Raw genomic sequence first — 57,671 nt, 5'->3', positions numbered from 1 at the left:
CGAGCGCCGCGAGGCCCACGTGTATCTTGCTGCGGACCAGCCGTTTGCGCTCCGATTCGGCAGTGGTTTCCGTTTCGCTCTGTTCCATTCCCCGCTCCTTCGCGCGCGACGCGATGACCATCGTGAAACCTGAGCCGCAATGGCCGGCGCGACGTCGAACCGCCGGTTGCGGTTCTACGCCGTGCACCTCGATACGCTTCAGCGTAGTTTATTTAAGCCTTCTCGATCGCCGTTATTTGACGTCCGCGCCATTGCGCGACACCGACGCCGCGATGGCCGAGACGAACACCGCGCGCACCGAATCGCCGACCTTCAGTTTCTCGAGCGCAATGTCCGGCGCCACGTCGAGCGTTTCCGTGCGCGACGGCCCGCGCAGCGTGATCGTGCGCTTCTTGCGATCGATCTTGCGCACCGTCGCGACGACCTCGATGCGCCGCGCCGATGCAACGACACCGTTGGCCGCAGGGTGTGTGACTTCGGTATCGATGCGCTGGCGGATTCCGTTCGGCGCGAGTTTGTCGACGCCGACCAGCACCGCCTTCTTGTACGCAATCGTCACGACGTCGCCGACATGCAGCTTGCTGACGTCGGCGGCTTGCGGATTCACGTCGAAAGTTTCCTCGCCGCCTTGCGGGCCGCGCAGCGTCACGCTGTTCGTCGCGGGATCGATCGCTACGACGCGCGCCTGTACGTGCAGCAGCGCGGCGGCGCCAATTGCCCGCTGTTCCGGCGCGGACGCGGCCGCGTTGTCCTGTGCCAGCGCCGGACCCGCCGCCGCGACGCAAATCACCAACGCAACCGCGATCGCCTTCACCCGCATGAGCCCGGAGTCCGTTGAATTACAAGCCATGAAATGCTCCTTTTGATTGCGTCGATGTTACGGCAAATGTTTTGCCGCGGATCGCGTACTACGCTTAGCACCGGCAAGTGCAGTCGCTTCGAATAAAAAGAAAAAACGGACTATTAATCGCTTTTAGCGGACGGGGTTACGCTTTTTGAAACCAATGGCGGTTCCTTTCTAATGCGTCGATTCGTCCTGGAGAGCCAATCGCGAAAAGCGCGTGCTTCTCCATGCGATGCAATCGGTATGCGAGTCGTGGCGGATGAGCTTGCGCAAGGAGCCGCGCGGCTTTGCGCATGCGTTCCCGCGAGCGTCAGCGGAGGGGTAGAGAGCTAGCCATAACATATTCCTCGCAACGAGAAGGACTACCGGGCGACCCAACGTGAGCGGGTCCGGAAATTGCCGAACGTTATGACTATTTCAAACGGTTTCGGGGATGCTAGCAAACGCGCAAAGGAATGGCAAGACAAGTGGCTGCGCATCGCCATTCCCGATTAATCGGGTTTGCCGCGTCAAATCTTTTATGACGGTGGGCGATTCATTTGCCATAAAAATATGATCGCTGCAATTCGCTGAGCTCAGAGGCCCGGCGACGCCGTCCTCGCTCTGACTCTGTCCGGTTGCCTGACAACCGTCGAATCGGCGCATTTGATATGCATTGAAAAGCGGTGGGCGCGCGGCAGATTGGCAATCGCCGAACGACTCCGCACAAACCCTTAATGGATGATACTGAAGCGATTACGCATCGCTGCGCGACAAATACAAAAAAATGTCGTCAATCATTGGAATACTGCGAACACGGCTGTATTGATCGAGCGAATTTTGCCGTCAAGGCAACGAAAAAGGACGCCTGAGCCGATGGCCACAGCCATGTGGGCATCACAGGCACGGCCTTTGCTGAAGCTCGCGTCACCGTCTAACGCACACACATTGGTTTATCGAAAGGACACCACACATGGTCACGACTCGCCCCTGCACCGCCGCCTGCGTCATCGACGGCCTCCTCGTCACGCTGACGTTCTATCCGGACAACGGCGTGTTGCGTATTGCCGATTCGTCCGGCGCCTGTCTAAGAGAAACGCGCTGGCATGGGTCATGGCGCGCTCTGCTCGAGGAGTTCCGCGGCTACTACGAAGCGGCGGAGAACGACGCGGCGCGCGGCGTCGACGATATTGTCGCTCGCCTCGGCGAGCGCTGCGCTGATGCCCAGCGGGAATCGGCATTCGCGTGAAATGGCATGCGCTTGCGATCAAGCGCGTAAAAGGCGGCGGCGGCAGCGCTCGGCACCTGTTCGTTGCCTCGCGATCCGGGGTCGTTCCTGGCGCCCCGCTGCCGCTCGCGAACTCTGGTCATTGACCGAAATAAGTCTTGCACTCCGTGCTGAACGAGCATGACTGGCTGCGCCGGCCTCCCGCTTGCGACTCGCCCGCCGGAACACCACCATACGACGCGTTGCGTATGCCCTGCTCACGCGGGTCCCAGTTCTGACCGAACGACATGTCGGTCGTCGCCTGCGCCGATTCGTCCGCATCGTGCTCCATCATCGCGCGACCCGACACGGCGTGCTCCGCCTGGCCGCTCAACTCCTCGGCGATGGCCGTTCTCGGTGCGAGAAACAGAACGGCGGTCGCGGCAATCATCAATATACGTACTCTCATTTCCGGACTCCTCGAAGCCGGCGCAGCAGCGTTCGTCCTCCACAAGAATTGATCCGCGAACAGCCAACCTGCCCAATCGGGCCGAGGAACGGGTCGATGCCAATGCGCTACTGCTGCGACGGGTCACCGAACTAAACAGATGAAGAATTACCGCGCTTGCAACCGATACTCGACGCGTTCCCGAGCGTCGGCGGAATCGGCGCGCACAAGGCGGCTGTAAGTCTGCATTCGCAGCTTGTCGTCCTTCTTTTATAGTTCGCGCACCCCGGAATTCAATCCAGGAGCTTCCAGCAGTGTCGCCAATCGTCCACACCGTTCGATAAACCGCATTCACCGACAAATTCAACGTGAACTAAGCGTGCTTTGCCCGCGCATTGCGCTATCATGTTGCTACAACGCACAAAAAGCGAACCCGCACGTCGACGAAAGTCCGGTGAAAGACGGACAGCGTGGAATGACTCCATCCATTCGCAATCATTGCATCGAGACACAGAGTTTTTCATAGCGAACGTCAGGCTTACCGGCCTCGTTCGTCGCGTTGCGACATGCTGAAATATTTGCTGATCGAGACTCTCGGTTCGAGGGTCGGTTGTTCCAGCGGCCGTCTTTGTCCGAGGCCGTATTGCAATTCGGGGAGCAACGTTTTTTAACCCGGCACATGGCATTTCCGTCAATCGACAACCCCACCGCGGGGCGGCCCCATTCAGTCGGGCTCGATGCTTCGCAGCTTTTTCCCCGCAATCTGTCTTCGACAGCACGCTGCACGTTTTAGAAGGACGAATATCCTATGGACGAAAGGAAGCGAGATAGCATGATTGCCTATCTCCGCCATCGTATGGAAGAGTTTGGTATCAGACCAGAAGACCTTGCCGCAGCGCTGGCGACCGAGTCATTGGCCAAAAAGGCTGAGCGCTATCGCAATGCGACCGGAGACAGCTGGGACGGCAATGGCGAAATGCCGCAATGGTTGAAGCAGGCTATTAGTGCCGGCCAGAGCATTGAGCATTTCGAATTGGCCGCAAAACCGGCGCCCGCGCCCCAACCGAAAAAACAGGTGGACTGGTCGAACGACCCGTTCGCCGGCACGCGGCTCGGGCGCCCGAATAACCGCTAGGTGCAGGCCGCCGCGCTCGAAGGCGCGGGCACAATGGCTGCGGCTTCGAAACGAACCGCCGTGCCACGCACCGTTTTTGCGCCACCGCTTGTCACATTGACGGCATTCACCGTATTCCCCGCATTGACGGCATTCGCCGCATCGACGAGATTCGCGTGATTCGAGGCAGGCTGCGCATATTGCGGCAGCTCGATAAGCGCGCTGACCTGCCGGACGATCTGCCAGAAGGTCTTGTCGAAAAGACAGGCCTGCTCGTCAGCGGACCCGTGGCCGCCCGCGAGCGGATCGGTAATGGTCCAATAGACGAACGCCGGTGCGCCAGGAAATACCGGCGCGTGCAGTCCGCCGACGAATTCGTCGAGCGCGATCACGATATCCATGCGCGGCGCCCATTCGCCGGTGAATTCGAGCCAGCTTTTAGGGCTCAGCACCGCGCGCCCGGAAATGCCGGGCCGCAATTGCGCGACCGCGAGTGGATGAAGGCGCGCGGCCGGTTCAGGGCCCGCGCTGAACGCGTCGAACCGGTGCCCCGCCAGTTCGCGCAGTAAAGCTTCGGCAATGATGCTGCGGATCGAATTATCGCGGCAGAGAAACAACACCTTATATTTTCTGGACACGCTTACCCCGTACCGATGTTTTTTATTGGCCTCTGGGCGGAATTGCCGCTCCAGTCTTGCGCCCCCGTGACACTACGGCGTCTTTATTATTTGCGCCTCGGGATTCGCACCAGGTATCTCGACTCACGGGCACAGAGCACAACTTTGCGAACGATGGGCAGTGTACCAGTGTCCGGCCCACTGTTTCAGCACCCTGTCAATATTTGCCAGATCAACCGACGCTGCCGCCGGCCCGCCGGTCCGGCACGATGGGCCTGGCCCGGTCGCCGTCGGCGGCGGGTCAGAACTTCAGGCTGTTGAGGAACTGAAACCACAGGTTGCCGAGCGCGCCGGCCGGATGCATGTCGCTGACGGTTTCGTCGCGCTTCGCATGGTTTTCGCGTCTGGAAGGCTGCGTGTCTTGAGGGGCGGTTTGCGAGGCCGCGCCGGTGTCTTGCGCGCGGTCCGCCAGTTCGGGCTCGGACGCCTCGGCTTGCGCCGCTTGCGCGCTCTTCGCGGTCTTTCCCGCGCGCTGGGCGTTTTGCGCGGCGTCCGCCTCGTCGCGGCGCGCGGCCTGCAACGCCGCGACGCTGTCGGCGATCTGCGCGGCGCGCTGCGGTTCGCATTGCCGCCCGAGCAGCACGCCGAACAGCACGTCGCGATTGTGGCCCTGGTCGGCGAAGCGGATCGCGATCGACACCATCTCGGCATACGCGGCTTCGTCGGCCGCGCGGGCCGCTGCCTCGCGCTTCGCCTGCGCGCGTTGCCGATGCGTGTGCTGCGCCTCCCACTCGCGCATCTGCTCGGTGTAGACCGCGTCGTAGACGTTGCGCTGCTCGGCATCGGACAGGATCGCGTACGCGTCCTTGATTTCCTGGAACGCCGCGCGCGCCACGTCCTCGGCACCGTGGTTGCGGTCCGGATGCCACTTCATCGCGGCTTTCCGGTAGGCCCGCTTGATTTCGTCGTCGGTGGCGTGCGCGGGCACGCCGAGCGTCTCATACAGGGTTGCCATGCTGGACTCGATCTCGCGAAAAATCACTGCGGGCATCGTAGCATGCTAAAAGCGGCGTCATCGTGACCCGGCCTCCACGCAAGCACGCGCATGCCGGCATTGCCGCGATGGCACGGCGGCAGATCGTCCTCCAACGGCCCACGAAAAAAAGGCCCCACCACTTGCGTAGCGAGACCGAGTCCCATGTCTAAGGAGATGTCATGGAGGAGACGAGCCCATCTTATCGTCAGACCCGCACGCGCCTAACCAACGGTTCGCCATATGCTTATCGGCCGCGCGCTCACGTGCATTGCAAAGCGCCCGCCGCGTCGAGCCATGCGACTGCGAGCCTGGCCTGCGCACCGAGCCCCGCCACCTCCATCGCCACTGACGGTCGTCCCGCGCGCGTCCTGCACGCGGTCTGAATACTCCCCGGGCACCGTGACGCCGCCGCAATCGCGCGCGGCGCCACGCTTTGCGCCGAGCGACCGTGCGCCACATAACAGACACCGCGCCTCCACGCGAATAGAGTCACCGGACACAGCGACTTCGATCCAATCCGGGCTTCTGATTACCACTGCGGCCCCCCGCGCTGATTTGCTTTCGACGAAAGATTGGTTCAACCGCTGCAGAGCGCGCCCTACGCTTGACCTGCCCGCCGCTTCACTCACCTATGGCAACGACAGGGCCGCGCCGCACGCATTGGTATTCCGCGCGACATTCGCGGGCACACAGACAAGTCAAGATCATGAACTCACACATCCGCTACAAGGGCTACGAGGTCGAAGCGGCAACGCAACCGCTCCCCAACGGATTATTCGCGGCCAATCTGACGATCGAGCAGCGCGACGAGAATACGCGCAAGGCTTATTCGTTCGACGCGCTCGACTACTTCTTCGACGAAGAGCATGCGCTCGCCTACGCGTCGGACTGGGGGCGTATGTGGATCGATAATCACCAATAAGGCGATCCGGAGCGCATCGATATCGATGACAGCGAGCGCGACACGCGTTGTGCATCGCCCGGCATCGGGTTTGAGGCGGATGTGCCAGAATAGGTGAACCCTTGCGTTCGCTGTCTGCCCGCGTGACCTGTCCGCTACTTCGACGGATGCAGTCGAAACTCGCGCCGCCCGCGACGCACCCATCGATACGGAGACGCCGGTCATGACATGGACCGTCGACGCACAGCTCGCGCTCAGCGCGACACAAGCGGTCGAGGCGCTGCAATCGGGCCGCCTCAAAGCCGCCGACTACGTCGCCACCCTGCTCGCGCGCGCCGCCGCGCTCACGCACCTGAATGCGCTCACCACGCTCGACTTCCACGGCGCGCTCGCCGCGGCGCAGCGCATCGACGCATTGCCGCCGGCTGAGCGGGCACGTCTGCCGCTCGCCGGTTTGCCGATCGTCGTCAAGGACAACATCAACACCGCAGGTCTACCGACGACGGCCGGCACGCCCGCGCTCGCGGGCTTCGTGCCGAACACCAACGCCCCATCGGTGCAACGCCTCGTCGACGCGGGCGCGATCGTGCTCGGCAAGGCCAACATGCACGAACTCGCGTTCGGCATCACGAGTACCAACCTGTCCGCGCACGCGGGGCCGGTGCGCAATCCGTACGATCCGTCGCTGATACCGGGCGGCTCGTCGGGCGGCACCGCGGTAGCGATCGCCGCGCGCATCGCGCCCGCCGGACTCGGCACCGACACCGGCGGCTCGACCCGCATCCCGGCCGCGCTGACCGGCACCGCAGGTTTGCGTCCATCGGTCGGCAATGGCGGTGCCGAGCGGCGCTATCACGATCCCAACGCGGTGGTGCCGATCAGCCATACGCGCGATACCGTCGGGCCGATGGCACGCAGCGTCGCCGACCTGGCGCTGCTCGACGGCGTGATCACCGGCGACGGCGCGTTGCCTGCGATTGCGCTCGACGGCTTGCGCATCGGCTTGCCCGCGCCGCTGTGGGATGCTCTCGAGCGACAGGTCGAGGACGTCGCGCGCGCCGCACTGCAAAAGCTCGAAGCGGCGGGCGTCACGTTCGTGCCGGTCGCGATGAATGAGTTGGAGTATCTGAACGGGATGGTCGGCGGTCCGCTCGCCATTCACGAAGCGCGCGACGACGTGCTCGCGTGGTTGGTCGCGAATCGGGCGCCGGTGCAAACCGTCGCCGCACTGGCCGTGCGCATCGCGAGCCCGGATGTGCGCGCGATCTACGACGACGTGCTCGCCGACGTGCTCGGCTCGCACTACTCGGCAGCGCTCAACTACTGGCGACCGCGGCTGCGGAACTACGTCGCCGCGACGTTCGCGAATGCCGGTCTCGACGCGTTGCTGTTTCCGACGACGCGGCTCGTCGCGGTACCGATCGACGATCTGAACGGCTCGTCGACGGTCACGATCGACGGCGGTCCACCAATCGATACGATGGAAGCGTTCCTGCGTAATACCGACCCGGCCAGCACATCCGGCATTCCGGGGCTGTCGCTGCCGGCGGGTATCAGCGCGAGCGGGCTGCCGGTCGGCCTCGAACTCGATGGACCGCTCGGCTCGGACAGGCGCCTGCTGGCCATCGGTGTCGCGTTCGAACAGGTACTGGGAACGTTGCCCGCGCCGGTGCTCTGAAGCCCGTGTTTCACATGCGCGCCATCAGGTTTGTGCTTTAATGCCTGCGCGTTGCAGCCCGCATTCCGACGCTTTGCCCGCCCGAACCTCCCCCTAAGCGACGATGACGAACCCCGCCACCGCCCTCTCATCTCGCGGCCTCGTACGCCGCGTCGTTCACTTGAGCGCCGTGCTCGCGGTCGCTTTCGCCGCCAGCGCCTGCGCGCGCCTCGCGACGGTCGATTCCAACGCGCTGTGGAAGATCGTCGACATCCGCTGCGTGCCGTCGCAGCAGGCCACGGGCACACCGGGTCAATGCACGGTCGTCGATCTCGACAAACGCTACGTCGTCCTGAAGGACATTCTCGGCCGCTCGCAGTTTCTGCTGATGCCGACCGATCGCATCACCGGCATCGAAAGTCCGCTGATCCTCGCGCCCGATGCGAAGGACTACTGGCGTGACGCGTGGGATTCGCGTCATTACGTGCAGCAAGCGGTCAAACGCGAGTTGCCCGACGATCAGCTCGGCCTCGAAATCAACTCCGAATCTCGTCGCTCACAAAACCAGCTGCATATCCACATCGACTGCATGCGGCGTGAAGTCAGCGCCGCGCTCGCCGATCACGCTCACGACACGCCCGGCGAGTGGCGTTGGCAGACGCTCGATGGCGAGCGCTACAGGATCATGCGGGTGAACTCGCTGAGCGGCGCCGACAACCCGTTCCGGATCGTCGCCCGCGACAATCCCGATCCGGCGACGATGGCCACCCAAACCATCCTGGTTACCGGCGCGGGACCGTCCGCGGCTCGGGATGGCTGGCTGATCGTCAACAGCGGCATCGACATCGAAGGCGGCAGCGGCACGGCCGAAGGGCTGCTCGATCACGCGTGCCGCGTCGCGGACGATCATTGAGCGTTTGCCGAACCCGCAGAATTGGCCCGCACCAGCATGCGAGTAATGGAGTCATTGCCGGCCCGCGCCGTGCAAAACCAGCAAGGTTACGGTTTTCGGCGGCAGAGTAAGGTGCAATTGGCCGCTCGCATAGTCGGTGTCGTGCAGACGGGATAAGGCATTGTCCATGAGTTGCCAGGTCTGGGCTTTGCCTTGAGTCACATCAAAGTTGTTGATCGCAATGGTGGCGTCAGCCGGTTGATCAAGCTGCTTGTTGATCACCACGATGGTCATGACGCGGTCGTGATCACGCACGGCGGCAAAAGACGAGACCCGATCCGGGTCGGGCTGCGTGTCGGCGATGCTGGTGGTGCCAAAGCCCGAGCCCTGGCCATCGTAGTTGCGATAGAGCTTGATCGCCTTGTAGACCGGCATGTCCCGATTCAATGTGCCCCAGCGCGTGGCAATGTCCAACCCTTCCCGGCCAAAGATGCCCAGCACGTCGGCCTGGGCCGTGGCGCCGTTCATGGTCGTATCGCCGCCCCAACTGTATTCCGTCAGCGCGATCGGCGTACCGGCGTAGTAATAGCTGTCGACCCACCGCCGCATCAACGGAATCAGGGCCACCACGCTATTGATCCAGGTCGGATCCTTGTAGCTCGTATCCCACAGGTCGCGCGTGGAGCGGTTACGGGCGAGTTCAATGGCAGGCGTTTCAGCCGTGGCCGCATTCTGGTTTTCCTTGAATTCTCCGCCCTGCGGGTAAAAGTGCAGGCTGAAAACGTCGACAGGGCGGCCGGCCTGCTTCCATTGCGTGAGCAGCCATGGGACGTAGTCCATGCCTCGCGTTTCGTTTTCCCTGTCCGGCGGATTGCCCTGACCGTGCGCGGCGAAGTACTGCTGATCGAAGCCGCTAAAGCGATACCCGGTCCAACCCCACTCTTCCGGCGCCACGACCCGCGCGCCCGGGTCTGCCGCCTTCACGGCGTGCGAATAGGCGATCACCTTGTTCGCTACCTCGCTGGCATGGGCGCCGATGGGATGCATGTCGCGATGGTTGAGTTGCCACAGACTCGGCTCATTGTCCATCAGGTAGTAATGCACACCGTCCGAGCCGGCACTACCGGATCCACGCATGAGTTGCCTGACGCGCTCCTGCTGGCTCTGCGGATCGTCCAGCAACGAAGCATCGTCCGGGTCGTTCCTGATAGGCGTGCCGTCGGGTGCGATGCCGTTGCCCGCGTCAGACAAACCGTGAGCGTCGACACTCTGCTGCTTGCCGTACCTGTTGACCGAAAAACTGACGAGCGGCTTACCGTCCTTATCGAGTCGCGCTACCCTGCCGATCATCGGGATGGTCAGCATCGGTAAAGCGTGTCCGTCACGGGTAAGCGCCGCGAAACGGTCGTTATATTGGTAGATGTCTTTTGGATCGGTCGGCAGGCTTTCGAAAAACCAGTCCTGGCCCGTGTTGTGAGCGTCGAGCCGCCAGTTGTAAGCCGAAGCGGTGTTGCCGCCCGAGCGGTTGATCGGCACGCGCAGATCCCGCAGGATTTCCGCCGTCCCGAAGTTCAAGCCATAGATGAGCGGACTGATTGGATGCCGGTTGGCCGCGGCATCCACCGTAATGATCACCGGCAGCGGCGCAGCCATGGGCAGATCGGCGTAGAGCAGCGCGCCCGCCCCTAGCATCATCGCCATCAAGCTATGGCAGTTAAAGTGTGCTGGCTTCGACATGCGGAGTCCGTGAGTCTATGGCGCTGGATTTCGGCACGACGACCGTATCTTCCGCTTCGAGCGGCGACTGCAGATCCCGTTCGTCCAATTCCCAAACGACGAGCCTGGGCGGTGTCTGAGCATAAGCCGGACTTGCGAAATAGGCGCGCGCCGAGCCGCCGAACTTGCCGCCCTCGCGTGCGAAATTACCCACGCCTGTTCCGAGTGCCAAAGCGAGCTGAGGCACGAAATCGGACGTCGTCGAATAAGAAGTGCCGATCACGGCGATGCCAGGCAGATCGGCATCGCCGAACAGATCGTCGGCTGACGCGGCCGCCTGAGCCTGAGGAATGTAGTCACGGCTGGCCACAATCTCAGGCCTCGGCTGCCAGGACGGCGGCAAATCATCCAGGCCGGCCAGACGCACAAGATCGCCGGGCCGCCGGCCGGGAGGCGTGTCCGTGACGCGATAGTCGGGCTTACTCGAACCCAGCGGGACCCCCATCGCACGGATGCGCTGCGCCACGGCCTGCGCCGCGGCACCCGCGCCGTCCTCGGTCCAGTGCGTGTCAGTCCGAAAAAAAGCGCCGCCCGGCGCGCCACGCAGCGCCGCACTGAGATCCAGCACCTGCACGCCGTCAGCGGTCAGACGCGAGGTCCAGTCAGCGAGACGCGCACCCAACGAAACCGGACGATACAGACTGCACAGATGTTGCGGCTCGATACGCGACTTGTCGGGCACCACGACGACCAGCAACGCGATACCGTGCCTCGCCAGCTCGCGCTGCACGGCGGCCACCGTGTCCGCGCGCGTGGCGAGATGACTGTCGCTATCGGCATATACGCTGAGTTCGTCGCGCAGGAACAACCAGCCCGGGCAGCCCTGCCGCACGCGCGGCCCCAGATCGTGCAGCGTCAGCCAGCCCAGCGCACGCTGCGCGCGCGCCGCGTCGGCGGCGATCGGCGTATCGGCCATGCGACTGGCGAGTTCTTTCGATACCGCACCGTCCAGAATGCCGGCCCGGGTCACGGCATGAGGCAACACCGATTCGGTCGTCGACGCGAACCTGAGATTGGAAAGCAGGCCCGCGAACAGGAAGACCATCAGGATGACGGCAGCGATCTTGCTGGCGCGCGAGGCGGGTAATTGAGGTAGCGGCTTGGGATCTTCCATGGCGTCAGAACTGGAAGTAGAGGAAAGGCACCGCGCCGCGCGCGACGATCAGACCGAACGACAACAGAAAACCCGCTAGCGGCCACCCCGCCTGCCATATCTGCCGTAGCGCCGTGTCGGGAAGGCTATCCCAACGCTGTTGCCAGAGCGGCAGCAGCACGCACACGATGCCCAACCCGGCAGCCAGAGCGTGCACGGGCCGCAGCAGCACGAGCGTCGCGTCGCTCAAGCCGATGCCATTCAAACCGAACTGGCCGCGATACATGGCGAGCGCGGCAGGGAAACCCGCCGCGCGAAACAGTGTCCACGCGAGCATGACGAAAACCAGCGTCAGCACGTGCGATAACCAGGACGGCATGGTCGGCATATCGAACCGGCGCCAGAGGCGCGCGACCATCAGGGCGATGCCATGAGCGAGGCCCCACAGCAGGAAGTTCCAGCTATCGCCGCCGTGCCACAGGCCGGCGATCGCCATGGTCAGCAACAGATTGCGGCAGGCTTGCCACTCACCGTGGCGGTTGCCGCCTAGCGGGATGTACAGGTAATCGCGTATCCAGCTCGACAACGACAGGTGCCAACGGCGCCAGAAATCCTGAATGCTGCTGGCAAGGTACGGATGGTCGAAGTTCTCGGGAAAGCGAAAGCCCAGCATCTGCCCCAAGCCGATGGCCATGGCGCTGTAGCCCGCGAAATCGAAGAACAACTGCAGCGTGTAGAAACCGCAGCCCAGCCAGGCGTCGGCCAGCGTGGGCGCGTGCAACGAGAAGATCGCGTCGACCATCGGCGAGAGTGTGTCGGCCACCAGCACCTTCATGCTCATGCCGACCATGAGCCGCCTTGCGCCGGCTGCAAAACCGTCCCAGTCGACCTCGCGCGACACCAGCTCGCGCCTCACCCACGCATAGCGAATGATCGGCCCCGCGATCAGATGCACGAACATCCCCTGATAAGCGCCGTAACGGATCATGCTGCGATCGGCCGCCACCGTGCCGCGCTGCACGTCGATCAGATAGGAGATGGATTGCAGCACGATGAACGAAAGCCCGATGGGCAGCACGACGTGTCGCCAGGGGATGGACCCTGCATGGCCTGCCCCCAGCACACTGTCGAGACTATCGACCACGATGTTGGCGTACTTGTACCAGCCCAATATCAGGACGTTGACGACGATGAACACGGCCAGCCAGCCACCGCGTGCACGCTGGCTCGGCGCCCTGTCTATGACCATGCCGCCGAACCAGCCCCAGAAGGTCAGCGCGATGAACAGCAGCAGAAAGACCGGGCTCCACCAGCCGTAGAAAAGCCAGCTGCAAAACAGCAGCACGCCATTGCGCCAACGCGCGGGCAACGCGACGTAGATCGCCAGAAAGGCCGGCAGAAACAGCGTCAGGAATTCGAGGGACGCGAAAACCATGCATCGTTCTCAATCGAAAAAGATATCTGGACCGACGCGCCATCGCGAAACACACCGAACCCCGCTCTGCCCGTCGTAACCAGATGACAAACGGGGAACAGCCGGAAATCGGCGATGAGCGGCGTCGCTTTCAAGGAGGAGGCGCAAATGCGATCAGTGGCTCACCGCGTCGTTCGCCATGAAGATGCGCGAATGCGCCCCGCCCGGCACGAGCAACACCGTATAACGCTGCCCCGCCGCGAGCGTACCCAGGCTGAGCGGCTGCCCCACAGGCTGGCCGCCGCAGACCAGCTGCACCGAGAGGGCGACCGGGTTGACCTGGCGCCGCCTGGCTTGTCCCACAGCCACGCCGTCGAGCAGCACGATGTCGCGACCCGGCACTTTCAGCGTGGGTGTCGCGCAGCCAGCGTCGAGGTTGTAGAAAGCCACCGAAGCTTTGAGCGCATTGAAGTCGTCGGGTTTTTCGCGGACCGTCACCGTATGCAGGCCACCCGCTTTATCCGCGCCATCGAGCGCAACGATGCTGACGAACTCGCCAGGCTGCACCGTCGCCGATACGTCCTGGTGCGCGCTACCGGCTCTCAGTGTGCCGGCCACCGGTTTGCCGGCGGCGATCGGAAGGAAGTGAGTGGCCGGGTTCGCGGCGTCGAGCGTCAGACGCGCTTTCGACCCCACCGCGCTCACGTCGACCGGACCCGAACCGCCATCGACAAAACGCACGAACGACGAGTCCTCCGCGGGACCGGTCGGGTATAGCGGAATTTCTGCGGCCATGGCCGGCTGCACGGACAAACCGAGACCGGACAGAGCGAAGCCGGACAACAACAGGGAGGAGAGGAAATTTTTCATTCTTTTCTCAAATGGGAAACCTGGGCAGGCGCAGCTCGAAGCCCGGCGTGTCATTTCTGCGGAACGACAGGCAGCTTGACCAGTGCCTTCATGATGTCCGTGCCCCAGTACTTGTAGCCGGTCGTCGTCAAATGCTGACCATCGACCGTCGCCCATTCGCCCGGCCTGGAAAACGTGAGCGAGTCGATGTACTGACACGGCGCGACATTGGCGGCGAGGAAAGACGACAGCTGCTTCACACGGGCGAAGCTCTTCTGATACTTGCCGCCCTCCGTGCCCCAGACCGGCCCTACCCAGACGCAAGCCGTCTTGTTGGCGGCCAGGTCTTGCGTCAGCGCCGTGACCTGCTGCCAGGCCCAGGCCTTCGGGAAATCGTCCTTGCTGTATCCGCCGATCGTGTCGCCCTGGACGATGATGACGAGCTTGGCCTTGTTCGCGGCGATCAATTGATCGACGGGTTGGGTCTTCGCGTTGTGGTCGATGACCAGGGGCGCCTTGCCGTTACGCTCGGCGCCACCGCATGTGCCGGGCACGGACTTCACCCAATCGCCGGGAATACTGCCGCAGACGCTGTAGGTATGCACCTGCGCGCCAGCGGCGATCAACTGATCCTGCAACGTATCGATGAGATAACCGGGTTCGCTCAGATGGCTATCGCCGACTATGAGAATGCTGAGACCAGCAAGTACGGAAGCAAGCATGACTCTTCGACTCCTGAAAAATAATCAATGTCCGATCGATCAGTATGGCGGGCTACTGATCGCTGTAATGCGACTGGTAAGGGATGACCGGCATATCCAGTGCCTTCGTCTGTGGCGCAAGGGTATAGCGCAGATACAGGCCCGCCGCCCACTGCCGGTAGCTGGACGCGTTGTTGGCGCCCACCGAGGCTCCGCCAGTCAGATGATTGGTGAAGCGGTATTCGGCCGTGGCCAGCAGGTTGTAGCCGAAGCCGGTCGAGGACTGGTCGGGATGGATCGCGCCGTCGGCGAGGCCAATGGTCGAAGCCGCTGAGACTGCTGCGGCCTGCAACCCGCTGTCGGTCGGGAAATACGCCGAGCCGGCCTGGTGGTAGTACTGCACACCGACGGCCGCTTGCAGCTTGTAGGTCCAGCGCTCCGAACGCTGCGCCCACGTGAGCGGCAGGTTGAACGCATAGAATCGCTGCGGGCTGAAGTAGCCGCCGTTGCCGTAGGTGAAGTTGTTTTCGTTGTGGTCGTAGATCATGCCGCTCAGGTTCACGCCCGCGCTCAGCATGCTGTTCTCCGTGCGCAGCAGGTACCAGTACGTCCCGGCGCCGACCTCGGCACCGACGTTGGACTGGACGTTATGACCGTCCAGGTATTTCGCGGAACCGTAGCCGTAGACGCCGTAGTCCTGATTGTCGAGGCCGATCGCACCATGCACGCCGCTGGCAGTCACGCCACCCCAGCTCAAGCCGGATCGCGAATCGGTCGAGCCAGCAAAAGACGTGATGCTGTCCGTCACGGCGCGGCGCGATACGCCCACGTTGAACCAACTGCCCTGCCCGGCATCGATGGAGTTCCTGAACATCACGCCGCCAACGACATTGGTGTACTTGAAACCCAAAGGCGTGGTGCCGATGTCGGCCATCCAGTTCCCAGTCTCGTAGCCGAGACCCAGACCGACGCCGTAGGCGGTCTGTTTGCCCGGTGCGGCGACCTTGCCGGCCTGCTGCGCCCGGGTGGCGGCCGGGCCGCCGCCGAACTGACTGGCGCTGAAGACGTCGGTACCCAACGTGCCGCCCTCGAGTTCAACCGGCGTCACGCGAATGGAAAGCTTGCCGTTGTCGACCGGCAGCACCCCTTCCAGAGCTTGCTGCACGCTCGTCAACTGACCCGTACCGGGTGCTGCGTTGTTCGACGAGACGAACAGCCCACCCCTGACTTCCGGTGAACGCTGCGCACGGAGGTCGCTGAGTTCGTTACGCATTTCCTCGAGCGACGGCGAACCGTCCTGAGGCTCGCTCACCGCGACCGTGTCTTGCGGCGCCAGGCCGCCGACCGGCGTGCCCGCCACGGTTGGCAGAGCGGATGGAGCAGAGGACGAGCGCTCGCGCACAGCCGTGGATGTCACGGTCGAGGCAGTCGCGCTCGCCGCGGTAGCAGCCGGAGCAGCAGCGGGCCCGAAACCAGGCTTCTGGTTCGCCAGCACGCTGTCCGGCGCCGCGGGTTGCGGGGCGAACGTTTCGGCGGCGGGCTGGCGACTGTGGCGGACCTGACGACGGTGAGCGTCGTCGTGGTGGACAAAGGGATTGCCCGCCACGTGGACGTCTTGCGCCTGCACGCCGAGCCGCTTTTCCTTGGCGGCAATGGCGGATTCCAGCAGCGACTGCGCTTCGCGGGTCTTGCCCTGCATGACGTAAATGCGCGCGGCGCCGGCCAGCACGTCGGGATCGTTGGGCGCCTTCGCAACGGCCTCTTTCAATGCCGCATCGGCAACGCTGTTCTTGCCGGCCTGCACTGCCGCCATCGCGACGCCCAGTTGCAAACCCGGATTGTTGGGGTCGTTGACGAGCGCCTTCTGGTAAAGCGACAGTGCCTGGTCATACTTGTCATCGGCGGCGTACATGCGTGCGAGCGCGGCCGTGGCGAGGCTGTCGTTGGGCCGCTTCGCGAGGATCGGCGCCAGCGTGTCGTAGGCCTGCGCGAGGTCACCTTGCTGACGTTGCTGGTCAGCCAGTCGCACCGTGTAGAGGTAGTTCAGTTCGTCCAGTTGCCGGCGCTGGTCCGCGGTCAGCGTCTGGCCGTGCAACTCGCGCATCGCGAGCCCGGCCTGGACATACTGGCCGGTCTTGAGCAACAGGCCCAGATAAGCCAGTTGCACATCCGGGCCGCTGCCCTTCAGACCGTTAGGCATCAGCCCGTGCATCAGGCTCATGGCGCGCGGCGTGTTGCCCGCGTCGATATACGCCTGCGCCAACGCGCCCACCTTGGCCGGGTCTTGACCCGCCGCGGGTTCGAGCCGCGCCAGCATACTGCGCGCATCCTCCAGATTGCCTTCGAGCGCCGTTTGCGAGGCTTGCGCCACGACCATCTGAAAATCGATCTGCTGCGCCGTCGCAACCATGTTCGGCGTGCGCGAGGCGGTGGAGATGCGCGTCATCGTGTCCTGCGCGCGCGTCCAGTCGCCCATCTGCATGGCCAGCAGCGCGCTCGCATAGAGCGCTTCGGGATTGTCCGGGTTCGTGACGAGCAGGCCGTCGACGAGTTGCTTCGCTTCGTCGGCATGACCCTGTTCGAGATCGTAGCGCGCCAGTTCCAGGCGAATCCACGGGTTGTCGGGCGCGCTGCGCTGGGCGTCTTCCAGAATGTGCCGGGCCGCGCTCAGATCGCCACGCTGCGCGGCGGCATCGGCCCGAGCGGCGGCGACGGCGGCGCGCAACCGATCGAGCCCGCCGATGCCGGCCTTCTGTTCGGGCGACATGCCGTCGATCAACTTCTGGGCCTCATCGGCGCGTCCCGTCTGCGCCAGGGTATCGATGAGGCCGCTCGCCGCCTCGCGGTTATCGGGGCTTGTCGCCAGCACGTCGCGGTAGCCCTTTTCAGCACGCGGCAGATCGCCCTGCGCCGCATCCAACCGGGCCGACGCATTGCGCCCGCCCGGCTCGGCTGGATCCAGACGCAGCGCCTGATCGAGTTCGCGTCGCGCGGCGGCGAAGTCGCCCACGTTTTGCGCGCCCTCGGCCTGGTTCACCAGCAGCCAGTAGCGCGCGGAATTGAGGGCCTTGGCCCAGTTCGCGCCCGCGCCCGGACGCGACACCGCCCGCGACAGCAGCGTCTGCGCCTGCGCCAGGTCGCCTTGCTGCATGCGCACGAGGCCCAGTCCCCCCAGCGCATCCGTGCTGTCGGGTTTGTCACGCAGCACAGCGGAAAAGGACTGCTCGGCCGTGGTGACGTCACCTGACTTGAACGCGGCGAAACCGCGTGTCAGTCGTGCATCCACGACCGGACCGGCCGCTGCGAGCGGATGCGGCGCCAGCATCTGATGGCGTATTTCGTCGTCGTCCGGATGCAGCTTCAGATAGTCCTCAAACCACGATCTGTTTTTCGGCGTGGGCGTGACCCAAGTCAGCACGGAGCGCCAGACTTCCGTCGCTTCGCCGCCGATGTCCGGACGAGCGGCAAGCTTTTCCAAAAGGGCGACACCCGCCGCGCGATCCTGTTCGTCGCGCACCATATGCTGGGCCAGCGGCAACATGGTGTTCGGATCGTTCGGCGTCTCGGCATTCAGGCGCTCGAGGCCCTGGATGGCCTGATCCACACCGCCATCGGTATAGCCCAGATAGCTGTAATACTCTCGCGCCACACTGCCCTGCGGCGCTTTACCGCCCAAGGCCTTGTTATATTCGGCGATGGCCGCCAACAACGCGGCCTGATCCTTCTGGTTGACGGCGTCTTGCGCCATCTGGCGCGCCTTGGCGAAGGTGGACTTACCCGGTTCGACCGCGAGGCGCAAGCTCTGCTCGAGCAGCGGCACGAAGCGGCTGTCCGGCGCGGCCGCACGAAGTCTGGCCAGATACCCGTTCGCCGCCGCGAACTGCTGCTTGCCGACGGCGATCGTGCCCATCCCATACAGCGCCTCGGGCTGCTTCGGGTCGCTCAGCAGCAGTTTCGACCAGGACTGCGCGGCCAGATCGGGCTTGTCATGCGTTTGCCAGTAGCGGCCCTGTTCCAGCAGCATGTTGGACGTAGCATCCTGCGCCCAGCCCGGGTGGCCGACCGATGCGACCATCAGTCCGAGAATCCAGGCCCGGTTGCGGCTGCGTCTGACTACCATGACTTTCCTTGATTATGATTGTTGCTGCCGCGATGCCCGCAGCCGCTCACGGGCTTCAGCGTCGCGCCGGGCCTGGCGGCGCCGCAAGAACGAAAACAGACCAACCGCGATCAGCACGAGCGCGATGATGCCCAGCGCCTTCAGCACCCACGCGAGCGACAGGCCGAATGAAGCCAGCCACCAGTCGAGGCCGCGCCAGATGCCGAGATGCCCGACGTAGTAGGTATGCTCGCTCACGAGCGAATCGACTTCCGTGCCGCGGATGGACACGAGGCTTCCCTGGATGGGCTGCTTGCCCGAGTTCGGCGCATCCAGCAACGCGGAGACCGCATCCGTCAGGCCGTCGGGCTGATTGCTGGCCAGCATGACCACGCTGCGGCCCGGTTGCTTGGGCGATTCGAAGCCTGCGAGCACGGCGCTCACGCCCGGCCCCGACCAGGCCAGCGACAGGCGGCGGGGTTCGGCGTCGAGCCGCGGGTTGGCATGGAACCAGCCCAGCACGCGACCCGGCAGATCCGATACGGCGAACTGCGCGCTGTGGTCATACGCCGCGGGCATGGTCCGCGCCCAGTCCTTGAGCCAGGCTTGATCCGCACCCGAGGCGATCACGAGCAGATCCTTGTCGGACGGCATCGCGTCGATGCGCTGACCGCGCAGCACGGTGACGCCGCGCGCCGGATAGCCGGTCGAATCGCCCATGCGGCCCATCACCGCCAGATACGTGCTGTATTCCGGTGTGCCCGCGTTGGGGCCCAATACGACGTCCGTTCCGGACAGGTCGGCCATGCGCGTGAACGGGAAGCCCGCCTGGGCGAACGAGGCCAGGTTCGGCATGGCGATGTAGTGCGGATACTGCGACAGATCGATCGTCGATTCGGGATCGACCGCGCCGCGCACGTTGTCGATGATGATGTCCCGACACTCGCCCTGCTTGATGTAGTCGTACATGTAGCGGAACTGCAACTGGGTATTCGGCTGCAACAGCGCCTCCAGCGGCACTTCCAGTTTCGCCTGGCGCGGCAGGCTGCTGTCGGGCAAAACTTCACCCCGCAGCTTGCTGCCGCCCTCGAGCCGTTCGAGCGAGAGCAGCGGAATCGACTTCATGAACTGGTCACTGACGCTGAACAGCAGCGACGAATTGACCATATAAGGCTGCGGCGTATAGCGGTAATGCAGGTCGATCGGCACGTTGGGCGCGTGCCAGCCGAACAGGTCGGGCGGCACGCGCATATTGATGCGGATCAGATCGGGGCTGTAGCCCGACACCTGCAATTGTTTGGCGTCGACGAGTTCGCCCAACGACATCGGACGGTCGGTGCGCAGCCAGCGCGGCGCATCGTACGGCTTGCGCGGCGCGAGGTCGGCGAACCGCGTGATGAGCGCGCTCGAACCCGACAGCGTCCGGCTGCCCGTGACCAGCGCGTCGGCGGCCTGCTTGAGTTCCTTGCCGTCACGGCCCATCACCAGCAACAGCTTGCCGTTGGGATCGTTGGGGTTGGTCACGACGGCGAGAGTCGGACCTTGCAGCGGCGAGTCCGCCAGGCTCGCTTGCGCCGCGCTGTCGACGATGACGACGGCGTTGCCCCTGGCAGGCACGGTAGAGATCGATACCGGGAATTGCGCGCCGCGATATTTCGCCAATGCGCCGAACCACGACGACACGGCGCCGGCCGCTTCCAGCGCGGCCGTATCAGGATTGCCGGCGAACACGAACGGCAGGTCCAACCGGCGAATATCGTGCTCGTCGAAGAAGGGTCGCGGCAGGCGAGCCAGATCGCCGGCCTGCGCCAGCGGCTGGGTGTCGATGCTCAGCGTACTGTCGTTGCTGATGTTGGCCCACAGGCTCGAATGCAGCGGGTCTTCGCACTGGTTGGTGTAGTGGCCGATCAGTTGCAGACGCAGCTTGCTGTTCGCGGTGAACAGATACGGCGGCAGTGTGATAGTGCGCTGCAGGTTGGTGCCGGACGTGTTTTTGGGCACGTCGATCGATGCCGCCACCTGATCGTTGACCAGCACATTGATGTGCGACAGATCGGGCAGCAGCGCCGGCGAATAGGCATAGCGCAGGTTCAGTCGCGCACCTGTGACGACCCGATCGTCGCGCACGCCGACCGGCAGCGTATTGCTGCCGTCGACGCCGCGCAGGTTGAGCGCGTATTGCGCGCCGAGTTGCTGCAGCGAATAGGTCACCGTCGAAGAAGCCGCGGTAGCGGCTCCGGCGTCCGGCGCGGACTGCAGCGGCGCCGCGTTGCTATCTGCCGTTGCCGGCCGCGCGGACGGGTTGGCCGCGCCGCCGGCCGAAGCCGACGCGTCCTGCCGCGCAGCGGCGGCAGCCGCCGCTGGTTGCGCGGCCTGGGTTACCGTCGATGTGACAAACATACAACCGAGCAACAGTGCCGGCCATACTGGTTGCGCAGTCATGCAACGCGCAAGGCGTGCCCGGGAGATGTCAGGCCGTCTTCTAAACATGAGAACCTCTTCGTCCTTCTTCACGTTGCGATGTCTGGGGAATATCCAGGTCTAATCGATTCAGGGCACGCCGGTGCAGAAACACGCCGCCGAGCAAACCTATGAGCACGACGCTGGCGAGCGTCGCCACGAGCAGCAGCAGGATGTGGCTCGCGAAGAACCATTCGAGCGCGAGCCCAGGCGGCAAGGACCCGATGAAATAGCTTTGATCGTTGCTCAGCGTGGTGAGCGTGCCGTCATGCACGACCACGAGGCTGCCGCTGATCTTGTCGTCCGGACGCTTGCTGATGAGGTAGCGGTTGGCTTGCAGCACGTCCACGACAGCGTCGAGACCGTCCGGCGTATTGCCCGATACGACCACCGCGCTGCGGCCGCGAGCCAGCGGCGACTCGAGTCCCGCCAACATGCCGTCATGGTCGTCGCTGCTATACAGTGCGGCGATGGCGGCCTCGCGTTCAGCCTGCGCATGCCCACCCGTCAGCTTTTCCCACCACGCGGCGATCCAGCGGTCCGATGAAGCAACCGGAGCGAAGAAGCCGCGCGGCAGATCATCACGCCATGCTTTGAGCAAGGGCTGGTTATCGCCCGACGCCAGCACGAGCAGGTCCTTGCGACGCAGCGCGTCAACCTGCGCTGGATCGCCCACCGTCACGCCGAGCACCGGATAACCCGTGGTTTGACCCATGCTGCCCATCAGCGTCAGGTAAGCGGAATAGTCGCCAGCGACCGGCTGTGCGGGCAGGATCACCGCCGTCTCGGACAGATCGGCCATCCGCGTGAACGGAAAGCCTGCGTCTGCGAAGACGCGCAGATCCGGCATGGCTGCGTAACGCGGCAGGTGGGAAATGTCGATCGTCGAAGTCGGATCGATGGCGCTCAGGAGCGGGCCGCCGGGCACGTCCTCGACGTGGTCTTGCGGCGCCACGGACTCGTAGCGATAGTCGAATTGCAGCGTCGTCAACGGCGGCAGCAGATAGGTCGGAACGCGTATCACCGCATCACCGTCCGACGCGTCGCCTGTCAGCGGCAAGGTCTGCAGGGGCGTGTTGCCGGCCAGCACACCGAGCTCCGAGCGCGTTGACTCCGGACGGGCCGTATAACGGTAATGCAGGTTCAGCACCGCGCCGCTGTTGTCAAAACCGAACAGACCCGGCGGCAGACGCAGGTCCACATTGATCGCCCCAGGGCGAAAGCCCTGCACCGTCAAGCGGTCCGCCGCTAGCATCTCGCCCAACTGCACCGGGCGGTCGCCCGGCAGCCAGTTGGGTGCGTCATAAGGCTTGCGCGGCACAACGGAAACCGGGGCGTCGATCTTGACCCGAGAGCCCGACAGCGTCTTCGCGCCAAGCACCAGCGCGGTCGCGGCCTCGCGGATCTGCGCGTCGTTGCGGCCCATGACCAGCAGCAGCTTGCCGTTAGCGTCATTGGGGTTGGGCATGATGGCCAGCATCGGCCCTTCCACCGCAGGCAGGGTCAAGCCCGGCACCTCGCCCGGCAGCGCGAGCACCACCGCATGTCCATGCGCGGGTATCGCACCCAGGCTCGCGGAGAAGTGCGCACCGCGATAGCCCGCCTGCGCACCCAGCCACGAGGTCACGATACCGGCCGATTCGAGGCGCTGCGCGCGAGGCGCTTGCGGCAGCACGACGGGCAGGTCCACCCTGCGCACATCGCGCACGTCGAGGAACGGCGCGGGCAGTTGCGACAGGTCACTGGACAGGGTCGCCGGAACCACGGTCAGTTCCAGCGCACTGTCCGGCCCGGGCTTCAGCCACAGGTCGGAACTCAGCGGATTGTTGCCCTGATCGCTCGCCTTGCTATGCGCGATCAACTCGAGGGTGAGCTGGTTGAACCCGGACAGCAGCGACACCGGCAGATCCACACTGATATGCGCCGGCGTCCGCGGCGCCGGTTCGGGCAACGCTACGGTCGCCCCCACGACGCTGTTGAGCAACACCTTGAGATGCGAGAGCGTAGGCAGCAATGTGGACGAGTAACTGTAGTCCAGCACGAGCCGCGCGCTGACCACCCGCTCGTCGCGGCGCAAACCGAAGTCCATGCCTGCATAGGCATCCTCGCCGAGCAAGGTCAATCCCTGCTCCGCGTTTTGCCGCAGCAGCGGGATCCGGTAGGTATACGCGTCGGCCGGCGGCGCCGCGCTGAGTTCCGGGTGCGGGCTTTGCCGCACGGCATCGACCGGGACAGCCGACGCGGGCATCGTCGCGGCCAGCACGTCGCCCGCTCCGAGCAACAGGACCGAACACAACACCGCGCCCAACCGGCGCGCGCTCGTCAAGGAGCGCAAAAGCGACAGGTAGCCGACACTCACGATTGCTTTGTTCCCAAGTCGCTTGCCGGATCTGCGGACGAACGGCCAAGGCGCTCACGCCCACCCAGGAACAGATGCCGGAACAACTCCCCGAACCCGCGCATGCCGACGCCGAGCACCTCGAACAGGCTTCGCAGCGGCCTGTCGGGACGATAGCGGCCCCATGAGGCGATCCAGCTGTCGGCGCGCGAAAACGTCGCCCCTATCCAGGCGCGCTCCTGAGCGATCGTCAGGGTCGGAAAACTCACGCCGATGGTGCGTCCGCGGCACACCTGCACTTCGGCCGGGAAAACGTCCTCGTAGTCGTCGCGCAACACCGCCACCGTGATGCGATCGCCGTGCTCCGGCAACGGTGCGCCCTCAGGCAGCACCAGCCCCAGACCACCGTGCGAATAGTCGCTGGTCTGACAGTCGATGCGAGTTCCGTCGGCGTGGATCACGGCGGCCGGCAGTTCGATCTGGACCCGCGGAGCGAGACGCAACTGTCTCGATTCGCTCGCTACCCCCGCGGCCGCGCTGAGGTTCATGATGTTGTAGGTTACCCATACCAGGTTGAACAGAATGCTCGTCGCTTCGGGCCAGCCCGGACTGCGGATCAGACCTGCGACACCCACCATGAATCCGGTCAGATTGATGAGCAGCAGAACGATGTAGGGCCGGGCCATCGCCCAGTCCAGGAAGGACTGACGGATCACCCCGCCCTTGGACGTCACGTTGAAGCCTTTGCTGCCTGGAAAGAGTACGGCTTGCAACGCGGGCAGAATCACGTACCAGGCCAGTACCGTTTCGTAGACTTCGCTCCAGAACGAATGTCGGAAACGCCCTTGAATGCGCGAGGCGCCGAGGCTCGAAATGACGAGGTGCGGCACGACATAGGCCAGCACCATCAGCGCGGAAGCATGAAAGACGTGCGCGCCAAAGAACAGATACGCCATCGGTGTGATCAGAAACACGATGCGCGGCAAGCCGAAGAAAAAGTGCATCATCGCGCTCAGGTAACACAGACGCTGAGGCAGTGTTAGCCCTGCGATCAACAGCGGGTTGAAGCGACGGAATATTTCCGCCATGCCTCGTGCCCAGCGTATGCGCTGACCGACGTGACGCCCCAGACTCTCGGTGGCGAGACCCGCTGCCTGAGGGATGGCGAGATAGGCCGTGTTGTAGCCCCTCGTGCTCATCTTGAGCGCGGTGAGCGCATCTTCCGTGACACTTTCCGTCGCCACGCCGCCTACATCCTCCAGCGCCGAACGCCGCAGCACCGCGCAGGAACCGCAGAAAAAAGCGGCATTCCACAAGTCGTTGCCGTTTTGCAGCACGCCGTAAAACAGGTCACCCTCGTTGGGCACCTTGCGGAAGGTTTCGAGGTTGCGCTCGAACGGATCGGGCGAGTAGAAGACGTGCGGCGTCTGCACCATGGCCATCTTCGGATCTTTCAGGAACCAACCCATGCAGACCTGCAGGAACGAGCGCGTGGTGACGTGATCGCAGTCGAACACTGCGATGTACTCGCCGCTCGTCCTGGAGAGTGCCGCGTTGAGATTGCCTGCTTTGGCATGCGCGTTGTCCGGCCGGGTCAGATAATCCACGCCAGCCTGTTCGCAGAATTGCCGGAATTCGTCACGACGGCCGTCGTCCAGCACATACACGCGCAGCTTGTCGGCCGGCCAGTCGAGCAGCGTGGCGGCCAGCACCGACTGCCGCACGACCTGCAGCGGCTCATTGAACGTGGGAATGTACACATCCACCGTCGGCCATGCCGAGCTATCGGCCGGCAAGCGCGCAGGCCGGCGATGCAGAGGCCAGAGCGTCTGAAAGTAGCTGCACAACAGCATGAGCACCGCGTACCCTTCGGCCAGCAGCAGAAGGCAGCCAAAGGTCATGTCGAGCGAGGTGGTAAAGGACAGCGTCTGCGTCAGGCGCCAGTACAGGTAGCGCAAGGACATAAACACCGACAATGCCACCAGGGACACCGTGATGATCCTGCCGCGAATGCGGTTCAGCAGAACCGCGACGACCATGCAAAGGATGCCAAATGTCCATTGCTTCGACACGGCCAGATTGACCGTCATGGCAGAAGTGAACAACAGCGCGGCCAATAGCGTCACTGCCAGCCGCAGCCAGTTCGACGCCCATAGCGGTGTCCCCGCTTCCAGAAGTTTGTCGTCCCAACTTCTGGCATCGTCACTCTGGTCCGTGTTGCGCGTTTGCCGCCGCTGCTCCGTCTTGCTCAGCCTGCGTTTGATCTGTGCCATGGAAAGGTCTTCTAGCGCGTGCGCCGGTTCGGCACGACGCGCTGGTTCGCGGCCACCGTGGTTTTGATCAGGCCGTCATTGACGGAAAAGACTGTGACGAAGTTCATGACGTCTGGCGTTGCGGAACACCTTCTTGAGGCTCACTCCGTTCCCGCAGGCGCGCAAACACGGCGCTCAGAGAGTCCGGCTGTTGAGGAGCGGCGACAGGTTCGGGATTGAACTGAAGGACCGGCTGTTCGGGGGCGGCTTGCAATACCGGAAGAGATCCGGACACGGCAGCGGGGACGGCTGGCGCAATCAGCTGCGGCGGCGCGGCGGGGGCCACTTCAGTCACATCGGTGGGAAGAACGGCTTCAGCCTCGCGAGCCGGGTCGTCCCGGGTCGTGTCCCCTGGCGACGAGGTGGTCTGCATGGACCAACGCCCACGCGAACCTTGCCCCTGCTCTATTCTTTCTATTTCTTGATAATGCGACGGGCTCACGCCCAACATCTGGAAGAGATTCGAAATGTCTGATGCACTGCTCATACGCCATCCCCGTCGAACTGGCCATATTGTTTGTTGCAGACTGCACCGCGTACCGGTCGGGCAATTTGCTGTAATTTTTACTTAGGAATAAGGATAACCATTATTTCCGTTACATCATCGCGTCCGCCATAATAATTCCCAAATCGTGAGGCGGCACCGTTGATACACTCGCCCTTTAGAGACCTCTTCAGGAGAGCCGCGCGCAAGCCTTATTTTTCAGCCAAGGCAACCGAGGGCCCCGCCGCTGCGGTACGAGCGTGTAACTCATGAGATACCCTTGCGCTCAGGATGAGCGGCGCGTATTGTACAGCGGAACTTAATGCGTGGACCCAAATAATTCCTATCTATATATCGGCTATTCCAGAGCAAAGTTAAGCGTTTTAATTGTTAAATATGGTCAGTCAAACGTTTGCTTTTTATTGGGCGTCCGATTATTCCCGAATTTGCGCTGGGAATCGGTTTTGAAAAGCGCGCCGTGGTGTTACGGACTGTCGTCGCGCCCGAGCATCCACACCCAATGCGGGTCGACGTCGAGCAGCAGCCGTGTCGTCACACCGAGCGTGCCCGACAGATGAGCAACCGACGTGCATACGGTAACGACCAGATCGAGATTGCCGACGAGCGCCGCCGACTCGTCGAACGACTTCAGCTCTTTCGTGCAGTCGACAACATCCAGTCCGTCGGACGCCGCGTTACGAGGGCCGACGCCGGAAATGTAACGCGGGACCGGTCGATAATCGCGTCGTACGTCTATCAGGACGTGAAGAACGTCAAGGCAAACGACATGCGACGCGCTCCAGCATCGCTCGTATTCGCAGCGGTCCAGGCTTCACGCCGAGTTTGTCGGCAAGTTGCACGAGCGGCAGAAAACGCCGCTGCAATTTTTCTGTGTGATTCTGCGCGATGTCCGCTATCCGGTGCTCAAGAAACGGATTGAGTAGGCGCTCGCGTAACTCGACGAGATAGGCGAGAGCCTGCTCGCGCTGACCGAGGACCGCAAATGTCGGGAGCACATCTTCCGCCCAGACAGTTTCCAGGCTGGCGCGTAGTATCGGGTCGTTCATTGCCTGACATACGGTCTCGTCAACCGGTCTGCGGTCCTCTAGCCACCGCTCCGCCAGATAGCTGTGACCGAGATTGAGCAGGAACAACTTCAGGCGCTCGAAGTGCTGCAGATCGTCAGTCAAAACGATGTTTTCATGAGTGCAGGGTAGAACCAGCCCCGGCTGCTGCTCAATCGCCCAGAGCGCATACGGTTCGGCAACGGCGCCCACCGGTTCGATCGCCTGCGAAACGATGCGGTCGACGAGCGAATTGGCCCATATGCAATGCGTTCGAAGGTAGGTAGTGAACGGCTCCGGCAGCCGCCACTTTACCGCGAGAGTCACGACAAGTTCGCGCAACGTATCGCCGTTATTGACCACGAGTTCGCATGGAAAAAGGGAGAGCGGCGCATCAGGGTTTCGTTCCCAACGGGCATGAAGCAACACCAGCAGCTTGGCCGGAAAGCTCTGTGGCACGCGCTCCGGATGATTCACGAGCGTCGCGGTATCTCGGTCATCAAGCCGGAACCCCCTGTCTCCCGTATTGGAAACAAACACTTCGACGTGCTCTGCCACGGCGTCTCGCACTTGTGCCCAATGAGACTCGGCGTGCCATGCTGCGCGCACCGCGTTGCCGCTCAGCATCTCGTCCACCAGCACGCCGTGACGCATACCTCGAACCCGTACCGGATATCGCCCGCCCTCTGCCAGCGCTGCAATACGCTTCTGACTGGACTGGCTGCTGGTGGTCTGCACGACTGTAATGCCACCGAGCGCGGCACCCCGCGTCATGGCTTCCGAAACAAACAGGTCGACATGCGCCTGAAGAAAGCGGCTAGTGCCGAACTGGAGAATTGGCTGGCTCATGGCAAATATCCGATATGCGTCAGAGTCAGCATTCGATGATGGCTTTCACTACACCTGCGGACGGTTCGAGCAGTTTCGAAAATTCGGCAGGAACATCGGCAAGCTTCATCCGGTGTGTGTTGAGTGCCGCATCGGGCACCTGACCGGCACGCATGGCCCTGAGCACAGTTTCGAAATCTTCCGCAGTCGCATTGCGGCTTCCGATCAAGGTGGCTTCGCGCTTGTGGAACTCCGGATCGGAGAAAGTGATCTTGTCTCTCACCACGGAAATCAACACATATTTCGCGCCGTGCGCAATAAACTCAAAGCCGCGCTCCATGGCAGCCGGATTACCCGTCGCATCGAAGACCACATCGAAGAATTCGCCGTCGGTGAGTTTCGCCAGCTCGTCGACGTCGGTATCACCGATTTGCACAGTAGCCGCCACTTCAATTTTCTCAGCGCAGAAGTTGAGACGATCGAGCCGTGTATCGAGCGCCGTCACCGTGGCCCCGCGCAGACGTGAAAAGATCATTGCGGCCATACCGATCGGACCTGCACCGACCACCAGCACGCGCTGTCCCGCCTGAACGTCCGCGCGACGAACCGCGTGCGCGCCAATGGCGAGAAACTCGATCATTGCCGCCTGATCGAGCGTGATTCCTTCAGCCTTGTGAACGAACTGACGCGGCAAACTTAGATACTCCGTCAATGCGCCATCACGATGCACGCCCAATACCTGAATGTTCACGCAGCAGTTCGTTTTTCCGTTCCTGCAGGCAATGCACTGACCGCATGACAGGTAGGGCATCACGTAGACCGGGTCGCCGGCGTCCAGGCCGGAATCCGTGTCGGCTTCTTCGACCGTGCCCGACAGTTCGTGTCCCATCACGCGGGGGTAGGCGAGAAATGGCTGATTGCCGGTAAAGATGTGCAGGTCGGTGCCGCATACGCCGACGCGTCGCACGCGTAGCAACACTTCGCCGCGATCGCGCGGTGGCCGTGAGCGCGTCTCAGCGCGTAGTACGCCGGGAGTTTCACAAATAATAGTGAGCATGAGGTTTCCTTTTTCAGCTACAGAACCCGCGAAGCCATAGTGCGGTTTCGATGCGAGCCCGGTTAATTTGTTTCTTCATGGCGAGGTCAAACGAGGGCCGTGTCGAGACAACGCTATTCGAGGTAAAAGACCTCTTCCATCTGTGCCCAGTGTTCCGACGGCGCACGACTCACCAACGGTTTCTGGCACGGGCTGCACAGGCTCCACCAACGTTGTGTTTCCGGGTCGCTCGCAATCTCGGCCATATCGCTTTCATAGTCAGTTCCGACGTATTCCCAGTAACCAAACAACAGGTTCTCGGGCTCCCGCAGGAAAATCGAGTAGCGGGTGACATTCGAGCGTTTCAGGCGATCGAGCACCGTCGGCCACACCTGCGCATGCAAGCGTTTGTATTCGTCGATGTGCTGCGGATCGATACCGATGACCATTCCCATTCGTTGCACTACGTTCTCCCTATTAATGGTGATGTGCGTCGATACACAGGCTCACTCGACCACCTCGGGCACAGGTGCGGTGTCCGCGATCAGACCGTCCGACTTCAGCTCCTGCCACAATCCGGCTGGCAGCGCCTGCTCAAACCACGCGACGTTCTGCTGGAGTTGTTCGACACTGCGCGCGCCCACCACGCACGACACAACCGCAGGATGCGCAAGCGGAAACTGCAGTGCCGCAGCAGGTAGCGGAACCTCGAATTCACGGCAAACCTCAGCCAGCCGGTTGACGCGCGACACGACACCGGCGGGGGCGTCCCCGTAATTGAACTTGCCGTTACCTGCCAGCACGCCAGAATTGAACACACCGCCGACCACGATCGAATGCCCATACCGTACGCAATTGTCGAGAAACGGCGCGAGACAATCCTGCTCGAGGAGGGTATAGCGGCCCGCCAGTAACGTCACGTCGAGCTGTAATTCCTGCATGGCTTCATGCGCGACCTGCCACTCGTTCACGCCGAGGCCGATGGCTTTGACCGCCCCCGCGTTGCGCAGCGTGTCGAGCGCGCGGAAACCGCCCCCTTCTGTCAGCTGTTTCCAGAATTCGACGTTTGCATCCCCATGTGTCATTCGACCGATGTCATGCACATACAGCAGATCGATCTGCGCAATACCGAGACGCTGCTGGCTGTCTTCGAAAGACCGCATGACGCCGTCGAAGCTGTAGTCGTAGTGCGGCCGGAAAGGAAGCGGCTCAGCCCAGCCGTCGTCGCCGCATTGAACGGTCGGATCCGGCCGAAGAAGTCTGCCGACTTTCGTACTCAGCACGAACTCGTCGCGTGGCCGCGCTGACAACGCGTTGCCCACGCGGCGTTCCGAAAGCGTGTAGCCGTAGAACGGCGCAGTGTCGAAATAGCGCAGACCGAGCGACCATGCTTCGTCCATCAGCGCGCGCGCCTGTTCCGTGGGCATCGTGCGATACAAGCCGCCAAGTTGCGAACAGCCCATACCCAGTGCGCTCAGTTGCACCCCGGCACGCGACACCTCACGCAGATCACTTGCTTTCATCAGGAATTCCGTTCCCAGGGATTCATTGCTGGATGTTCAACGCTTCACCGCGCGTCTTGAGTAGCGCTGGGCTCAAGGGCGGACGACGCCGTCTGGCGTCGTCCGCATCGCGCTTCAATACAAGACATTCTTCGCGGCGGGCTGATCGATGTTGTCCTTCTCGACCATCACGACGCCGGTATCCAGTTGCTTCGTAACCGGCTTGTGTTCGATGACATCCACCGCCGTTTTGACACCCTTGTAGCCCATCTGATACGAGCCCTGGACAGCGATGGCCTGGATGGTTCCGTCCTTGATGAAGCCCTGGAGGTCCTGGTTGCCGTCAAAGCCGATCGCGACGACCTTGCCGGCTTTCCCGGACTGCGCCAACGCGCGCCCCATCCCCACAGCAGTCGGTTCATTTGCACCGAAGATGCCCTTCAGATCCGGATTGGCCGACAGCACGTCGGTCGTCTGATTGAGCGCGGTTGCCATCTGCGACTGCGAGTAGAACGGTCCGACTACCTGCAGCTTCGAGTGCTGCGCGAGATACTTCCGGAACCCACCCACGCGGCCAATCTCGGAACCGGCGCCGGCGACGTACGACATCACAGCGACTTTCCCCGTCTGTCCGACACGGTCGATCATCGCTTTCGCGCACAACTCACCGGCCTTGGCGTTATCGGTCGAGAGAAACGACTGGTAATACTGCTTGCCGGAATCGGAAACGAGCGAATCGATCAGGACGACCGGAATTTTTGCCTCCCAGGCCTTCTTCATTGCCGGGATCAGCGCGTCGGGATCGGACGGCGCGAGCACGATCGCCGCGACATGCCGGTTCACCGCGTTCTCGACCATATTGACTTCGTCCGCCACGGCTGACTCGGTCGCCGGTCCCTGAAACGTCATCGTGTAGCCGTTCAGCCCTTTCATGCCCTCCGTTGCACCCTTTTGCACGTTCTGCCAATAATTCGAGTTGGCCGTCTTGACGATCACGGCGATCTCTCCGCTCGCCGCATTCGCGTGGGCCGTCGCTGCGGTCAAAAGTGCGGCGGCCAATGCCAGATACATCTTTCTCATGTCTCACTCCTTGGGTTGGTGATTGCACTGCTTTGTTGGACTTCTCGAATGGCTTCATTCGATGTGCTTCATCGACGGTTTCTGACCTGGTCGATCCAGACCGTGCCGAGAATGACCAGTCCGATGATGATTTGCTGGATGAAACTCGATACGCCGTTCATGTTCAGGCCATTGCGCAGCACGCCGATCACAAACGCACCGATGGCCGTACCGGAGATCGTGCCGACACCGCCCATCAGGGACGTCCCGCCAATCACGGCGCTGGCGATCGCATCGAGCTCGTACATGACGCCTTCGTTCGGTTGCGCCGTGACGAGCCGCGACATCAGCACACAACCCGTCAGACCGGCGAGCACGCCGGACAGCACATAGGTAAACAAGGTGACGCGGCGGACATTGACGCCGGAGAGCCGCGCGGCTTCGGCATTCGATCCGACTGCGTAGATGTGGCGGCCAAGCGAGGTGCGCGTCAGCATGATCGACACGGCCACCGCCAGCACGACCATGATGATCACGGGATACGGGATCCCCGGAAATACCGTATCGGGGAACCCGTCTGCCCCGATATGCGAGATGCGGAACAATGCGCCATTTCCGAGTTCGCCGAACGCGTCGCCGAGTCCCGAAACCGGGCGCGCGCCAGTGATCTGAAGCGCGAGACCACGCGCGACCAGCATCATGCCGAGCGTGGCGATAAAAGGCGGCAGACCCATACGCGTGACGCACAGGCCATTAACGAATCCGCACAGGCCGCCCACCACGACGCCGCCGAGCATGCCGAGAGGGATCGGCACGCCGGCCTTGACGAGCAACGCGGCGACCACACCAGACAGCGCGAGTACGGAACCCACGGACAGGTCGATTCCGCCCGTAATGATCACGCAGGTTGCCGCCACGCCGAGATAGGCAATCGACGTCACCTGCAAGGCCACTGTCATGCCATTGTCGACCGAGAAGAAAGCGGAACTGGTCAATGAAAAGACGGCCACCAGCATGATCAGACTGCCGAGCGCGGCAAATTTCTGAATCAGGTCGCGACGCCGGAGCTTCGCGCTGGTGTCGACAGTAGTGGTCTGTTCGGATGTTATTTCAAGCATGATTTCGTCCCGATGCGAAGTGCATGATTTCTTCCTGATTGGTGTGGCGCGTCTCCAGGATCGTGGCGATCCGGCCTTCGTGGAATACCGCGACGCGATCGGACATGCCGAGAATTTCAGGCAATTCCGAACTGATCAGCACAACGCCGATGCCCTGCGCGGCGAGCTGGTCCATCAGCGTGTAGATCGCGTATTTCGCGCCGACATCGATCCCGCGTGTGGGCTCGTCGAAAAACAGAATCTTCGATTTGCGAAACAGCCATTTGCCGATGACAACCTTCTGCTGATTGCCGCCGGACAGGTTGCGCGTGAGTTGATGGACCGTTGGCGTGCGGATCCCGAGCGTTTCGACGTAACGCTGTGCGATGGCCGCTTCTTCGGCGAAACGAATGAAGCCGGCGCGACCCGACACCGCCTCGATATTGGCCAGCGTGATGTTGGTCGCGACCGGCATCTTCAGCGCGAGACCGTCGCTCTTGCGGTCTTCCGACAGATACGCGATACCGTGGCGAATCGCATCGATAGGCGAGCGGATCGAGACGCGCTCGCTCCCGATATGAATCTCGCCGCCGTCCGGTTGGTCAGCGCCGAAAATCGCCCGTGCCACTTCGGTCCGGCCTGCGCCCATCAAACCGGCGAAGCCGAGAATCTCGCCTCGCCTCAGTTCGAACGAAACCGGCCCAAATGCCGGTGCGCGCGACAGATTGTCGACGCGCAGCAGCACGTCCTGCGACGGGACCGAGCGGCGCGGCGGGTACGCATCGTTCAGCGCCCGGCCGACCATTCGCGCAACGATTTCATCCATGCTGGTCGCCGCGAAATCGTCGGTTGAAATGTGGTGCCCGTCGCGCAGCACCGTCACGCGGTCGACAATCTGCTTCATTTCGTCGAGACGATGAGAGATGTAGACAATGCCGACCCCGCTCTCGCGCAACTCCTTGATGATCCGGAACAGGTGCATGGTCTCGGATTCCGTGAGCGACGAAGTGGGTTCGTCCATGATCAGCACCTGGGCGTCTAGCGAGAGCGCCTTGGCGATTTCGACCATCTGTTGCTGGGCGATCGACAGCGTCCCCACCAGCCTCGTGGGCGGCAACGACAATCCAATGCGGGCGAGCGCGCGCTGGGCGTTCCCATTCAGTCGTGCGCGATCGATGAACGGCCCGCGTTTGGGCTCGCGTGCCAGGTAGATGTTTTCCGCAATCGACAGGTGCGGCACCAGGTTCAGTTCCTGGTGAATGATCGCAATGCCTGCTTCCTGTGCCTCGAGTGAGGACGCGAACCGCCTTTCCATGCCGCGAAAAACGATCGTGCCGGCATCCGGCTGGTATTGCCCGCTGACGATTTTCATCAGGGTTGACTTGCCAGCGCCGTTTTCGCCACAAATCGCGTGTACTTCGCCGCGGCGCAATTGGAAGTGCACGTCCTCCAGTGCAACGACACCGGGAAACCGCTTGCCCAGCCCGCTCAGTTTCAATAGCTCCGGGGGTTCCTTCGAAGCGAAGCCGTCCACCACGCGCGGGGCCAGGTCAGTGCTCAGATCTGTCACACGGGTCTCCTTCTTTTGTGTAGAGGCGCTGCCGTCGGTCAGGCCAATCTGATGCAGATTAAAGAATAAACGGCGATTTTGGTCAAGCCAATTTGCAAGATACTTCTTTTGGCCTTACCAAGGGCAAACCCGAACTGTTCCTGCGAAATGCGCTGGAAACCTTGTCAGGCTTGCGTGGTAGACTTTGATCGCCGATCGACAGACGACCCGGGCCATTTATCCTTCCGGCAGCAAAATGAAACAGACCGAGCCAAAGCGGCTTTACCAATTGGTCGCCGACCAGATTCGCGGCCTCATCCACGGAGGGGATTTCCCGCCGGGGTCGAGACTGCCGCCGGAGCGCGAGTTGTCGCAGCAACTGGGTGTTTCGCGCCCGTCTCTGCGCGAGGCGTTGATCGCACTGGAAATCGGCGGCAGCGTCGAGACCCGCATGGGTTCGGGCGTCTATGTGCTCGAAACCGCAAACGAACGTGAAGGGTCACTGGCTGTATTAGGCGAAAGTCCGACGGAAATCATGCAGGCCCGGGCCGTCATCGAAGGCAGCCTCGTCGTGCTCGCCAGCACGCGGCTTACGGCCGGCTCTCTGGACCGGTTGCGGCGCAGCGTGGATGCGATGCATCGCCTCGCCTCTGCCGGCAAATCTCCTGTGGAACCGGACCGGCAATTCCACCTGATCATCGCGGAAACGGCCGGCAATACGGTGTTGAGCCGGTATGTGGCCGATCTGTTTGACGCGAGGCGCGATCCGATCGGGGCGAGGATTAGCGAACTCGTCGAAAATACGGCCACATGGATGGCTGCGGTCGAGGAGCACGAAAATGTTCTGCATGCACTGCAAGCAGGAGACCCTATTGCTGCAGAAGCGGCGATGCGATCGCATCTGAAATCTTCTGAAGAGCGGTGGGTCGGAAGTGACATCAAGAAAGTTGCGCCCAACGATGCCGACGGTAAAGCTGGCCGCGTGCGACTGGGTTGAGTTGCGAAGTCGACCGGTTAGAGCTTTCGCCGAAATTTCAAGCGCGTGACCACCACGTGGCACATGGAGGACTGGTTCGGCCTGTTCCTTCAGCTCGGCCAGTTCCCTGCGCAATCCTGAACATCGCCGTGAGGCCCACCATGAAAGCAGCACTTGTCGCCACAACGTAACGGCGTTCGACGATATTGATAACCGTTGAACATCAATGCTTCAGAAAATTGCACTTCTCGTTCGGGGCGTCTTGAGCAAATATCGATGCTCAAGAAGTTCATAAACGCGTCGACAGAGAACGCATCGGAGACAGGCGCGAAACGCAGAACAGCGTTTCGCCGCATTCCAGTGCAACCCGGTCACGGGTGCCGCCAACGGTAGCCGATGCCGATCTCGCATGACCCACCTCGCGTTGTGAATCCTGCCGCCGCTTTCAAGCGAGTCCACGGCAGACGAGCATTTCGCGCCTTGCGCAGCGAGCTACGCGAACTCAGTACCTGCTTCAATCGTCATTGCCTTGAATTTCAGGAGACACTCATATGCAGATCACCGGAATGTTGCACGGCGCGCGCCTATTGCAATTCGTCGGATTCCCGGCCAGCGAAGTGCTGGGGCCGAGCGCCAGCGAAGAGGAGATAAAGTCGCTGATCGACCGCCACGGGCAGGTCTTTATCAAGCCGGTATTCAAGGGCGGCGTGGGCAAGAAGGGCAAGGCCGGGTTGCTCGGGCGCGCGACAGATCTCAAGACGGCGCTCGCCGAGAAAGAGCGGCTGTACTTCGCCGAGCACGTCGTGGGTCATGTGAGGGCCAAGGCGAACGGCGTCACGTTCGAAGCAGGCGTACCGGCCAAACATGAAGTCTACTTCTCGATCACCGATTCCACCCGCTTTCGCGCTCCCACCATGACGCTGTCGCACGCGGGTGGCATGGACATCGAAGAGGTCGATCCAAAGCACGTCGCAATGGTGCCCTTTGATGCATTGACCGGCCTGAAGGCGTTCGTCGTCGCGAATGCGTTGAGCGAGATCGGCGCGCCGCGCGAAATCATTTCCCCGCTCGTGCAGCAATTGCCGAAGCTCTGGGAGCTCTTTCACGACTTCGGCATGACGACGCTCGAGCTGAATCCGATCCGCATGCGCGAGGACAAGAACGGTCGGCTCACACCCGTGGCCTGCGACTTCAAGTGCGGGTTCGACCGTGACGACCCGCGCTTCTCGCGCCTCGGCCTGCCTGCTCACCTGTTCGCTGCCGACTACTCGGACTTCGAGCAGGAGATCAACCAGCTTCGCACGCACCAGGGTCAAAGCGATGTCTATGTGATCAATGACAAGGGAACGATCCTCGCGCCCACGTTCGGCGGCGGGGCCAACTCGCTCGTCACGGAGATGTTGGGCGACGCTGCCATCATCTCTTCGGATTTCGGCGGCAATCCTCCCTACGAAAAAATGAAGGAAGTGGCGCGCATCTGCTTCCGACATTGGCTGAAGCAGTCCAACGTACTGTTCATCATTGGCGGCAAGTCCAACAACACCGATATCTACGAAACACTGCGCGCGATGGCCGATGCGCTGCGCGAGCACTTCAGCGAGCACGGTCCCACCCCGCTTTATGTCGTCCTTGGGCGCGGCGGTCCAAACCTTGTTCGTGGCATGTCGGCACTGCGCGACACCTGTGATTCGCTCGGCCTTCCCTATCGCCTGTTCGGCTTTGACTCCGACATCAGCGAAGTGATCCAGTACGCACGGAAGGCCGATGCGTGGATGCAATCGGGAGGACGCGCGCAGGTCGCAGCGCGCATCGGCGCGCGTCAGACGCAACCGCAGGCGGATACGGCAAAGGCGTAAGGAGATCGACATGGTCAAGCAAGGCAATAATCATTTCAGGTATTTCGTCGGCATCCAGTCGCTTGCACAAATAGTCACGCGCGAGGACCGCGTTTGTGTGCTCAACATTCTGGGAGGCGAGTCGTCGGACGTGACGCCGGTGAGCCACGCGTTTTCCGGTGGGAATATCGTATTCGGCACTGCGCCTGGCAAGCGCGGGCAGGTGCTCGTGACGCCTGCCGGCGACATCCCCGTCTATAACAACGTGCGCGAAGGCCTCGAAGCCGGGCATCGTTTCAATTGCGGCGTCGTCTATCTGCCGCCGTCGGCCGCGCGCGATGGGGTGGCCGAACTGATCCGCGTCAATCCCGATCTGCGCAAGATTTTTATCATTACGGAGAAGATCTCCGTGCACGACGCCCGGGAAATTCGCGCGATGGGCCAGCAAGCAGGCATCGACATTTTTGGTGCGAACGGGCTGGGCGTCGCGGACTCCTGGCAGCGGGTGCGCATCGGGGGCGCGCTCGGCGGCGATGATCCCGGCGCAACCTTGCGGCGGGGCTCGATCGCGATCTTTTCCAACTCGGGCGGGTTTAGCACCACCATTGCGCAATATCTGCGCATGAGCGGCTGGGGTACAACGACCGTCGTATCCAGCGGCAAGGACGTCTACATCCACTATGCGGCGCCGGAGTTCGCCTTTGCCCTCGCCAACGACGCGCGCAGCAAGGCTGCCGTACTGTACTGTGAGCCGGGCGGCTACTACGAGGCCGACGCCACATTTACGAAACCCGTCGTTGCCTGCGTGGTAGGCCGCTGGAAGAGTCGTCTGACGCGCGCGGTGGGGCATGCGGGCGCAATGGCGGGCGGCGCCGACGATGCTCTTGCAAAGGAGCGTTGGTTCATGGAGAAGTTCGACGTCGAGCGTCTTTTTACGCCGGACGATCCATGCTGCTCGGCGAAGGGCGCCGTCGTGACAAACATCGCGCACATTCCCGCCGCGCTCACCGCAGTGATGCGCGCGAACGCGACGATGCCCGACTTTGAGCCGGAAGGCAGCCTCTCGCTCAAACCGTGGTTTGGCTCGGATCAGGGGATCGAACTGCCAGACGACCTCGCCCTACCGGTCGTGGAAGCGGTCGCGCCGTACAACGAACAGATTACGCGGGCGAACAGCCAGATCGGTGCAATCCCGCCGCGCCAACCCTTGAAGGACGCTTCGGGCGTCTCGCAGATGGACGCAAAAACGCAGGTGAGCAGCCTGCACGGGGTATCCATGCTCGAAGCAGCGACGCGCTCGCTCGAGGAGAACATCTGCCTCGCGCTGTTGCGGGAGTTCGGCGGGGCAAACGACACAAAGCTCATCAACGTGGCTGTTGGCGCTGCAGTGAATCTGCACGGGACACCAGAACTGGCGGCCGCCCAGGCTTCGCGCGAGGCGGGCAATGCGCCCAACGCCGTGCTCGCGGCCGCGGCGGCGATCGTCGGGCCGAATCGCCAGCGTGCTGCGCGCGAGGCGGCAGGACTGATGATCGACGGCTTCGCGACAGCCAGGCTCACGGACGCGTTCGACGAGACCTTTGATGTCAATGCAGTCCACACCGCGGACACTGCAGCGCTGTTCTGCGATGAACCCGATCCAGAGGCGCAAGCCATGCTGGGCGGGCTCGCCTCGCGCGGCGTAAGTTCCGCGATCATCCGATGGCTGTCGTGTGGCCCGGGCCATCCGCGCCCGGAAGCAGTACTCGCGGCGATCACGACGACACTCGCCTGGGGCCCGCTCATGCGCAAGCGGATCTCCCGCCTGACCGCAGAAAGCTTGCCGTGGTGGACAAAGCTCTTCGGCACCATGATCGGCGCCTCAGCGGACGCCTCGCAGCACGGCCCGGACGGATTTTGCGGCTTCGCCACCGAAGAATTACTCGGCGAACGCACTCTGACGGAAATCGCCTTCGCAGCGCTGCTAAACCTGAAACCGACTGTCGACGACCTTTTCGCGTTCAAGACCCTTGTCGGTTTGCTGCTCACGAACGGACCCGGCGCCATTTCGGCGCAAGGCGCAAAGGGCGCAGTATCTGCCGATGGCCCGGAAAGTCCCGAACGGGTGCAGCTAAACAAGGCTCTGGCGGGGTTCCTCACGCACACTGGATATACGCATGGCGGCAACGGCTACGAAGGCATTGCGTTCCTCAACGAGGCGTTCCGCAGCAGCGGCCTTGAAGATCCGACCGATGCTCGTCATACCGTGGACCTCGAAGCACTCGCCCGGCGCTCCGTCGAGCGATACGCGCAGTACAAGACGCGCCAGAAGCAGTTGGGGAGCCTCGATATTGCGAAACTTCCGGGTATTAATCATCCGGTCTTCAAAGACAAGCCGGTGAACCACGACCCGCGGGAAATCTTCATCGCCAACCTTTGTGAAGCCCGCGGCGAGTACAACGCGTTTCATGCGTTTTACCGTGTGCTGGTGCAGGCTTTGTTCGACGCGGGTGTCTCGCGCAATGTCTATTGCGTCAATGTCGATGCCGTGATTGCCGCGTTGCTGTTGAAGATGCTGTGGCAGCCGCTCAAGCGCGGGGAGTTCAGCGAGGCGGACCTTGAAACGGCCGCGTTCACGATCTTCCTCTATCCGCGCATGCTGGGCTGCGCTGCGGAAATTGACGATCATTTGAACCGCGGACGCAATATGGACACGCGTACGGCCGCTTCCCAGTGTCGTTTCGTGGCCTGACCGCTGGCCTCTGATGGTCGCCGCCACGCGCTGGCGCACAGCTAACGCGCGGCGGCGAAAAAGAGGCGCCGATTGATAACCATTCGACATCAATCGTTCGGAAGATTGCACTTATCGTTTGATTGGCCACGGGCCAAAATTCCCGAACAGACAAAGAGCGGGACCACCGCATATCTCGGGATTTCAGGAGACACATTGATGCACCCCTCGCCCTCTACCCTTTCGCTGGGACATTCAAAGGCCGCGGCGGTTTTCCGCGTGACGGCCGGAAATTTTCTGGAGCAGTTCGACTTCTTTCTGTTTGGCTTCTATGCGACGCAGATCGCCAACGTCTTCTTTCCGGCCGGGAGCGAATTTGCCTCGTTGATGATGACGTTCGCGGTCTTCGGTGCCGGTTTTCTGATGCGCCCGCTCGGCGCGATCGTGCTCGGTGCGTACATCGACGACGTCGGCCGCCGCAAGGGGCTCATCGTCACGCTCTCCATCATGGCGAGCGGCACCATCCTCATTGCGTTCGTGCCGGGCTACGCGACCATTGGCCTTGTGGCGCCCGCGCTTGTGCTGCTCGGGCGGCTGTTGCAGGGCTTCTCCGCGGGTGCGGAGCTGGGCGGCGTGTCGGTGTATCTCGCCGAGATGGCCACGCCCGGCCGCAAGGGCTTCTTCACGAGCTGGCAGTCCGCGAGCCAGCAGGTGGCGATCGTCGTGGCCGCGGGCCTCGGCTTCGCGCTCAACCAATCGCTGAACGCCGCTACCATCGCGGCGTGGGGATGGCGCGTGCCGTTCTTCGTCGGCTGCATGATCGTGCCGTTCCTCTTCGTGCTGCGTCGTAATCTGCAGGAAACCGAGGAGTTCAAGGCTCGCCAGCATCGCCCGAGCATGAAGGAGGTATTCACGACGCTGGTCCAGAACTGGACCGTCGTGATTGCAGGCATGATGCTGGTGGCGATGACCACCGCGAGCTTCTATCTCATCACGGTCTACGCGCCGACTTTCGGCAAGACGGTCCTGCACCTCAGCACCGCCGATAGTTTGCTTGTGACGCTGTGTGTGGCCGTGTCGAACTTCGTGTGGCTGCCGATCGGCGGAGCCCTCTCCGACAGGATCGGCCGCCGGCCGCTCCTCATCGCCATGACGGTGCTCGCCATCGCGACCGCGCACCCGGCCCTGTCGCTGCTCGCTCACGCGCCCAGCTTCCTCAACATGCTGCTCGCCCTCCTTTGGCTCTCGTTCATGTACGGCATCTATAACGGCGCGATGATCGTCGCACTGACGGAAGTGATGCCGGCGCAGGTACGCGTCGCGGGCTTCTCGCTCGCCTATAGCCTCGCGACCGCCGTATTCGGCGGTTTCACACCGGCGATCTCCACGGCGCTCATTCACATGACAGGCGACAAGGCCGCACCCGGCTACTGGATGAGCTTCGCGGCAGCGTGCGCCCTGATGGCCACGTTTGCACTCTATCGCCGCCGCGCAGCGACGCTGACTCCGGCGCACTGATTCGCGTCTCGCTCCGCATGCGGCTAAACACACAATCTGACACGACTCCGATCATGAGAAATCTGTTTCTGAAACTATGCGCCGCAGCACTGGTCGCAACCTCGGCTGTTGCGGCGAACGTGCAAGCCGCCGACCTGCACGTCATGAGCTCGGGTGGCTTTACCGCAGCGTACAAGGTGCTCGGCCCGAAGTTCGCATCCGCGACGGGCAACACGCTCGACACCGCGCTTGGTCCGTCGATGGGCAAATCGCCCGAAGCGATCCCCAACCGGCTTGAGCGTGGCGAGCCCGCCGACGCCGTTATCATGGTCGGATATGCGCTTGACGAACTGATCCGGAAAGGCAAGGTCATCCCCGGATCGCGGGTCGAGCTGGCCGATTCGCGCATCGGCATGGTCGTGCGCGAAGGAGCGGTGAAACCCGATATCAGTTCGGCAGAAGGCCTCCGGCAGACCCTGCTGCATGCGAAGTCGATCGCGTACTCGGACAGCGCAAGCGGTGTCTACATTGAGCGGGAGTTGTTCAGGAAGCTCGGCATCGAGGATCAGGTCAAGGCGAAGGCGAAGATGATCCCGCGGATTCCAGTAGCCTCGGTGGTGGCGAACGGCGACTACCAAATCGGCTTCCAGCAGGTGAGCGAGTTGCTGCCCGTCAAGGGGGCGACCTTCGTCGGAAAGATTCCTGAGTCCCTGCAGTCGGTCACGCGTTTCGCCGCCGGCATTCCCGTCAGCGCACAGCATCCGAAGGAAGCGAAAGCCCTGCTCGACTACCTCGCTTCACCTGGCGTACAGGCAGACGTCAAATCGACAGGGCTGGATACCGTCTCCGCTCATTGACGCAAACCTGAATGAAGGCTTGCCTCAGGCGGCCTTCCTGTCACATCCCCGAGGTATCTCTCGCGGGATCCGCACCGTCCGCGCCGCCTGGCGCTGCCGCCCCGAGCATTCGCGCAAGACGCGTACGATCGCAAGCACCCTCCCACATCGAAACGAAGATCACCGCGCAGGCGTTGCTGATCACGCTCGTCAGGGCGCGCGCCTCGGACATGAAGCGGTCGATGCCCACCAGTAGCGCCACCCCGGCGACGGGCAGATCGGGAATCACCGTCAGCGTCGCGACGAGCGCCACTAATCCGCTGCCCGACACACCCGCCGCCCCCTTGGACGTGAGCAACATAACGGCGAGCATCATCGCGATCTGCGGCGCGGAAAGCGGCACGTCGCACGCCTGCGCGATGAACATCGAGGCGAGCGTCAGATAGATCGCGGTGCCGTCGAGATTGAACGAGTAGCCTGCGGGCAGCACAAGCCCCACCACGCCCTTGTCGCAGCCGAGCGCCTCAAGCTTCGCGATCAGGCGCGGCAGTACCGGCTCCGTCGACGATGTCGCGAGAACGATGAGCAACTCCTCGCGCATGTAGCGCAAGAGCCGCCAAAGTGCGAAGCCGTGCAGCCGCGCGAGCGGAGCGAGCACCAGCGCAATGAACAGCAGGCATGCCACGTAGAAGGACACCATCAACATCCCGAGCGATCCGACCGAGCGGATGCCGAAGCGGCCCACCGTGAAAGCCATCGCGCCGAATGCCCCGAGCGGAGCGAGTCGCATGATCATCGCGAGGATGCGGAACAGGGCCTGGGCAATGCCGTCGATGAGCGCGAGCACCGGCCTGCCCGCCTCCGGACAGGAATTTAGCGCAAAGCCGAAGAGCAGCGAGAGCAGCAGCACTGGCAGGACCTCGCCCTTGTCGAAGGCGCCAAGCATCGTCTCGGGGATGACGCTCAACGCGAATGCGACAAGGCCGCCCGGCTGCGCGTGCTTCGCATATTGCGCGAGGATGCTCGCGTCCAGATGGTTAGCGTCGATGTGCATGCCCTCGCCGGGTCGCAGCACGAAGGCCGTGACGAGTCCAAGCGCAAGCGCCACGGCTGTCAAAAAATAGAAGAGTCCCAGCGCCTGAAAAATTGTGCGCCCGATGGCCTTCCCGCTAGCAAGCGACGTGATCCCCGAGACGATCGTGCAGAAAACGATCGGCGCAATCATCATCCTCACGAGGCCGATGAACCCGTCGCTCAAGGGCTTGAGCAGCGGGCTCGCTTGCGGCAAGAAGTGACCGAGCGCCATGCCGAGCATCATGCCCAGCAAAACCTGCAGATAGAGCGAACGAAGCGGTCTTGCCAACCTCATGATGCGGCTTTCCTGCCTGGCCGCTCTTTTGGAGACGTGTTATTGCCCACGGCATCGCTGCATGCGACGCCGCCGCGCTTCATCTCGACAATCGTTCTGTGAAACTCCTGCGCAGCCGGTGTAAGTGGACGTCCACGGCGTCTCACGATTCCCACGCGCCGCTTCACCACCGGTTCGACGAGCGGCACGCTCGTGAGGATGGGGTGATCGCGCCCGGGCATGGCCATCGACGGCACTGCGGCGACACCGAGCCCCGCTTCGATTAAACCGAGCATGGTCGTTACGTGACGCGTCTCGCAGACGCTCGGCGCATGCGGCGCCACGGCCGACAGCGCCTGATCGAGCAACAGTCGGTTGCCGGAAGTTTTGTCCACCGAGACGTACTCGTGCTCGTAAAGCTCGTTCCAGGTCACGCGTATTTTGCGGGCGAGCGGGTGATCACGGCGGCAGGCGGCCACGAAGCGCTCCTGCAGCAGAACCTTGAACTCGACCTCGGACTCCTGGCTGCCCAGAAAGCTCACGCCGAAATCCGCCTCTCCGCTGATGACGGCGCCAAGCACCTCATTCGCGCTCATATCCAGCATCTTGACCCTGATGCGCGGGAAGCGGCGATGATAGCTCGCGACGGCGCTCGGCAGGAAGTAGTAGGCCACCGAAGGCACGCAGGCGATGGTGACATGTCCCAGTCGGCTCGAAGAAACATCGCGGATGCCGAGCAACGCGACGTCGAGATCATCAAGCAGCTGCTCGGCGCTCGGCGCGAATACCCGGCCGACGGTGGTGAGCGTGACGCTGCGCGTGGTGCGCTCGAATAGACGCACGCCGAGTGCTTCCTCGAGCTTGTCGATCCGGCGGCTCAAGGCCGGCTGCGAAATGCTCACCGCCTCGGCGGCCTTGCGGAAGCTTCCCAGTTCCACTACTGCTCGAAACGCCTGCAAGTCGTTCAAGTCGAAGTTGATACCCACGAGTCATCCTCCACATCCTGGATGCGGCTATTTTGCATGAAGCGGCTCAAAGCGCCCATTGCGAACTACGCCCGTTCGCTCGGCCCTCCGGCGGTACTGCAGACGTGAGGCGCGACGGGCCGGTTTCACGGACTCAGCCGTCATTCATATGAGAGACGCGGGCATCGCCCTCTGGCCGACAACGGGCGAAAGCACGGCGCGCCAAAGTCGTGTGAGACAGCAGCAGGGCGCTAGAACAGCGAGGCCTCTCGATGACAGTGTCGGTCGGGCAGCGGCGCTCGCAACAGGTCGCCGGGCTATTTGCCAAAATATGAACGTCGTTTATAATAGCGAATGAACGGCCGCAACCTGGCGGCGATCTAACGCTAGTCGTATGCGGGTGCTCTGTCATCGCGCAGGTATCCGGCACGGCTTCAACCTTTACGCCGAAAGTTGTGGGTGGTTACGAGGTGTGGGCCACACTACACGAGGAGCTCGCCGTGCCACGCGAAGCCGTCACCGCCTGCCGCATCTGCGCCGGCAACTGTTCACTGCGCTTGACCCTGGACGACGCCGGACGCGTCGTTGCTGCGCGCGGCGACCGCGACAATCCGCTCACGCGCGGCTACGCCTGCATCAAGGGTGCGTATCTGCATGAGGCGCATAACAGCGCCGAGCGGCTCCTGCACCCGCTGAAACGGCAGCCCGATGGCAGTTTCGTGCAGATGCCACTTGACGTGATGCTGGCCGAGATCGCGGCGCAACTCCAGGCACTGATCGAGCGCCACGGCGCCGATGCGGTCGCAGCCTTTCGCGGCACCATGAACTACTCTAACCTCGCCGCCAATCATATGTTGCCCGCCTTCCTCGCGGCGCTGGGTTCGAATTCGTTTTTCTCTACAATGACCATCGACCAGTCGGCCAAATGGGTGGCATTTGAGCGACTGGGCGGCTGGGCTGCCGGCAAAGATCCGTATGCGCTCGCCGACGCGCTATTGTTCGTCGGCACCAATCCGCTGGTGTCGCTATCCACGTTCAACTTTGCATTGCAGAATCCGGTCAAGCAGCTCCACGAAGCGAAGGAGCGCGGCCTTAAGCTGGTGGTGATCGATCCACGAGAGACCGAGACCGCCCGCCATGCCGATGTCTTCCTGCAGGTGCTGCCGGGCGAGGACCCGACCGTCCTGGCTGGCCTGCTGCGCATCATTCTGTGTCGCGGCTGGCACGATGCTGAATTCTGCGCGCGCTACGTCAAGGACCTGCGACGACTGGCGCGCGCGGTCGAGCCGTTCACGCCCGAATACGTCGCCCAGCGCGCCGGCGTAAGCGTCGAAGGGCTCGAAGCCGCCGCTGCGGCCTTCGCGGAACCGGTGCGGGAGGCCGGCGGCCTGCGTCGCAAGCGTGGCTCGGCCGCGTCGGGAACCGGGCCCAACATGGCGCCGCACTCCAATCTGGCCGAGCATCTGGTCGAATGCCTCAACGTCGTGTGTGGCCGCTTCGCTCGCCCCGGCGACCCTGTACCGAACCCCGGCGTAGTCGCCCCACGCTACCAGCGCCGGGCCGAAGTGATTGCGCCACGCCGTTCCTGGGAATCCGGCTGGAAGAGCCGTGTCGGCGGCTATGGCATGCTGTTCGGCCAGAAGATGAGCGGCACGCTGGCCCAGGAAATCACTACGCCTGGCGCCGGCCAGATCCGCGCGCTGTTGGTCGACGGCGGCAATCCAGTCGATGCCGTGCCCGACCAGCGCTGCATCGCCGATGCGCTGCGCCAACTGCAACTGCTGGTATGCATCGAGCCTTTCATGACTAACACTGCGCGGCTCGCGCACTATGTGATTCCACCGAAGCTGATGTTCGAGCGCGTCGACCTGCATTCGCGCGACTATGAGTCCTACATCATGTTTCAGCCTTACGCACAATACTCGGCCGCCGTGGCGACGCCGCCGGAGGGATCCGAAGTCGTGGACGACTGGTTCGTATTCTGGGATCTGGCGCGGCGCCTGGGCAAGACCATCATGTTCGACGACGTTCCGCTCGATATGCGCACAGCGCCGACCACCGAAGAGCTGCTTGCGATCCTGGTTCGCCACGGCTCGATCTCATTCGACGAACTGAAGCTGTACCCACAAGGGAAAGTCTACGAGATCGAACCGATGATCGTGCAGCCCGGCGAGCCAGGGAACGCCGCGCGCTTCGACGTGATGCCGGACGACGTCGAGTGCGAACTGGCGGGCGTACTGAACGAAGCGGGGGCGCCGCCGGGGTTCACGCATCGCCTCGCGGTGCGGCGCGTGCGCGACGTGCAGAACACCATGTACCACCACCTGCCCGCGGTCCGCCGACGCATGCCGTTCAATCCGGCCTTTGTGCATCCCGATGACCTGGCTGCTCAAGGACTGACCGAAGGCCAGTGCGTGGCCATTGTTTCGCCGCATGGCCGCATTCGAGCTATCGTCAAAGGGGACGCCGCACTGCGCCGAGGCGTCGTGTCCATTCCGCACGGCTGGGGACCGATGCCCGACGAGGAGCCCGAGACCTACGCCGGCGCCAATCCAAACCAGTTGCTCAGCACTACAGTTGGTCTTGATCCGATCAACGCCATGCCGGTAATGAGCGCGATGCCGGTACGCATCGAAGCGGTAGTCTGAATCGCAAGAGAGAACCCCGTTCGAATCGAACGATTTGTTTCCGAGCGCGACGATGCAGCTACCCGGCCGTCCTGCTGAATCCGCCGCTCACGACCGGACGCTCGCGCCGCTGCTGTGAGTGGCCGCAGCGGGTCGAGATGGAATGGACACCGCCCTCCCTCCGGGGAGGACCGTGCGCATTTTCCAGCCGCACGATGGATATTCTTCGAGCCCGAACTGCGAGAACATGGCCGCGCCCCGCTCTAGCAATGATGCGCAGCGCCGGCGACACGTGGCGCGTCGCTTGCTTCGTTCACAGATGCAGGCGAGAGGGGGTGGTTTTCCCCCAATGGGGCCGCAGATGGACGGTCGAGCTTCGGAGTCGTGCGATCTGCAAAAAGCGAACAGGCAATGAGACCGAGCTGGGAAGAGTCGGCATCCCGCTTGCGGCACCGAGCGGGATACGAATGAGGGTGACAATGGATAGCGTGCAGTGGGAGTACGGCGATTGCGCGGTGCTGATCCGCGCACTGCGCAACTGGGTTGACCGCTACTGCCCCGCCGACTACACGCGGGTCAAGGCCGAGATCAGGCAGCTCATCGACATGGTGGAACGGGCCGGACCGCGCGACGCGATGTTTCACGGTCGTCTCGATGCGGCCCGCTCGCTGATCGTGCTCGGGCGACTGTCGGACGCGCTGGACTGTGTCGATACGCTACTGCGGGTCGTGCAACAAACTGAGCGCAGCCCAACGCGTCGGCCGATTACCGCCCGCGGCTGGCGCCCGTAGAACACGCTAAGGCTTGACGAATCTCAGCGTCATGCGATCCGATTCACCGATTGCGGCGTAGCGCGAGCGGTCGACGTCACCGCCCGCGTAGCCCGGCGGCAGCGACCATACGCCATGCGGATAATCTTTCGTATCTCGCGCGTTCGCGTTGATTTCGCTGCGTTGCGCGAGCACGAAGCCGGCCGCCTGTGCCCGGTCAATCACGAAAGCTTCAGTCACATATCCGGTTTCGATCATCTGCTGTACCGTCGAGCCGGGCCGGGCGCGATGTTCTTCCACACCAAGTTCGCCCCCGTGCTTCAGCGCGTCATGGAACGCACGCAGATTGGCATCGAGCTGCCCATCCTTGATCCAGTTGTGAATGTTGCGAAAAGTAAGCACGCGATCGAACCGCTCGTGCGCATCGAAGCCGAAAAACTGGCCCGCGTGCAATGTGCCGACCACGACGTTCCCGTAGATTGCGGGGGCGCCCGCGAGCTTGCGCAAATACTCTGCATCGATTGACCGGTCTTCCGAGGCCAGGTCCGCGGACGTGCTCAGATATTGCGCTTCGTACAGATGACCCGCGTCGTGCAGATAGGGCGCCAGAATGTCCGTGTACCACCCGCCGCCCGGCGCGATCTCCAGCACGGTTTGCGTCGGACTCAGATCGAAGAAGCGCAACGTCTGCGCCGGGTGACGATAGACGTCGCGCGCCCGGGCGGTCTGACTGCGTTGTGGATTGGCGACCGCCAGGTCGAGCGCCTTCGCCTCGGAAGCTTGCGAAGGCGTGACATGACCGCTCAGCTGTGAGGAGGAAACGCATCCGGCCATGATCGTCGCGATCATCGTCATCGCGAAACGGGCAGCACGACGCTTCGAATATTCCACCAGGGTCGAGCGCACGAGAATCGGCTTCATAGGCACCACGCGGAGTTGACATGGCACACACGATACCCGCTCCTTCGAAGTTCGTGTTTGCCGCACTGCTGGCCGGTGCATCGATGTCTGCGCATGCCGTCGCGCCGGGAAGGACCCCAGTCCTCGAACCCGCGTGTCAGGGAGCGGGCGATGCCTTGTAGGTGTCTTCTATTGCCGTCAGCGTATCGAACGCGAGGTCCAGGTCCTGTTTGAAAGTATCGAGTACCTTTCGTTCGCGGGTGGGGCGCGTTCATTTCATTCTCACGCAATGACTTAGACCGGAAAACCTACCGGGACCAAATAGACGACGGTCTGGGCGTGAGGCAGGCCGAGCTTGCGCGCCGCCGGAGCTCCGTCGACGGCGCCCACGGTCACCGCGACGAGCCCAAGCGTGACGACCTGGAGCAGCATGTTCTGGGTCGCGTGCCCGACCTCGAGATCGGCATACAGATTCGCTCTCCCGCCATACCTCGCGCTCAGCCGACTGGGGTCGGCGGCCACCACGAGCAAGGCCGGGGCCGCCTCGACGGACGCCTGGTTGACCGCCAGTGCTCTCAGCTCGGGGCGCAGGTCGTGGGTCGCCCGCGTCTCGGCCCGGTGGCCATCAGGCAGATAGTGCATCACCTCCGTGGCGGTCACCACGTAAAGTTCGAGCGCGTACAAAGCGCCGGCCGCCGGAGCCGCGCGCTTGCCGTCCGAGCTGGTGATGCCCTGCCCGGCCCACAGCAGTTGGCCAATGGCCTCGACCGGCAGCGGCTTTGGCGCGAATCTGCGCACGGACCTGCGCTTCTCGATGGCTTCTTCGAGGGACATCGTGCCTTTGAGGTTGGGCTTGGGCAGATCGATCTGACCGGTGAATTTCGCCTGGCTTGCCTGCGCGAGGCCGGTAGAACCCTCGGCGAGCGCGCCTGCGGCCAGCGCAACCAACAGTTCACGGCGTTTCATCGGCACCTCCATCAGCAAGAAAGCAGGCTGGCTGGCAGAGCCTGCAGCCTGCGCGAATCTCAGTGCTGCACATTTGCCGCCTCGTCTTTTGCGGGGGGAGGTCCGTCGAGCGGCAACGGCGCAGTCGACCACTCGCGCGGAGCAAACACGAACACGGCTAAGCGACGGAACCCACGACCGGTGTGCGCCGCACTTCCGACAGGTAGATCAGGATCAGCGAAACCCAGACGATCTCGGTGACGACGCCCATGGAGCGAACTATCTTGTCGTGCTGCCAGCGCTGGCGGTAAGCATCCTCCCATTGCCGGTCTTCATCTGTGACAGCACCATGACCATCCGAGATCTGGGGACGGGGGGGCCGTAAAGTAACGTAACCTGTCCAGAAAGTGGCTCATGCGCCGTCCTGCCTCTATCAGATCAGGCCGGTGCAAGCTCAAAGCGATGCCCGGCACGCAAGCACCTAAACGCCATCTGGCATAGTGACAGGTACGGTGTCTGCCTCAATCGGACTTTGGTCCTACAATCGCCGCCCGCGGGTGGTGTAGGGTTGTCACGCGCAACCGACAGGAGAGCAATCATGTGCCGCTGGCTCGCTTATACCGGCAATCCGCTTCAGCTCGAAACCGTGCTGTTCAACGCCCGGCATTCGCTGATCGATCAGAGCATGCATTCCCGGCTCGGCGCCACCACCACCAATGGCGACGGTTTCGGGATCGGCTGGTATGGACATCCCACTGACATTCCGTTTCGCTACCGCTGCATCCAGCCCGCGTGGAGCGACCGCAATCTACGCGAGGCCGCGCGGGCAATCCACTCGCCGCTGTTCGTCGCGCACGTGCGCGCGGCGACCGACACGCCGTCGCAGGAAACCAACTGTCATCCGTTCCGCCACGGCCGCTGGCTGTTCGCGCACAACGGCCTGGTGCGCAACTATCCGGCGGTGCGCCGCGACCTGATGGTGAAGATCGACCCCGATCTGTTCCCGTCCATCGAAGGCTCGACCGATTCCGAGGTGCTGTTTTTTCTCGCGCTGACCTTCGGGCTGGAGCTCGCGCCCGTCACCGCGCTCGAACGGATGGTCGGCTTCGTCGAAGCCACCGGCCGCCGGCATGGCGTGGATGAACCGCTGAACATGACCGTCTGCGCGACCGACGGCGAGCAGATCATCGCGGTCCGCTATTCGAGCGAAGGACAGTCGCGCTCGCTGTTTCACAGCACGTCGTTCCGTCATCTGCGCGAGTTGTATCCCGACGACGAGCGCATCAAGACGGCCGGCGAGAATGCGTTCCTCGTGTTGTCCGAACCGCTCGCGGACTTGCCGGGCTTTTGGGAGGAAATTCCCGAGAGCACGGCGGTGGTCGCGCGCGGCGGCGAGATTGGGCAGTATGCGTTCAAGCCGCGACTGGACTGAGCCGCGCCAAGCCAATCGTGCTCGAAGACTTGCCTGACGCGATCGACGAGATCCACTTGCGGACGAAGCCTCTTGCACACCATGCGTGACGGTGTCCGCCGGCACGGCCCAAAGTTCGTTACTCCCGTTTAGAAACTCGCATTTCCGCGCAATGTCAGCGGAGGCGCCTTGCGCATCTTCGCCGGTGCGCTCGTCGAGCGCGTCCATGATGTGCAGCCGATTCCTATGCCCGCCTCCCGAAGCCGCGCGACGCTGGCACGAACGCCCGGGCCCGCGACTTGCTAAACGTTGCCGCGAGGTGACACATATATGAACGACGAAAAATTGATCGAGCCGGAATCCGCCGTACGCGATTCCGTGGAGCGATCCTGGATCAGACGCCTGGGCCCTGGCCTGATCACGGGCGCCGCGGACGACGATCCGTCAGGAATCGGCACCTATTCGCAGGCCGGCGCGCAGTTCGGATTCAACCTTCTGTGGGTGATCCTGATCACGTATCCATTGATGACCGCAATACAGCTGGTGAGCGCGCAGATTGGCCGGGTAACCGGCAAGGGCCTCGCATCCAACATACGCGCGCATTATCCGGCATGGCTGCTGTACGGCGCGGTCGCCCTGCTCGTCGTGGCGAACGTGATCAACATCGCCGCCGATCTGTCGGCGATGGGCGCCGCGGCCGGATTGCTGCTGCCAGGTCCGCAGCACCTTTATGTCGTCGGCCTCGGGACGCTCTGCGTCATTCTGCAGATTTTTGTCCCCTACGACAGTTATGCGCGCGTTCTGAAGTGGACCGCCCTCTCGCTTCTCGCGTACGTCGCGGTCGCATTCATCGTTCCGATCCCCTGGGGTGAAGTCGCGCGCGCCGTTGTGTTGCCGCGCATCTCGCTGACGTCGGACTATCTGACCATGGTCGTCGCGGTGCTGGGCACGACGATCAGTCCGTACCTGTTCTTCTGGCAGGCGTCGCAGGAAGTCGAAGAAATGCGCTCGGCACCGGAACAGGCGCCGTTGCGCCGCGTACCGCACCAGGCGCCCGCGCAGTTGCAAAGGATCCGTTTCGATACGTGGGTTGGCATGGGGGTGTCCAACTTCATTGCATTCTTCATCATGTTGACGGCGGCGGCTACGCTGCATCTGCATCACATCGACGTGAAAACCTCGGCCGATGCCGCGCGCGCGCTCGAGCCGTTTGCCGGGCGCTTCGCTTACGTCCTGTTTGCGCTCGGCATCATCGGAACCGGCCTGCTCGCGCTGCCGGTCCTCGCCGGCTCGGCCGCCTACGCCGCCGCGGGCAGCTTTCGCTGGCGCAGCAGTCTCGCGTTGCATCTGACACTCGCGCGTGAATTCTATGCGGTGATCGCACTGGCCATCCTGGGCGGTGTGGCCATTACCTTCATGCATTTCGACCCGATCCGCGCGCTGTACTGGAGCGCGGTGATCAATGGCGTTACCGCGGTGCCGATCATGGTCATCATGATGCTGATGGCGCGAAGCCGGCGGGTCATGGGACAGTTCGCCGTCAAGGGCGTGCTGGCCTGGGGAGGATGGCTCGCAACGCTCGCGATGGCGCTGGCGGCTGTGGGCGTGTTCGTGCCGTCGTAACAGACGCGTGCCACCGCGAACCCGGCTTTCGCACGGAACAGCGGTGCGCCGCAATTCGGGCCGCACGGGTTGCGCAACGGCAAGCGGATCTGAACTTCCCCGTTTCGGGTTCGTCTGAACGGTGCATCCGGCCGGCGCCAGCGCCGTCACATGCTGACGGTTTGCCGACAACAGCGTGGCCGCTCCCGTTCGCCGATCAAGGAGGATTGCAAATGCCGAAAAAGCGTTCAGATGAATCATCGTCAGCCGCACGCGGCAACCGCAGCGACAGGATTCTCGCCGCGCCCGTTTTCTCGCAGCCACAACCCACGCCGGACCCGCAAACTTTCGTGGTCAGGCACGCATCCGATGCCGCAGCCTACAAGGTCATCGACGAACTGAACCGCGAGCACAAGCTGAAGGCGCTGCCGTTTCCGCCACCGCGCGGCGGCGCCGAGCCCCGGCTGACGTTTGCGGAGGTGGTGGACAACAACCAGAAGCTCCTCGATACGATCAGCGCGAACGGACAGATCGTCTTTCACGCCACCGGCGATTGCGGCAGTACGAAAGGTCCGGTCACCCAGAATGAAGTTTCGGACAAGATGGTCAGCGACTTCGACGAAGCCGATCCCGCCGAGGTGCCGCAATTCAACTTCCTGCTGGGCGACATCGTCTACAGCTTTGGCGAAGCGCAGTACTACTACGATCAGTTCTATGAGCCGTACCGCAACTATCATGCGCCGATTCTCGCCGCTGCCGGCAATCACGACGGAATGGTTTCGCCGTTGCAGCACGAGAAGAGCCTGCAGGCGTTTCTGAGGAACTTCTGCTCCGACTGCTTCCAGGTCTCTCCCGATGCGGGCAACCTTTCACGGACGGCGCAAATTCAGCCAGGCGTTTTCTTCACGTTCGAGGCGCCGTTCGTGCGCATCATTGCGTTGTACAGCAATACGCTCGAGGACCCAGGCGTGATCGCGGACCGTCACATCGGCAACAGCCAGCTGAAGTTCCTGAAAGCGGCGTTATTGCGAGTGAAGAAAGAGAACTATCGAGGCGCCCTGCTTTTCGCGCATCACCATCCGCCCTATGTGGCGCGCGGCCGTCATGGCTGGAGCGTCGCAATGCAACAGCAGATCGATACGGTTTGCAATGAGGTCGGTATCTGGCCGCATGCCGACCTCGCGGGACACGCGCACAACTATCAGCGCTTTACGCGAACCCGCTCCGATGGCACCCACATCCCTTACATCGTTTGCGGGAACGGCGGTCACGCCGTACAGCGACTCACCACCAACGGACAGCCGCCCCTTCGCGCGCCGCAGCTGATCCAGGCTGCGTCGAAAGACACGGATGCCGTGGTCCTCGAAAGCTACGACGACCGCAACTTCGGCTATTTACGGCTCGTCGCCAACGCGAGGCAACTGCGTATCGAATACCATCCCGCCGTTGACGGACCCAACACGAAGACCCCCGACGATCAGGTGACCATCGATCTGGCCACCCGGCAAGTCGCTCACTACGTGGCTCGCGACTCGGGAATACCCGCTCTTGCGGAGCGCATTCGTCAGTTCGCGCAGGTCAAGCCCCACCAAGGCTGATGGGCGCGCAATCCGCCCCCGATCTCATGCGAACCGCGGTTCCCGCGCGTTTCCCCGCATTAAAGATTTGTGACTTCCTACCGTAATAATAAAAGTGAGGCCGGCTCGCAGCGTTCGAGCCGTCGCTCAACCCGGTAGTCGGAGAACAGCGTGAGATTCAAAGCGACTTCGTGCCCTAAAGAAACCAAACCGATTGAGTCCCGGGTCGATAGCGACGCACATGCCAATGGCTGGTCAGCCCGCAACCAGCAGTTTCTTTCCTATTTCCTGTCGCGGTACGGTCAACGCAGGACCATACCGTTGTCGAGTCTCTGCATTGCCGTCGTTGCCGGCGTTGGCATCGGTGCTCTTGTGCATCAGGCGGCCGGTGAAGCGGCGATTACCCTACGTGTCGCATTGTCGATGGTGTCGGGCGTTGCCGGCCTCGCGATCGTTCGTCGCAAGCTCGGCCTGGATTACGCGCGGCAAAGCGCCGCCACCGCACTGGCGAGCGGGCTTCTGCACGCGAATCGCGACTGCCTGAAGGTGCTCGCTACCGACGGAAAAATGCTGCGGGTGTCGGAGCATGGCGCGATGTTGATGGAAGCGGAGTCACCGGAGCAACTGTCCGGCGCGGACTGGCTCGCATTCTGGACCGGCGAGGACCGCACGGCGGCCGAGAAGGCTTTGGCGGGCGCCGTTTCCGGCAAGAGCACATCGTTCACTGGAAGCTGCGCGACGACGAGGGGGCGTACCAGGTGGTGGAACTCCACGCTCACGCCAGTGACGGGCGACGACGGTGCGGTGAGCGCGCTGCTTTGTGCTTCCGAGGACGTCACCCAGCAATCCGAGCTGTTGAAGACACTGCGCGAACGCGATGAATTGATGCATGAGATGGAGTTGCATGTCCGGCTCGTGTTCTATTCGTGTAGCTCGCATTTTGAACACTGTCATCATGTCAGCGCAGGTGTCGAAAGCGTGTTCGGCATTACGCCTCAAGAGCTTGGCAACAGGCCTTCCGCGTGGCTCGATCTCGTGGTGCCGGAGGATCTGGAGCCATTGCTCGCCGAGATGAACCGCGTCGCGTCCGAGGTGGCGGAAGGTCGCGTCGAATACCGCATCCGCCGTCCGGATGGTTGCCTGCGCTGGATCAGAAGCACGGCCTATCCCGTGTGCGACGGCTCCGCGAACGTGGTGCGCATCGTCGGTGTCAGCGAAGACATCACGCTGGAACAGGAACGCCTCGCGGCGCTCGACCATCTGGCCTACACCGATGGCCTGACAGGTTTGGCTAACCGGGGCGCGCTGATCCGCCAGATGAAGACGCTTTGCAGGCAGAACGTCGCCTTCAGTCTGATGTTCGTCGATCTCGACCGATTCAAGGTCCTGAACGATACGCTGGGCCATACGGCCGCTGACCGTCTGTTGCAGGACATCGCCAAAGTCATTCAGGGAGCGCTTGCGCCGGATGCCTGTGTAGCGCGCCTCGGCGGAGACGAGTTCGCGGTGATCGTCAGGGGCGAGAGCGACAAGGCCACGTTGGCGAGCCTGGCGCAGTCTCTGCTGAACCTGTTTTCAAGCGACGTTCGAAAAGACCACGCCGCGCCGTTCGTCACGGCGTCGATCGGCATATCGATCTTTCCCGAGCACGGCCGCGATCACGAGGCGCTGCTGACGAGCGCGGATATCGCGATGTATGCGGCGAAAAAAGGCGGTCGCAACGGCTTCCGGTTCGCCGACGAAGCATCCAGCGATGTGCTCGGCGATTTCGAACTCGAGTGCAATCTGCCCACGGCGCTGGCGTCGAACCAATTCGTGCTGCATTTCCAGGGTATTCATGAGCCAGCCTCTCTGGCGGTGAAAGGCGTCGAAGCACTGGTTCGATGGAATCATCCAGCACGAGGCCTGGTGGGTCCGGGCAGCTTCATTCCGATCCTCGAAGAAAGCGGGTTCATCGTCGAAGTCGGGGCATGGGTCGTGGACGCGGCCCTCGCTCAACTGGCCGTCTGGCAGGCCGCCGGAAGGAAAGAGCTGTCCATGTCGGTGAACGTGTCCGCGCGTCAGCTCAGGGATGACTCGCTTGTCGCCATAGTCGACCAGGCGCTGCGAAAACACCGGGTGCCGCCGCGCTGCCTCCAGATCGAATTGACCGAAAGCGCGTTGATGGAAAACCCCTCGCTCGCGCAGGCAACGCTGATGGCGCTCAAGCGGCTTGGCGTGCGCATCGCCATCGACGACTTCGGAACGGGATACTCGAGCCTGCGTTATCTGGCCGATTTTTCGCCGGACATCGTCAAGATCGACCGCTCGTTTACGGCCCGGCTGGGACGCGACGCGGCGGCCGCGTCGATCGTTCGGGGCATCATTCAGATGTCGCACGAACTCGGCATCAAAGTGACGGCCGAAGGTGTCGAAACGAATCAACAGCTGCATGCGCTGCGCGACGCAGGCTGCGACTATGTGCAAGGGTTCTTTTTGACGAAGCCGATGAATGCGGAGAATCTGGTTCAGTGCGAAAGCTTCGTGCCTTTGTCCGCAGCGGGAGCAACCAGCTACTGCTCCCACTGACGAACAGCTCCGCGACGACCGGGCGCAATTAGCGATTGCCGGCCTCGACCTACATACGATGACGCAGCCAACCCGGTTCCGCTCCGGTTCTCGCCTTTGCCCTCAATGCGTGCGCACCGGTTGCCCGCTCTGTCCCGCACTCATCGCCGCGCCTCGTTCCGCTCGATGCATGGCCGCGACCTTCGCTTCGGCAGCTTGAATGTCGGCGGGATACGAACCATCGTCGCCGACCGACGGGTTATATCCGGCCGCTTCCAGCTCCTCGAGTTCGTGCATGACTTCCGCACGGGTGACTTGATGAGGTTCGGGCTCCGACGCAGTTTGCGCATACAGGCTCGCCGAATTGGCCATCAACATCGCACCGGCTTCGCAGTGTCGAGCGAGTACGACACTCTGGCGTGCGCGCGATGACGATTCGGCGCGCGTTGCGTGAGTTAGCGACTATGATTGATTGGTTGAGTTTGGCCGACCGGAACCACATCGACAGGCCGATGAAAGACTTCTACCAAATCGAATGCAAGTGCGGATATGCGGTGTCGGGCGGTATTGCGCGCAAGACGCGACGTGGCGTTGAGCACGCGGTGGCCGCGCCGTTGGCAAAAACAACAAAGGTCAAAGGTCATGGGTACGTCATGGCATAGGGGGCTGATGCCGCGACGTCCGGTGCCGTCTCCAGGCCTCATTGGAAGGAGACACGGCGATGAACTTGAGCAGAGAGTCGTGGCGCGCGCGTGGGCGCGTGCCGTCG

General features: G+C 62.7%; 45 protein-coding genes and 2 pseudogenes (2 of these 47 cut by a window edge). 18 read left to right on the top strand and 29 right to left on the bottom strand.

Features of this window, described 5'->3' with window-relative positions; all coding sequences use genetic code 11:
• Together OKW35_RS26320 and OKW35_RS26315 are read right to left on the bottom strand one after the other, a co-directional pair.
• Window positions 1-88, bottom strand: partial view of a hypothetical protein gene (locus OKW35_RS26320; RefSeq protein WP_184066177.1) — the 5' end (the start) only. 146 nt of this gene lie to the left of the window's left edge; the window shows 88 of its 234 coding nt (coding positions 1-88); the start codon lies at window positions 86-88; its stop codon lies beyond the left edge, outside the window.
• 144 nt (window positions 89-232) lie between these two features.
• Window positions 233-850 (bottom strand): copper-binding protein, encoded by a 618-nt coding sequence (locus tag OKW35_RS26315; protein WP_429553580.1) that lies wholly within the window; start codon window positions 848-850, stop codon window positions 233-235.
• Window positions 851-1,796: 946 nt separating this feature from the next.
• Here OKW35_RS26315 and OKW35_RS26310 point away from each other — a divergent pair.
• Window positions 1,797-2,072, top strand: coding sequence for a hypothetical protein (locus tag OKW35_RS26310; protein WP_429353377.1), 276 nt, complete (start codon window positions 1,797-1,799; stop codon window positions 2,070-2,072).
• A gap of 118 nt (window positions 2,073-2,190) precedes the next feature.
• Here OKW35_RS26310 and OKW35_RS26305 read toward each other — a convergent pair whose 3' ends face one another.
• Window positions 2,191-2,499, bottom strand: a complete 309-nt coding sequence (locus OKW35_RS26305; protein WP_167368698.1) for a hypothetical protein — start codon at window positions 2,497-2,499, stop codon at window positions 2,191-2,193.
• Between the two features lie 787 nt (window positions 2,500-3,286).
• Between OKW35_RS26305 and OKW35_RS26300 the strand changes: the two genes are divergently transcribed.
• A complete protein-coding gene (locus OKW35_RS26300) occupies window positions 3,287-3,613 on the top strand; it encodes an H-NS family nucleoid-associated regulatory protein (RefSeq protein ID WP_184011295.1) in 327 nt (108 codons plus the stop codon).
• Here OKW35_RS26300 and OKW35_RS26295 read toward each other — a convergent pair.
• Both OKW35_RS26295 and OKW35_RS26290 read right to left on the bottom strand, forming a co-directional pair.
• Window positions 3,610-4,230: an arsenate reductase ArsC gene (locus tag OKW35_RS26295; protein ID WP_429553579.1), complete on the bottom strand. Its 621-nt coding sequence runs from the start codon at window positions 4,228-4,230 to the stop codon at window positions 3,610-3,612. The two genes, OKW35_RS26300 and OKW35_RS26295, sit on opposite strands and share 4 nt — an antisense overlap.
• Before the next feature lie 280 nt (window positions 4,231-4,510).
• Window positions 4,511-5,224 (bottom strand): J domain-containing protein, encoded by a 714-nt coding sequence (locus tag OKW35_RS26290; RefSeq protein ID WP_429553578.1) that lies wholly within the window; start codon window positions 5,222-5,224, stop codon window positions 4,511-4,513.
• Window positions 5,225-5,951: 727 nt separating this feature from the next.
• On the opposite strand from OKW35_RS26290, the gene OKW35_RS26285 reads away from it, so the two are divergent.
• The 3 genes from OKW35_RS26285 to OKW35_RS26275 all read left to right on the top strand — a co-directional run bounded on the left by OKW35_RS26285 (window position 5,952) and on the right by OKW35_RS26275 (window position 8,716).
• Window positions 5,952-6,167, top strand: coding sequence for a transcriptional regulator (locus tag OKW35_RS26285; RefSeq protein WP_184062756.1), 216 nt, complete (start codon window positions 5,952-5,954; stop codon window positions 6,165-6,167).
• A gap of 202 nt (window positions 6,168-6,369) precedes the next feature.
• Entirely contained in the window at window positions 6,370-7,824 is a 1,455-nt protein-coding gene (iaaH, locus tag OKW35_RS26280; RefSeq protein ID WP_429553577.1) for an indoleacetamide hydrolase, read from the top strand.
• Window positions 7,825-7,927: 103 nt separating this feature from the next.
• Complete coding sequence (locus OKW35_RS26275; protein WP_184066195.1) at window positions 7,928-8,716, top strand: CDP-diacylglycerol diphosphatase; 789 nt, start codon at window positions 7,928-7,930, stop codon at window positions 8,714-8,716.
• Between the two features lie 51 nt (window positions 8,717-8,767).
• Here the strand turns inward: OKW35_RS26275 and OKW35_RS26270 are convergent, their stop codons facing one another.
• The 18 genes and pseudogenes from OKW35_RS26270 to OKW35_RS26185 form a co-directional block, all read right to left on the bottom strand.
• Complete coding sequence (locus tag OKW35_RS26270) at window positions 8,768-10,432, bottom strand: glycoside hydrolase family 44 protein (RefSeq protein ID WP_429353373.1); 1,665 nt, start codon at window positions 10,430-10,432, stop codon at window positions 8,768-8,770.
• On the bottom strand, window positions 10,410-11,585 hold the full coding sequence (locus tag OKW35_RS26265; RefSeq protein ID WP_429553576.1) for an alginate O-acetyltransferase AlgX-related protein: 1,176 nt from the start codon (window positions 11,583-11,585) through the stop codon (window positions 10,410-10,412). The genes OKW35_RS26270 and OKW35_RS26265 overlap by 23 nt, the downstream gene beginning before the upstream one ends.
• Before the next feature lie 4 nt (window positions 11,586-11,589).
• Window positions 11,590-12,999 (bottom strand): MBOAT family O-acyltransferase, encoded by a 1,410-nt coding sequence (locus tag OKW35_RS26260; protein ID WP_429553575.1) that lies wholly within the window; start codon window positions 12,997-12,999, stop codon window positions 11,590-11,592.
• 153 nt (window positions 13,000-13,152) lie between these two features.
• Window positions 13,153-13,848 carry an alginate O-acetyltransferase AlgF gene (locus tag OKW35_RS26255; RefSeq protein ID WP_184066208.1) on the bottom strand — a complete coding sequence of 232 codons (696 nt, stop codon included), beginning with the start codon at window positions 13,846-13,848 and terminating at the stop codon, window positions 13,153-13,155.
• Between the two features lie 50 nt (window positions 13,849-13,898).
• On the bottom strand, window positions 13,899-14,549 hold the full coding sequence (locus OKW35_RS26250) for an SGNH/GDSL hydrolase family protein (protein ID WP_184066211.1): 651 nt from the start codon (window positions 14,547-14,549) through the stop codon (window positions 13,899-13,901).
• A 52-nt stretch (window positions 14,550-14,601) separates the two neighbouring features.
• Window positions 14,602-18,648: a cellulose synthase subunit BcsC-related outer membrane protein gene (locus tag OKW35_RS26245; protein WP_429553574.1), complete on the bottom strand. Its 4,047-nt coding sequence runs from the start codon at window positions 18,646-18,648 to the stop codon at window positions 14,602-14,604.
• A gap of 12 nt (window positions 18,649-18,660) precedes the next feature.
• Complete coding sequence (gene bcsB, locus OKW35_RS26240) at window positions 18,661-21,069, bottom strand: cellulose biosynthesis cyclic di-GMP-binding regulatory protein BcsB (protein WP_429553573.1); 2,409 nt, start codon at window positions 21,067-21,069, stop codon at window positions 18,661-18,663.
• A gap of 40 nt (window positions 21,070-21,109) precedes the next feature.
• Window positions 21,110-23,446: a cellulose biosynthesis cyclic di-GMP-binding regulatory protein BcsB gene (gene bcsB, locus OKW35_RS26235; protein ID WP_429553572.1), complete on the bottom strand. Its 2,337-nt coding sequence runs from the start codon at window positions 23,444-23,446 to the stop codon at window positions 21,110-21,112.
• Window positions 23,443-25,698 (bottom strand): UDP-forming cellulose synthase catalytic subunit, encoded by a 2,256-nt coding sequence (gene bcsA / locus OKW35_RS26230; RefSeq protein WP_429492354.1) that lies wholly within the window; start codon window positions 25,696-25,698, stop codon window positions 23,443-23,445. The genes bcsB (OKW35_RS26235) and bcsA overlap by 4 nt, the downstream gene beginning before the upstream one ends.
• Window positions 25,699-25,801: 103 nt before the next feature.
• Window positions 25,802-26,224: a BcsR/BcsP family cellulose biosynthesis protein gene (bcsR, locus tag OKW35_RS26225; protein ID WP_429553571.1), complete on the bottom strand. Its 423-nt coding sequence runs from the start codon at window positions 26,222-26,224 to the stop codon at window positions 25,802-25,804.
• Between the two features lie 484 nt (window positions 26,225-26,708).
• A pseudogene (locus OKW35_RS26220) lies at window positions 26,709-26,903 on the bottom strand (tetratricopeptide repeat protein); the annotation flags it as partial.
• 91 nt (window positions 26,904-26,994) lie between these two features.
• On the bottom strand, window positions 26,995-28,134 hold the full coding sequence (locus OKW35_RS26215; protein WP_429553570.1) for a mannitol dehydrogenase family protein: 1,140 nt from the start codon (window positions 28,132-28,134) through the stop codon (window positions 26,995-26,997).
• Between the two features lie 25 nt (window positions 28,135-28,159).
• The gene (locus OKW35_RS26210; protein WP_184066226.1) at window positions 28,160-29,170 is read right to left on the bottom strand and encodes a zinc-binding alcohol dehydrogenase family protein; all 1,011 of its coding nucleotides are present in this window, start codon (window positions 29,168-29,170) and stop codon (window positions 28,160-28,162) included.
• A 113-nt stretch (window positions 29,171-29,283) separates the two neighbouring features.
• Window positions 29,284-29,598: an L-rhamnose mutarotase gene (locus OKW35_RS26205; protein WP_090806617.1), complete on the bottom strand. Its 315-nt coding sequence runs from the start codon at window positions 29,596-29,598 to the stop codon at window positions 29,284-29,286.
• A 57-nt stretch (window positions 29,599-29,655) separates the two neighbouring features.
• On the bottom strand, window positions 29,656-30,672 hold the full coding sequence (locus OKW35_RS26200) for an aldo/keto reductase (RefSeq protein ID WP_184066232.1): 1,017 nt from the start codon (window positions 30,670-30,672) through the stop codon (window positions 29,656-29,658).
• A 114-nt stretch (window positions 30,673-30,786) separates the two neighbouring features.
• A complete protein-coding gene (locus OKW35_RS26195) occupies window positions 30,787-31,731 on the bottom strand; it encodes an ABC transporter substrate-binding protein (protein ID WP_184066235.1) in 945 nt (314 codons plus the stop codon).
• Between the two features lie 68 nt (window positions 31,732-31,799).
• Entirely contained in the window at window positions 31,800-32,828 is a 1,029-nt protein-coding gene (locus OKW35_RS26190) for an ABC transporter permease (protein WP_184031637.1), read from the bottom strand.
• Window positions 32,821-34,368 (bottom strand): sugar ABC transporter ATP-binding protein, encoded by a 1,548-nt coding sequence (locus OKW35_RS26185; RefSeq protein ID WP_429553858.1) that lies wholly within the window; start codon window positions 34,366-34,368, stop codon window positions 32,821-32,823. Before OKW35_RS26185 ends, OKW35_RS26190 begins: the two co-directional genes overlap by 8 nt.
• 244 nt (window positions 34,369-34,612) lie before the next feature.
• On the opposite strand from OKW35_RS26185, the gene OKW35_RS26180 reads away from it, so the two are divergent.
• The 5 genes from OKW35_RS26180 to OKW35_RS26160 all read left to right on the top strand — a co-directional run bounded on the left by OKW35_RS26180 (window position 34,613) and on the right by OKW35_RS26160 (window position 42,231).
• Window positions 34,613-35,353 (top strand): FadR/GntR family transcriptional regulator, encoded by a 741-nt coding sequence (locus tag OKW35_RS26180; RefSeq protein WP_187626522.1) that lies wholly within the window; start codon window positions 34,613-34,615, stop codon window positions 35,351-35,353.
• 530 nt (window positions 35,354-35,883) lie between these two features.
• Window positions 35,884-37,188 carry an ATP-grasp domain-containing protein gene (locus OKW35_RS26175; protein WP_090806627.1) on the top strand — a complete coding sequence of 435 codons (1,305 nt, stop codon included), beginning with the start codon at window positions 35,884-35,886 and terminating at the stop codon, window positions 37,186-37,188.
• Between the two features lie 10 nt (window positions 37,189-37,198).
• Window positions 37,199-39,898 carry a CoA-binding protein gene (locus OKW35_RS26170; RefSeq protein WP_429553569.1) on the top strand — a complete coding sequence of 900 codons (2,700 nt, stop codon included), beginning with the start codon at window positions 37,199-37,201 and terminating at the stop codon, window positions 39,896-39,898.
• A gap of 198 nt (window positions 39,899-40,096) precedes the next feature.
• Entirely contained in the window at window positions 40,097-41,395 is a 1,299-nt protein-coding gene (locus OKW35_RS26165) for an MFS transporter (RefSeq protein WP_184066240.1), read from the top strand.
• A gap of 53 nt (window positions 41,396-41,448) precedes the next feature.
• Window positions 41,449-42,231, top strand: a complete 783-nt coding sequence (locus OKW35_RS26160; protein ID WP_429553568.1) for a substrate-binding domain-containing protein — start codon at window positions 41,449-41,451, stop codon at window positions 42,229-42,231.
• 40 nt (window positions 42,232-42,271) lie between these two features.
• On the opposite strand, the gene dctA is transcribed toward OKW35_RS26160, so the two are convergent.
• Window positions 42,272-43,579 carry a C4-dicarboxylate transporter DctA gene (gene dctA / locus OKW35_RS26155; RefSeq protein WP_429553567.1) on the bottom strand — a complete coding sequence of 436 codons (1,308 nt, stop codon included), beginning with the start codon at window positions 43,577-43,579 and terminating at the stop codon, window positions 42,272-42,274.
• Window positions 43,576-44,544, bottom strand: coding sequence for a LysR family transcriptional regulator (locus OKW35_RS26150; RefSeq protein WP_429553566.1), 969 nt, complete (start codon window positions 44,542-44,544; stop codon window positions 43,576-43,578). The genes dctA and OKW35_RS26150 overlap by 4 nt, the downstream gene beginning before the upstream one ends.
• A gap of 479 nt (window positions 44,545-45,023) precedes the next feature.
• Between OKW35_RS26150 and OKW35_RS26145 the strand changes: the two genes are divergently transcribed.
• Entirely contained in the window at window positions 45,024-47,171 is a 2,148-nt protein-coding gene (locus OKW35_RS26145) for a molybdopterin-containing oxidoreductase family protein (RefSeq protein ID WP_429553565.1), read from the top strand.
• Window positions 47,172-47,629: 458 nt separating this feature from the next.
• On the top strand, window positions 47,630-47,941 hold the full coding sequence (locus OKW35_RS26140; protein ID WP_429492375.1) for a hypothetical protein: 312 nt from the start codon (window positions 47,630-47,632) through the stop codon (window positions 47,939-47,941).
• A gap of 6 nt (window positions 47,942-47,947) precedes the next feature.
• Here OKW35_RS26140 and OKW35_RS26135 read toward each other — a convergent pair whose 3' ends face one another.
• From OKW35_RS26135 to OKW35_RS26125, 3 genes and pseudogenes are all read right to left on the bottom strand, one after another.
• A complete protein-coding gene (locus OKW35_RS26135) occupies window positions 47,948-48,841 on the bottom strand; it encodes a class I SAM-dependent methyltransferase (protein ID WP_429553564.1) in 894 nt (297 codons plus the stop codon).
• A gap of 273 nt (window positions 48,842-49,114) precedes the next feature.
• The gene (locus tag OKW35_RS26130) at window positions 49,115-49,786 is read right to left on the bottom strand and encodes a SagB/ThcOx family dehydrogenase (protein ID WP_184066259.1); all 672 of its coding nucleotides are present in this window, start codon (window positions 49,784-49,786) and stop codon (window positions 49,115-49,117) included.
• 250 nt (window positions 49,787-50,036) lie between these two features.
• Window positions 50,037-50,181, bottom strand: a pseudogene (locus OKW35_RS26125) (nitrate reductase); the annotation flags it as partial.
• A gap of 182 nt (window positions 50,182-50,363) precedes the next feature.
• On the opposite strand from OKW35_RS26125, the gene OKW35_RS26120 reads away from it, so the two are divergent.
• The 4 genes from OKW35_RS26120 (at window position 50,364) to OKW35_RS26105 (ending at window position 56,923) form a co-directional block, all read left to right on the top strand.
• Window positions 50,364-51,197: a class II glutamine amidotransferase gene (locus OKW35_RS26120; RefSeq protein WP_018422973.1), complete on the top strand. Its 834-nt coding sequence runs from the start codon at window positions 50,364-50,366 to the stop codon at window positions 51,195-51,197.
• Between the two features lie 309 nt (window positions 51,198-51,506).
• Window positions 51,507-52,799: an NRAMP family divalent metal transporter gene (locus OKW35_RS26115; RefSeq protein ID WP_429553563.1), complete on the top strand. Its 1,293-nt coding sequence runs from the start codon at window positions 51,507-51,509 to the stop codon at window positions 52,797-52,799.
• Between the two features lie 212 nt (window positions 52,800-53,011).
• Entirely contained in the window at window positions 53,012-54,376 is a 1,365-nt protein-coding gene (locus OKW35_RS26110; RefSeq protein ID WP_429553562.1) for a metallophosphoesterase family protein, read from the top strand.
• A 300-nt stretch (window positions 54,377-54,676) separates the two neighbouring features.
• Entirely contained in the window at window positions 54,677-56,923 is a 2,247-nt protein-coding gene (locus OKW35_RS26105) for a sensor domain-containing protein (RefSeq protein ID WP_429553561.1), read from the top strand.
• A gap of 102 nt (window positions 56,924-57,025) precedes the next feature.
• On the opposite strand, the gene OKW35_RS26100 is transcribed toward OKW35_RS26105, so the two are convergent.
• Window positions 57,026-57,280 carry a DUF4148 domain-containing protein gene (locus OKW35_RS26100; protein WP_429402940.1) on the bottom strand — a complete coding sequence of 85 codons (255 nt, stop codon included), beginning with the start codon at window positions 57,278-57,280 and terminating at the stop codon, window positions 57,026-57,028.
• Between the two features lie 134 nt (window positions 57,281-57,414).
• Between OKW35_RS26100 and OKW35_RS26095 the strand changes: the two genes are divergently transcribed.
• Together OKW35_RS26095 and OKW35_RS26090 are read left to right on the top strand one after the other, a co-directional pair.
• On the top strand, window positions 57,415-57,564 hold the full coding sequence (locus tag OKW35_RS26095) for a hypothetical protein (protein ID WP_429553560.1): 150 nt from the start codon (window positions 57,415-57,417) through the stop codon (window positions 57,562-57,564).
• Window positions 57,565-57,623: 59 nt separating this feature from the next.
• Window positions 57,624-57,671: the 5' end (the start) of a tannase/feruloyl esterase family alpha/beta hydrolase gene (locus OKW35_RS26090; protein ID WP_429553559.1), read on the top strand. 1,713 nt of this gene lie beyond the right edge of the window; 48 of the gene's 1,761 nt are visible here — the first part of the coding sequence; it begins with the start codon at window positions 57,624-57,626; the stop codon falls past the right edge of the window.

Source organism: Paraburkholderia sp. MM5477-R1, from assembly GCF_050436385.1.
GTDB classification, from domain to species: Bacteria; Pseudomonadota; Gammaproteobacteria; order Burkholderiales; family Burkholderiaceae; genus Paraburkholderia; species Paraburkholderia tuberum.
The sequence above is the reverse complement of the archived record's forward strand: the minus strand, read 5'-3'. Positions and strand labels throughout refer to the sequence as shown.

Bases quoted from the DNA above. Each gene is read 5' to 3' on its own strand.
- OKW35_RS26315 (WP_429553580.1), bottom strand. From the start codon at position 850: ATGGCTTGTAATTCAACGGACTCCGGGCTCATGCGGGTGAAGGCGATC.
- OKW35_RS26310 (WP_429353377.1), top strand. From the start codon at position 1,797: ATGGTCACGACTCGCCCCTGCACCGCCGCCTGCGTCATCGACGGCCTC.
- OKW35_RS26305 (WP_167368698.1), bottom strand. From the start codon at position 2,499: ATGAGAGTACGTATATTGATGATTGCCGCGACCGCCGTTCTGTTTCTC.
- OKW35_RS26300 (WP_184011295.1), top strand. From the start codon at position 3,287: ATGGACGAAAGGAAGCGAGATAGCATGATTGCCTATCTCCGCCATCGT.
- OKW35_RS26290 (WP_429553578.1), bottom strand. From the start codon at position 5,224: ATGGCAACCCTGTATGAGACGCTCGGCGTGCCCGCGCACGCCACCGAC.
- OKW35_RS26285 (WP_184062756.1), top strand. From the start codon at position 5,952: ATGAACTCACACATCCGCTACAAGGGCTACGAGGTCGAAGCGGCAACG.
- iaaH (WP_429553577.1), top strand. From the start codon at position 6,370: ATGACATGGACCGTCGACGCACAGCTCGCGCTCAGCGCGACACAAGCG.
- OKW35_RS26275 (WP_184066195.1), top strand. From the start codon at position 7,928: ATGACGAACCCCGCCACCGCCCTCTCATCTCGCGGCCTCGTACGCCGC.
- OKW35_RS26270 (WP_429353373.1), bottom strand. From the start codon at position 10,432: ATGTCGAAGCCAGCACACTTTAACTGCCATAGCTTGATGGCGATGATG.
- OKW35_RS26265 (WP_429553576.1), bottom strand. From the start codon at position 11,585: ATGGAAGATCCCAAGCCGCTACCTCAATTACCCGCCTCGCGCGCCAGC.
- OKW35_RS26260 (WP_429553575.1), bottom strand. From the start codon at position 12,999: ATGGTTTTCGCGTCCCTCGAATTCCTGACGCTGTTTCTGCCGGCCTTT.
- OKW35_RS26255 (WP_184066208.1), bottom strand. From the start codon at position 13,848: ATGAAAAATTTCCTCTCCTCCCTGTTGTTGTCCGGCTTCGCTCTGTCC.
- OKW35_RS26250 (WP_184066211.1), bottom strand. From the start codon at position 14,549: ATGCTTGCTTCCGTACTTGCTGGTCTCAGCATTCTCATAGTCGGCGAT.
- OKW35_RS26245 (WP_429553574.1), bottom strand. From the start codon at position 18,648: ATGGTAGTCAGACGCAGCCGCAACCGGGCCTGGATTCTCGGACTGATG.
- bcsB (WP_429553573.1), bottom strand. From the start codon at position 21,069: ATGACTGCGCAACCAGTATGGCCGGCACTGTTGCTCGGTTGTATGTTT.
- bcsA (WP_429492354.1), bottom strand. From the start codon at position 25,698: ATGGCACAGATCAAACGCAGGCTGAGCAAGACGGAGCAGCGGCGGCAA.
- bcsR (WP_429553571.1), bottom strand. From the start codon at position 26,224: ATGAGCAGTGCATCAGACATTTCGAATCTCTTCCAGATGTTGGGCGTG.
- OKW35_RS26215 (WP_429553570.1), bottom strand. From the start codon at position 28,134: ATGAGCCAGCCAATTCTCCAGTTCGGCACTAGCCGCTTTCTTCAGGCG.
- OKW35_RS26210 (WP_184066226.1), bottom strand. From the start codon at position 29,170: ATGCTCACTATTATTTGTGAAACTCCCGGCGTACTACGCGCTGAGACG.
- OKW35_RS26205 (WP_090806617.1), bottom strand. From the start codon at position 29,598: ATGGTCATCGGTATCGATCCGCAGCACATCGACGAATACAAACGCTTG.
- OKW35_RS26200 (WP_184066232.1), bottom strand. From the start codon at position 30,672: ATGAAAGCAAGTGATCTGCGTGAGGTGTCGCGTGCCGGGGTGCAACTG.
- OKW35_RS26195 (WP_184066235.1), bottom strand. From the start codon at position 31,731: ATGAGAAAGATGTATCTGGCATTGGCCGCCGCACTTTTGACCGCAGCG.
- OKW35_RS26190 (WP_184031637.1), bottom strand. From the start codon at position 32,828: ATGCTTGAAATAACATCCGAACAGACCACTACTGTCGACACCAGCGCG.
- OKW35_RS26180 (WP_187626522.1), top strand. From the start codon at position 34,613: ATGAAACAGACCGAGCCAAAGCGGCTTTACCAATTGGTCGCCGACCAG.
- OKW35_RS26175 (WP_090806627.1), top strand. From the start codon at position 35,884: ATGCAGATCACCGGAATGTTGCACGGCGCGCGCCTATTGCAATTCGTC.
- OKW35_RS26170 (WP_429553569.1), top strand. From the start codon at position 37,199: ATGGTCAAGCAAGGCAATAATCATTTCAGGTATTTCGTCGGCATCCAG.
- OKW35_RS26165 (WP_184066240.1), top strand. From the start codon at position 40,097: ATGCACCCCTCGCCCTCTACCCTTTCGCTGGGACATTCAAAGGCCGCG.
- OKW35_RS26160 (WP_429553568.1), top strand. From the start codon at position 41,449: ATGAGAAATCTGTTTCTGAAACTATGCGCCGCAGCACTGGTCGCAACC.
- dctA (WP_429553567.1), bottom strand. From the start codon at position 43,579: ATGAGGTTGGCAAGACCGCTTCGTTCGCTCTATCTGCAGGTTTTGCTG.
- OKW35_RS26140 (WP_429492375.1), top strand. From the start codon at position 47,630: ATGGATAGCGTGCAGTGGGAGTACGGCGATTGCGCGGTGCTGATCCGC.
- OKW35_RS26135 (WP_429553564.1), bottom strand. From the start codon at position 48,841: ATGAAGCCGATTCTCGTGCGCTCGACCCTGGTGGAATATTCGAAGCGT.
- OKW35_RS26130 (WP_184066259.1), bottom strand. From the start codon at position 49,786: ATGAAACGCCGTGAACTGTTGGTTGCGCTGGCCGCAGGCGCGCTCGCC.
- OKW35_RS26120 (WP_018422973.1), top strand. From the start codon at position 50,364: ATGTGCCGCTGGCTCGCTTATACCGGCAATCCGCTTCAGCTCGAAACC.
- OKW35_RS26115 (WP_429553563.1), top strand. From the start codon at position 51,507: ATGAACGACGAAAAATTGATCGAGCCGGAATCCGCCGTACGCGATTCC.
- OKW35_RS26110 (WP_429553562.1), top strand. From the start codon at position 53,012: ATGCCGAAAAAGCGTTCAGATGAATCATCGTCAGCCGCACGCGGCAAC.
- OKW35_RS26100 (WP_429402940.1), bottom strand. From the start codon at position 57,280: ATGTTGATGGCCAATTCGGCGAGCCTGTATGCGCAAACTGCGTCGGAG.
- OKW35_RS26095 (WP_429553560.1), top strand. From the start codon at position 57,415: ATGAAAGACTTCTACCAAATCGAATGCAAGTGCGGATATGCGGTGTCG.